Annotated in this window: 50 protein-coding genes, 1 tRNA gene and 2 pseudogenes; 28 read left to right on the forward strand and 25 right to left on the reverse strand. The window is 65.2% G+C overall.

The annotated features are described in order from the left end of the window. Positions 1-189 precede the first annotated feature (189 nt). The 3 genes from YUU_RS56495 to YUU_RS0121700 all read left to right on the forward strand — a co-directional run bounded on the left by YUU_RS56495 (position 190) and on the right by YUU_RS0121700 (position 5,389). Entirely contained in the window at positions 190-345 is a 156-nt protein-coding gene (locus YUU_RS56495) for a DUF3096 domain-containing protein (RefSeq protein ID WP_084801505.1), read from the forward strand. Between the two features lie 95 nt (positions 346-440). Beyond that, positions 441-3,350, forward strand: a complete 2,910-nt coding sequence (gene ppdK, locus YUU_RS0121695) for a pyruvate, phosphate dikinase (RefSeq protein ID WP_027524298.1) — start codon at positions 441-443, stop codon at positions 3,348-3,350. Positions 3,351-3,943: 593 nt separating this feature from the next. Continuing rightward, complete coding sequence (locus tag YUU_RS0121700) at positions 3,944-5,389, forward strand: cell wall hydrolase (protein WP_027524299.1); 1,446 nt, start codon at positions 3,944-3,946, stop codon at positions 5,387-5,389. A 4-nt stretch (positions 5,390-5,393) separates the two neighbouring features. Here the strand turns inward: YUU_RS0121700 and nadC are convergent, their stop codons facing one another. The 3 genes from nadC to nadA all read right to left on the reverse strand — a co-directional run bounded on the left by nadC (position 5,394) and on the right by nadA (position 9,162). Further along, the gene (nadC, locus tag YUU_RS0121705) at positions 5,394-6,269 is read right to left on the reverse strand and encodes a carboxylating nicotinate-nucleotide diphosphorylase (protein ID WP_027524300.1); all 876 of its coding nucleotides are present in this window, start codon (positions 6,267-6,269) and stop codon (positions 5,394-5,396) included. Between the two features lie 13 nt (positions 6,270-6,282). Continuing rightward, the gene (locus YUU_RS0121710) at positions 6,283-7,890 is read right to left on the reverse strand and encodes an L-aspartate oxidase (protein WP_027524301.1); all 1,608 of its coding nucleotides are present in this window, start codon (positions 7,888-7,890) and stop codon (positions 6,283-6,285) included. Between the two features lie 165 nt (positions 7,891-8,055). Continuing rightward, positions 8,056-9,162: a quinolinate synthase NadA gene (gene nadA, locus YUU_RS0121715; protein ID WP_027524302.1), complete on the reverse strand. Its 1,107-nt coding sequence runs from the start codon at positions 9,160-9,162 to the stop codon at positions 8,056-8,058. Positions 9,163-9,532: 370 nt separating this feature from the next. Here nadA and YUU_RS0121720 point away from each other — a divergent pair, with 370 nt between their 5' ends. From YUU_RS0121720 to YUU_RS0121750, 7 genes and pseudogenes are all read left to right on the forward strand, one after another. Beyond that, positions 9,533-10,798, forward strand: coding sequence for an MFS transporter (locus YUU_RS0121720; RefSeq protein WP_027524303.1), 1,266 nt, complete (start codon positions 9,533-9,535; stop codon positions 10,796-10,798). Between the two features lie 40 nt (positions 10,799-10,838). Continuing rightward, complete coding sequence (locus tag YUU_RS0121725; protein ID WP_027524304.1) at positions 10,839-11,825, forward strand: MDR family oxidoreductase; 987 nt, start codon at positions 10,839-10,841, stop codon at positions 11,823-11,825. 111 nt (positions 11,826-11,936) lie between these two features. Next, the gene (locus tag YUU_RS0121730) at positions 11,937-12,536 is read left to right on the forward strand and encodes a hypothetical protein (RefSeq protein WP_027524305.1); all 600 of its coding nucleotides are present in this window, start codon (positions 11,937-11,939) and stop codon (positions 12,534-12,536) included. A gap of 183 nt (positions 12,537-12,719) precedes the next feature. After that, positions 12,720-12,972: pseudogene (locus YUU_RS51335) on the forward strand (hypothetical protein). A 205-nt stretch (positions 12,973-13,177) separates the two neighbouring features. Next, on the forward strand, positions 13,178-14,911 hold the full coding sequence (locus YUU_RS0121740; RefSeq protein WP_027524306.1) for a methyl-accepting chemotaxis protein: 1,734 nt from the start codon (positions 13,178-13,180) through the stop codon (positions 14,909-14,911). 245 nt (positions 14,912-15,156) lie between these two features. Continuing rightward, on the forward strand, positions 15,157-17,127 hold the full coding sequence (locus YUU_RS0121745) for a methyl-accepting chemotaxis protein (protein WP_027524307.1): 1,971 nt from the start codon (positions 15,157-15,159) through the stop codon (positions 17,125-17,127). A 233-nt stretch (positions 17,128-17,360) separates the two neighbouring features. Then, entirely contained in the window at positions 17,361-19,049 is a 1,689-nt protein-coding gene (locus YUU_RS0121750; RefSeq protein WP_027524308.1) for a methyl-accepting chemotaxis protein, read from the forward strand. Between the two features lie 3 nt (positions 19,050-19,052). On the opposite strand, the pseudogene YUU_RS51340 reads toward YUU_RS0121750, so the two are convergent. The 6 genes and pseudogenes from YUU_RS51340 to YUU_RS0121780 all read right to left on the reverse strand — a co-directional run bounded on the left by YUU_RS51340 (position 19,053) and on the right by YUU_RS0121780 (position 25,553). After that, a pseudogene (locus tag YUU_RS51340) lies at positions 19,053-21,757 on the reverse strand (DUF2339 domain-containing protein). A gap of 45 nt (positions 21,758-21,802) precedes the next feature. After that, positions 21,803-22,771, reverse strand: coding sequence for an NAD regulator (locus YUU_RS0121760; protein ID WP_027524309.1), 969 nt, complete (start codon positions 22,769-22,771; stop codon positions 21,803-21,805). A 22-nt stretch (positions 22,772-22,793) separates the two neighbouring features. Next, positions 22,794-23,300 (reverse strand): tyrosine phosphatase family protein, encoded by a 507-nt coding sequence (locus YUU_RS0121765; RefSeq protein WP_027524310.1) that lies wholly within the window; start codon positions 23,298-23,300, stop codon positions 22,794-22,796. Between the two features lie 134 nt (positions 23,301-23,434). Next, entirely contained in the window at positions 23,435-24,052 is a 618-nt protein-coding gene (locus YUU_RS0121770; protein WP_027524311.1) for a YfbR-like 5'-deoxynucleotidase, read from the reverse strand. Beyond that, a complete protein-coding gene (locus YUU_RS0121775; RefSeq protein WP_027524312.1) occupies positions 24,049-24,675 on the reverse strand; it encodes a DNA-3-methyladenine glycosylase I in 627 nt (208 codons plus the stop codon). Before YUU_RS0121775 ends, YUU_RS0121770 begins: the two co-directional genes overlap by 4 nt. Continuing rightward, positions 24,672-25,553 carry a folate-binding protein YgfZ gene (locus YUU_RS0121780; protein ID WP_027524313.1) on the reverse strand — a complete coding sequence of 294 codons (882 nt, stop codon included), beginning with the start codon at positions 25,551-25,553 and terminating at the stop codon, positions 24,672-24,674. Before YUU_RS0121780 ends, YUU_RS0121775 begins: the two co-directional genes overlap by 4 nt. A gap of 103 nt (positions 25,554-25,656) precedes the next feature. Here YUU_RS0121780 and YUU_RS0121785 point away from each other — a divergent pair, with 103 nt between their 5' ends. The 5 genes from YUU_RS0121785 to YUU_RS0121805 all read left to right on the forward strand — a co-directional run bounded on the left by YUU_RS0121785 (position 25,657) and on the right by YUU_RS0121805 (position 29,775). Next, positions 25,657-26,991 (forward strand): dihydroorotase, encoded by a 1,335-nt coding sequence (locus tag YUU_RS0121785; protein ID WP_027524314.1) that lies wholly within the window; start codon positions 25,657-25,659, stop codon positions 26,989-26,991. 199 nt (positions 26,992-27,190) lie between these two features. Continuing rightward, positions 27,191-28,069, forward strand: coding sequence for a sulfurtransferase (locus YUU_RS0121790; protein ID WP_027524315.1), 879 nt, complete (start codon positions 27,191-27,193; stop codon positions 28,067-28,069). A gap of 69 nt (positions 28,070-28,138) precedes the next feature. Next, entirely contained in the window at positions 28,139-28,825 is a 687-nt protein-coding gene (locus tag YUU_RS0121795; protein ID WP_027524316.1) for an RNA polymerase sigma factor, read from the forward strand. Positions 28,826-28,913: 88 nt separating this feature from the next. Further along, a complete protein-coding gene (locus YUU_RS0121800; protein WP_027524317.1) occupies positions 28,914-29,447 on the forward strand; it encodes a DUF4142 domain-containing protein in 534 nt (177 codons plus the stop codon). A gap of 10 nt (positions 29,448-29,457) precedes the next feature. Further along, on the forward strand, positions 29,458-29,775 hold the full coding sequence (locus YUU_RS0121805) for a cupredoxin family copper-binding protein (RefSeq protein ID WP_027524318.1): 318 nt from the start codon (positions 29,458-29,460) through the stop codon (positions 29,773-29,775). Between the two features lie 163 nt (positions 29,776-29,938). On the opposite strand, the gene YUU_RS0121810 is transcribed toward YUU_RS0121805, so the two are convergent. The 4 genes from YUU_RS0121810 to YUU_RS0121825 all read right to left on the reverse strand — a co-directional run bounded on the left by YUU_RS0121810 (position 29,939) and on the right by YUU_RS0121825 (position 31,881). Next, on the reverse strand, positions 29,939-30,205 hold the full coding sequence (locus YUU_RS0121810) for a hypothetical protein (protein WP_027524319.1): 267 nt from the start codon (positions 30,203-30,205) through the stop codon (positions 29,939-29,941). 310 nt (positions 30,206-30,515) lie between these two features. Continuing rightward, entirely contained in the window at positions 30,516-30,893 is a 378-nt protein-coding gene (locus YUU_RS0121815) for a TIGR02301 family protein (protein ID WP_027524320.1), read from the reverse strand. Between the two features lie 54 nt (positions 30,894-30,947). Beyond that, positions 30,948-31,370 carry an NUDIX hydrolase gene (locus YUU_RS0121820; RefSeq protein WP_035662995.1) on the reverse strand — a complete coding sequence of 141 codons (423 nt, stop codon included), beginning with the start codon at positions 31,368-31,370 and terminating at the stop codon, positions 30,948-30,950. Between the two features lie 10 nt (positions 31,371-31,380). Beyond that, the gene (locus YUU_RS0121825; protein ID WP_027524322.1) at positions 31,381-31,881 is read right to left on the reverse strand and encodes a hypothetical protein; all 501 of its coding nucleotides are present in this window, start codon (positions 31,879-31,881) and stop codon (positions 31,381-31,383) included. A gap of 63 nt (positions 31,882-31,944) precedes the next feature. On the opposite strand from YUU_RS0121825, the gene YUU_RS0121830 reads away from it, so the two are divergent. Beyond that, positions 31,945-32,703 (forward strand): SOS response-associated peptidase, encoded by a 759-nt coding sequence (locus YUU_RS0121830; RefSeq protein WP_027524323.1) that lies wholly within the window; start codon positions 31,945-31,947, stop codon positions 32,701-32,703. A gap of 188 nt (positions 32,704-32,891) precedes the next feature. Here the strand turns inward: YUU_RS0121830 and YUU_RS0121835 are convergent, their stop codons facing one another. The 6 genes from YUU_RS0121835 to YUU_RS0121860 all read right to left on the reverse strand — a co-directional run bounded on the left by YUU_RS0121835 (position 32,892) and on the right by YUU_RS0121860 (position 38,816). Continuing rightward, positions 32,892-34,085, reverse strand: a complete 1,194-nt coding sequence (locus YUU_RS0121835; protein WP_027524324.1) for a CaiB/BaiF CoA-transferase family protein — start codon at positions 34,083-34,085, stop codon at positions 32,892-32,894. Between the two features lie 15 nt (positions 34,086-34,100). Next, positions 34,101-35,030 carry a glycine reductase gene (locus YUU_RS0121840; RefSeq protein WP_027524325.1) on the reverse strand — a complete coding sequence of 310 codons (930 nt, stop codon included), beginning with the start codon at positions 35,028-35,030 and terminating at the stop codon, positions 34,101-34,103. 306 nt (positions 35,031-35,336) lie between these two features. Further along, positions 35,337-35,918: an NUDIX domain-containing protein gene (locus YUU_RS0121845; RefSeq protein WP_027524326.1), complete on the reverse strand. Its 582-nt coding sequence runs from the start codon at positions 35,916-35,918 to the stop codon at positions 35,337-35,339. Between the two features lie 8 nt (positions 35,919-35,926). Further along, on the reverse strand, positions 35,927-36,382 hold the full coding sequence (locus YUU_RS0121850; protein WP_027524327.1) for a GNAT family acetyltransferase: 456 nt from the start codon (positions 36,380-36,382) through the stop codon (positions 35,927-35,929). After that, complete coding sequence (locus tag YUU_RS0121855) at positions 36,379-37,806, reverse strand: FAD-binding oxidoreductase (RefSeq protein ID WP_027524328.1); 1,428 nt, start codon at positions 37,804-37,806, stop codon at positions 36,379-36,381. Before YUU_RS0121855 ends, YUU_RS0121850 begins: the two co-directional genes overlap by 4 nt. A gap of 20 nt (positions 37,807-37,826) precedes the next feature. After that, positions 37,827-38,816 carry an L-threonylcarbamoyladenylate synthase gene (locus YUU_RS0121860; protein ID WP_027524329.1) on the reverse strand — a complete coding sequence of 330 codons (990 nt, stop codon included), beginning with the start codon at positions 38,814-38,816 and terminating at the stop codon, positions 37,827-37,829. A 68-nt stretch (positions 38,817-38,884) separates the two neighbouring features. Here YUU_RS0121860 and YUU_RS0121865 point away from each other — a divergent pair. Then, a tRNA-Pro gene (locus YUU_RS0121865) sits at positions 38,885-38,961 on the forward strand. Between the two features lie 282 nt (positions 38,962-39,243). Here YUU_RS0121865 and YUU_RS58815 read toward each other — a convergent pair. The 4 genes from YUU_RS58815 to YUU_RS0121880 all read right to left on the reverse strand — a co-directional run bounded on the left by YUU_RS58815 (position 39,244) and on the right by YUU_RS0121880 (position 41,398). Continuing rightward, on the reverse strand, positions 39,244-39,402 hold the full coding sequence (locus tag YUU_RS58815; protein WP_156944440.1) for a hypothetical protein: 159 nt from the start codon (positions 39,400-39,402) through the stop codon (positions 39,244-39,246). Further along, a complete protein-coding gene (locus tag YUU_RS62370) occupies positions 39,399-39,533 on the reverse strand; it encodes a hypothetical protein (RefSeq protein WP_256375291.1) in 135 nt (44 codons plus the stop codon). Before YUU_RS62370 ends, YUU_RS58815 begins: the two co-directional genes overlap by 4 nt. Before the next feature lie 276 nt (positions 39,534-39,809). Further along, the gene (locus tag YUU_RS0121870; RefSeq protein ID WP_027524330.1) at positions 39,810-40,121 is read right to left on the reverse strand and encodes a hypothetical protein; all 312 of its coding nucleotides are present in this window, start codon (positions 40,119-40,121) and stop codon (positions 39,810-39,812) included. Between the two features lie 260 nt (positions 40,122-40,381). Next, positions 40,382-41,398, reverse strand: a complete 1,017-nt coding sequence (locus tag YUU_RS0121880; RefSeq protein ID WP_027524331.1) for a TRAP transporter substrate-binding protein — start codon at positions 41,396-41,398, stop codon at positions 40,382-40,384. A 206-nt stretch (positions 41,399-41,604) separates the two neighbouring features. Here YUU_RS0121880 and YUU_RS0121885 point away from each other — a divergent pair, with 206 nt between their 5' ends. The 7 genes from YUU_RS0121885 to YUU_RS0121915 all read left to right on the forward strand — a co-directional run bounded on the left by YUU_RS0121885 (position 41,605) and on the right by YUU_RS0121915 (position 49,276). Further along, complete coding sequence (locus YUU_RS0121885; protein WP_027524332.1) at positions 41,605-42,159, forward strand: TetR/AcrR family transcriptional regulator; 555 nt, start codon at positions 41,605-41,607, stop codon at positions 42,157-42,159. Positions 42,160-42,208: 49 nt separating this feature from the next. Next, entirely contained in the window at positions 42,209-43,405 is a 1,197-nt protein-coding gene (locus tag YUU_RS0121890) for an MFS transporter (RefSeq protein ID WP_027524333.1), read from the forward strand. A 123-nt stretch (positions 43,406-43,528) separates the two neighbouring features. Then, positions 43,529-43,750 (forward strand): hypothetical protein, encoded by a 222-nt coding sequence (locus tag YUU_RS0121895; protein ID WP_027524334.1) that lies wholly within the window; start codon positions 43,529-43,531, stop codon positions 43,748-43,750. 208 nt (positions 43,751-43,958) lie between these two features. Then, entirely contained in the window at positions 43,959-45,758 is a 1,800-nt protein-coding gene (locus YUU_RS51345; protein WP_245288068.1) for an ATP-binding protein, read from the forward strand. Beyond that, the gene (locus YUU_RS0121905; RefSeq protein WP_027524335.1) at positions 45,755-47,113 is read left to right on the forward strand and encodes a sigma-54 dependent transcriptional regulator; all 1,359 of its coding nucleotides are present in this window, start codon (positions 45,755-45,757) and stop codon (positions 47,111-47,113) included. The genes YUU_RS51345 and YUU_RS0121905 overlap by 4 nt, the downstream gene beginning before the upstream one ends. A gap of 248 nt (positions 47,114-47,361) precedes the next feature. Then, on the forward strand, positions 47,362-48,702 hold the full coding sequence (locus YUU_RS0121910; RefSeq protein ID WP_371260497.1) for an MFS transporter: 1,341 nt from the start codon (positions 47,362-47,364) through the stop codon (positions 48,700-48,702). A 157-nt stretch (positions 48,703-48,859) separates the two neighbouring features. Beyond that, positions 48,860-49,276 carry a hypothetical protein gene (locus YUU_RS0121915; RefSeq protein WP_027524337.1) on the forward strand — a complete coding sequence of 139 codons (417 nt, stop codon included), beginning with the start codon at positions 48,860-48,862 and terminating at the stop codon, positions 49,274-49,276. Between the two features lie 165 nt (positions 49,277-49,441). Here the strand turns inward: YUU_RS0121915 and YUU_RS51350 are convergent, their stop codons facing one another. Then, a complete protein-coding gene (locus YUU_RS51350) occupies positions 49,442-50,725 on the reverse strand; it encodes a glycosyltransferase family 87 protein (protein WP_063621729.1) in 1,284 nt (427 codons plus the stop codon). A 461-nt stretch (positions 50,726-51,186) separates the two neighbouring features. Then, entirely contained in the window at positions 51,187-52,158 is a 972-nt protein-coding gene (locus tag YUU_RS0121930; RefSeq protein WP_027524338.1) for a LysR family transcriptional regulator, read from the reverse strand. 119 nt (positions 52,159-52,277) lie between these two features. On the opposite strand from YUU_RS0121930, the gene YUU_RS0121935 reads away from it, so the two are divergent. From YUU_RS0121935 to gap, 4 genes are read left to right on the forward strand one after another with little or no spacing between them, the layout of a single operon-like run. After that, the gene (locus YUU_RS0121935) at positions 52,278-53,312 is read left to right on the forward strand and encodes a class 1 fructose-bisphosphatase (RefSeq protein WP_027524339.1); all 1,035 of its coding nucleotides are present in this window, start codon (positions 52,278-52,280) and stop codon (positions 53,310-53,312) included. 12 nt (positions 53,313-53,324) lie between these two features. After that, positions 53,325-54,200 carry a phosphoribulokinase gene (locus tag YUU_RS0121940; RefSeq protein WP_027524340.1) on the forward strand — a complete coding sequence of 292 codons (876 nt, stop codon included), beginning with the start codon at positions 53,325-53,327 and terminating at the stop codon, positions 54,198-54,200. Positions 54,201-54,231: 31 nt separating this feature from the next. Next, positions 54,232-56,262, forward strand: coding sequence for a transketolase (gene tkt, locus YUU_RS0121945; RefSeq protein WP_027524341.1), 2,031 nt, complete (start codon positions 54,232-54,234; stop codon positions 56,260-56,262). After that, positions 56,259-57,266 carry a type I glyceraldehyde-3-phosphate dehydrogenase gene (gene gap / locus YUU_RS0121950; protein WP_027524342.1) on the forward strand — a complete coding sequence of 336 codons (1,008 nt, stop codon included), beginning with the start codon at positions 56,259-56,261 and terminating at the stop codon, positions 57,264-57,266. Before tkt ends, gap begins: the two co-directional genes overlap by 4 nt. Positions 57,267-57,281 lie beyond the last annotated feature (15 nt).

The raw sequence follows: 57,281 nt of genomic DNA on the forward strand, positions 1-57,281 counted from the left end.
ACCCCGGTTGCCAATGCATGCAACTGCCCAACGTTCCCAAAGATTGAATGCCGCATCCGCGGCAATTTCAGGCAGTTTTCGCGAAGGGCGGAACTCAACTATGGGCTCATGCGTCTCTACTCGCGGAACCGGGCCCGGTATGATCCGGCCGCGATTCGCATCACCCAGAAGCCTCGAGAAAGATATTTCATGCACCTCACCATCGCCCACATCTCGCCGATCATGTCCCTGATCGCGGGCGTGCTCATCCTGATCATGCCGCGGCTCCTGAACCTGATCGTCGCGATCTTTCTGATCCTGAATGGCGCGATCGGGCTTGGCCTTTTGAGGTGGCTGCATCTGTAAAGTCCTAATCCCCCATCAGTCCGACTTGCGCGAGCCCGCCCAAAATGGTGTAAGGCCCGCGATTTCCCGTTCCTCTCGCAGGTTGTGTGCAAGCCATGGCCAAAGCCGCCTCGAAGCCTAAGAAAATGCCAGCGAAATCAAAGCCCTCCGCAAAGGCGAAAGCCGCGCCGGCGGCCCGCAAGGCGCTGCCCAAGAGTGCAGTGAAGACCGCTGCGAAGCCGGTCGCGAAACCCGCGGCCAAGGCTCCGAGCAAGCCTGTGACTAAGCCTGTCAGCAAGCCGGCTGCGCCCAAGGTTGTCGCGAAGGCCGCGCCAAGCGCCGCCAAGGCGGGCAAGTGGGTCTACACCTTTGGCGATGGCAAGGCCGAGGGCAAATCCGAAATGCGCGACCTGCTCGGCGGCAAGGGCGCCAACCTCGCCGAGATGGCCAATCTCGGCCTGCCCGTGCCTCCCGGCTTCACCATCCCGACCTCGGTCTGCACCTACTTCTACGCCCACGAGAAGAGCTATCCGAAGGAATTGAAAGCGCAGGTCGAGAAGGCGCTCGATTATGTCGGCAAGCTGACAGGCAAGGCATTCGGCGATGCCAAGAACCCGCTGCTCGTCTCGGTGCGCTCCGGCGCGCGTGCCTCGATGCCGGGCATGATGGACACCGTGCTCAATCTCGGCCTCAACGACGAGACCGTGGAAGCGCTGTCGGAGCTGTCGGGCGACCGCCGCTTTGCCTATGACAGCTATCGCCGCTTCATCACCATGTATTCCGACGTGGTGCTCGGCTTCGAGCATCATCACTTCGAGGAAATCCTCGATACATTCAAGGACAGCCAGGGCTATTCGCTCGACACCGACCTCTCCGCCGAGGACTGGGTCGATCTGGTCGGCAAGTACAAGGATGCGGTGGCGCGCGAGACCGGCAAGGAGTTTCCGCAGGATCCGCACGACCAGCTCTGGGGCGCGGTGGGCGCCGTGTTCTCATCCTGGATGAACGCGCGCGCGGTGACTTACCGCAAGCTGCACGACATTCCGGAATCCTGGGGCACCGCGGTCAACGTGCAGGCCATGGTGTTCGGCAACATGGGCGAGACGTCGGCGACCGGCGTCGCCTTCACCCGCAACCCCTCGACCGGCGAGAGCAAGCTGTACGGCGAGTTCCTGATCAACGCGCAGGGCGAGGACGTGGTGGCGGGTATCCGCACGCCGCAGGACATCACCGAGGATGCGCGGAAAGAGTCCGGGTCCGACAAGCCGTCGATGGAAACGGCGATGCCGGAGGCGTTCAAGGAGCTGACGCGCATCTACACGCAGCTCGAGAAGCACTACCGCGACATGCAGGACATGGAGTTCACCGTCGAGCGCGGCAAGCTCTGGATGCTGCAGACCCGCGGGGGAAAACGCACCGCCAAGGCGGCGCTGCGCATTGCGGTCGAGCTCGCCAATGAGGGCCTGATCTCGAAGAAGGAAGCGGTGACGCGCATCGATCCGGCGTCGCTCGATCAGCTGCTGCATCCGACCATCGATCCCAACGCAAAGCGCGACGTGATCGCAACCGGCCTGCCGGCTTCGCCCGGTGCTGCCTCCGGCGAGATCGTGTTCTCCTCGGATGAAGCCGCCAAGCTCCAGGCCGACGGGCGCAAGGTCATCCTGGTCCGCATCGAGACCAGCCCGGAAGACATCCACGGCATGCATGCGGCCGAGGGTATCCTCACCACCCGCGGCGGCATGACCTCGCACGCGGCTGTGGTCGCGCGCGGCATGGGCAAGCCCTGCGTCTCCGGCTGCGGCACCATCCGCGTCGATTACGGCCGCGGCACCATGAGCATCGGCTCGCGCACCTTCAAGACCGGCGACGTCATCACCATCGACGGCTCGCTCGGCCAGGTGCTCGCCGGCCGCATGCCGATGATCGAGCCGGAGCTGTCCGGCGAGTTCGGCACGCTGATGAACTGGGCCGACCAGGTCCGCAAGATCGGCGTGCGCGTCAACGCCGATACGCCGGAGGACGCGCGCACCGCGCTCAAGTTCGGCGCGCAGGGCATTGGCCTGTGCCGCACCGAGCACATGTTCTTCGAGGAGACGCGCATCCGCACGGTGCGTGAGATGATCCTCTCCGAGGACGAACAGTCGCGCCGCGCCGCTCTGGCAAAGCTGCTGCCGATGCAGCGCGCCGACTTCGTCGAGCTGTTCGAGATCATGAAGGGCCTGCCCGTCACGATCCGCTTGCTCGATCCGCCGCTGCATGAGTTCCTGCCACACACCCACGCCGAGGTCGAGGAAGTGGCGCGGGCCATGAACACCGACCCACGCCGCCTGGCTGACCGCGCACGCGAGCTCTCGGAGTTCAACCCGATGCTCGGATTCCGCGGCTGCCGCATCGCGATCGCGTATCCCGAGATCGCCGAGATGCAGGCGCGCGCGATCTTCGAGGCTGCGGTCGAGGCGCAGCGGCGCACCGGCAAGGCCGTTGGTCTGGAGGTGATGGTGCCGCTGATCGCGACCAAGGCCGAGCTCGACCTCGTCAAGGCGCGCATCGATGCCACCGCCCAGGCGGTGATGCGCGACACCAACACCAAGCTCGCCTATCAGGTCGGCACCATGATCGAGCTGCCGCGCGCCTGCCTGCTCGCGGCCGAGATCGCGCAGTCGGCGGAGTTCTTCTCCTTCGGCACCAACGATCTGACACAGACCACCTACGGCATCAGCCGCGACGACGCCGCGAGCTTCCTCGGTCCCTACGTGACCAAGGGAATTTTGCAGATCGATCCCTTCATCGCGCTCGATCAGGAAGGCGTTGGCGAACTCGTCAAGATCGGCGTCGCGCGCGGCCGCAAGACTCGCGCCTCGCTCAAGGTCGGCATCTGCGGCGAGCATGGCGGCGATCCCGCGTCGGTGGCGTTCTGCCACGCGATCGGCCTCGACTACGTGTCATGCTCGCCCTATCGCGTGCCGATCGCACGCCTCGCCGCCGCCCAGGCCGCGCTCGGCAAGGCGGTCGCAAGCCAGGCGTAGAACGCGACTGAGATTTGAGAACGAAGAGGCGGGGCAAATGCTCCGCCTCTTTCTTTTGAAGCGCTGCTCTGTCCACATCGTCATTGCGAGCGCAGCGAAGCAATCCAGACTGTCGCCGCGGAAAGATTCTGGATTGCTTCGCTGCGCTCGCAATGACGAGATTGTTGCACGCTCGTCCCACACTCTCATCGTTATCGCCCGCGAAAGCGGGCGATCCAGTATTCCAGAGGCAGTGACGTATACGGAGAAGCCGCGGCGTACTGGATTCCCCGCTTCCGCGGGGAATGACAGCGGTTGTGTGGAGGGACCGTTGCGTAATGACGGCGTTAGTTGACGCACGTCCCGTAATGACACGTCTCGTCAAGAGTTCCTTCACCATATCCGTTGACGAGACGTTTACCTCGTCGCGTGAGGTCGCATTTACCAACGCGTCCTATTGCGCCGTGAAAACACCTGCGATTGCTTGAGTGTGGTGCGCACGCAACGTCGATTAACTCCCCGGCAACCTAAATTAGATACCAACAAAAAGGGTCGAATTGCACGGACGAACTGCGTTCGATCTTCTCTAGCGTAAGCGTTGCGTGAGCGTATCGATGTTTGTGTTGCGTAACCATCCGAAGGGCGCGCGGTTCGCGTCCTTCGGCATCGGTCTCTGCATCTTCGCATTGGTGCCGAGAGAGACCGGATATCAGGACATTGCTTCGCTGCTCGCGCGCCAGCCGGGCGTCGCCGAGCGCTGGCAGAAGCAGGTATTTTCCGCGGCGTCCTCGATCCAGCTCGCGACCTACAGCTTCGCCCGTCCGATCGGAACCTCGGTTCCGCAGAGCGCGAGCTACCGCCTCGCGAGCCTGGACGATCGCGACATCACGGGCAGCATCTCGCGCAATCCGGCGCTCCAGACGCCGCCGCGCTATCAGGCTGCCGATTTTCCGCACGTGGATCGTACCCTGAAGGGCGATCGTCTCGCGACAGTCACGCCCGCGCCGGCTGAGCCGTCCGCGCCGTCTGCAGCACCCGCCACGCAGGATCCCGCGACATCGAACAGCTCGGTCTTTGGCGCCAAGACGGCCGCGTTGCCACAGGCGATGTCGCCGGAGTCCGCGGCCGCGCTTGATCCCGAACTCGAGGAGGCGTTGCGCGCGCCGCCGCTGCCGCAATATTCGGGCACGCCATCGGCAAGCGACACCGCGCTGTCGCTTGCAGCCCAGCCGCTCAACGATTTGAAGCGGGCCCCGGCCGCGCCAGCGCGCGATCCCTTCAGCGTCAAGACGTCGAACCTGTTCTTCGGCAGCTCGTCGCTTGGCGGCAGCCTCGAGAGCATGGAGAGCTGGCAGCCCGGCGCCGAGCCGCTCATCGTGATGTCCGACCCCGACATGAAGGTGACGGCCTCGCTGCCGCCGTCGTCGGAGGAGGTCGCAAGAGCAACCGAGGGTGGCGAGAGCGTCGCGCCCAAGGGCGAGGTCAACGCCGACGACCAGCGCGTCAGGTCGCCGGCCGAACGGCTAGCCCTCGACGAGAAGTCGCGCGCCAAATCAGAGAAGTGCCTGGCTGAAGCCGTGTACTTCGAGTCGCGTGGCGAGGCTGTGCGTGGCCAGATGGCGGTTGCGCAGGTGGTGATGAACCGCGTGTTCTCCGGCAAATATCCGGACACCGTGTGCGGCGTGGTCTATCAGAACAAGTACCGCCACTTCGCCTGCCAGTTCACCTTCGCCTGCGACAACAATCCCGACGTGATCCGCGAGCCCGACATGTGGGAGCGCGCCAAGAAGATCGCCAAGGCGACGCTCGACGGCCAGATCTGGCTGCCCGAGGTCGGCAAGTCGACGCACTACCACGCCTATTGGGTGCGCCCGTCCTGGGTCGCCGAGATGAAGAAGATGTACAAGTTCGGCGTGCACACCTTCTACCGACCGCGCGCCTGGGGTGACGGCAGCGAGGAGCCGAGCTGGGGCACGCCGGCGCAGACCGCCGCGCTCTCAGCCGAGCTCGCGCAGGAAGCCAGGAGCTCGGCCGAGCTCGGCGCGACCGAGCGGCGGTAGCCGCTCACGCCTCGATATCCAGTGCGCAGTCGAAATTCGGTGCCGAGTGCGTCAGCGCACCTGACGAGACGTAGTCGACGCCAGTCGATGCGATCTGCGCAATCGAGCCCAGCGTGACACTACCGGACGCCTCCAGCGCGACACGGCCGGCGGCGAGCTTCACCGCTTCACGCAACGTGGCGATATCCATGTTGTCCAGCAGCACCGCGTCGGCAAGGCCGGTGTCGAGCACCTCGCGCAGTTGCGCCAGCGTATCGACCTCGATCTCGATCTTCACGAGATGACCGGCATGGCTGCGGGCGCGCTCCAGCACGGGGCGGATGCCGCCAGCGACCGCGATGTGGTTGTCCTTGATCAGGATCGCGTCATCCAGGCCAAAGCGGTGGTTGAAGCCGCCGCCGCAGCGCACCGCGTATTTCTCCAGCGCGCGCAGCCCCGGTGTGGTCTTGCGTGTGCAACAGATCCGCATCCTGCTGCCTTCGGTCTGGCGGACGTAGTCGGCCGTCAGCGTCGCGATGCCGGAGAGCCGGCCGACGAAGTTCAGCGCGGTCCGCTCGGCGGTGAGAATGGCGCGGGCAGGGCCGGTGATCGTCATCACGCGCTGTCCGGCCTTCACCCGCGCGCCGTCCCGGACGTGCGCCTGCACCTCGATCGCATTGGAGAGATTTTGCAGCGTCGCCAGCGCCAGCGGCAGGCCGGCGATCACCCCGGCCTGACGCGCGACCAGGATCGCGTGGGCCGCGTTGGCCTCAGGGATCGTCGCGAGCGAGGTGATGTCGCCTGCGCGGCCAAGATCCTCGTCGAGAGCGCGGTGCACGGCCTCGTCGATCGCGAGCGGTGACAGGAAAGCATCGGGATGGAGCAGGGAAGCTGGGGTCATGACAAAATCTCCGTCAGGCGATCATGGCTTGCGCCGTTCGGCGCGCGGGTTGTTCGGCGAGACCTTCGGCAACCTCGCGGGCGGTGGCGAGCGTCGTCATGGTCCGCTTGGCGAAGGCGGACGCCTCGACCGGATGGTCGGAGCGGAAATGCGCGCCGCGGCTCTCGTGCCGCGTGAAGGCGGATGCGGCGACGAGCAGCGCCGTGGTTGCCATGTTGCGCAGCGCGACGCTGCCGGCATCGCGTTCGAGCGCCGCAAAATGTTGCACGGCCCGTGCAAGCCCGTCGCTATCGCGGATCACGCCGACATGCGCGCTCATCATGGCGCGCAGACTGGTCTCGGCTCGCTTGTCGATCGCGCCGTTGCGCGGCGTCACCAGCGCTTCCGGCAGCCATGCCGGTGAGGGGATCGCGCGGCCGGCAATGTCCTCCGCAATGCGCGCGGCATAGACGACGGCCTCCAGCAGCGAGTTCGAGGCGAGCCGGTTGGCGCCATGCGCACCGGTCGACGACACCTCGCCGCCGGCCCACAGCCCGTCGATGGACGTGCGGCCGCGCGTGTCCACGGCGATGCCGCCCATGTGGTAGTGGGCGGCGGGCGCAATCGGGATCGCTTTCGTCGCCGGATCGAGCCCGGCCGCAATGCAGCTTGCATGGACGGTTGGGAATTTGTCGGCGAAGCGCGTACCCAACGCCTCCCGCGCATCGAGGAACGCGCCGCGGCTTGCGGCGATCTCCGCGAACACGCCGCGTGCGACGATGTCGCGCGGTGCCAGTTCAGCGAGCGGATGGCGTGCCGCCATGAAGCGTTCGCCCTTGCCGTTGATCAGAACGGCGCCTTCGCCGCGCAGCGCTTCGGTCGCAAGCGGCGCCGGATCGCGGCCGGCCATGATGGCGGTCGGATGGAACTGCACGAACTCCGGATCGGCGATGACGGCGCCGGCCCGCGCCGCGATCGCGAGTCCTGATCCGCTTGCTTCCAATGGATTGGTCGTGACGGCGTAGAGATGGCCGATGCCGCCGGTTGCCAGAACCACCGCGCGCGAAGCGATGATGATCGGACGCGACGTCGCATTGCTGGCGTCGCGGAGCTGCAATCCGGTGATGGCGCCGTCCTCGGTCAGCAGCGCCTCGGCGACAAGGCCTTCGATCAGGCGGATCGACGGCGTGCGCCGCACGGCCTCGCTGAGCGCCGCGATGATCGCCGCGCCCGCCATGTCACCGCGCACATGCACGATGCGCCGCGCCGAATGCGCGGCTTCGCGCCCCACCGCGAGCCTGCCTTCGAGATCGCGGTCGAAAGGCACGCCGTAGCTGAGGAGATCGTGAATGCGCGGCGCCGCTTCGCGTGCGATTCCGAGCGCGATCGCTTCATCGACGAGACCGGCGCCGACCGCGACGGTGTCGGCAGCATGCGCCTCGGGGCTGTCGCCTTCGCCAATGGCTGCTGCGATGCCGCCTTGCGCCCAGGCGGATGATGCGCCCTGTCCGAGCGGCGCAGCCGAGATCAACGTCACCGGCCGCGGCGCCAGCTTCAGTGCACAGAACAGTCCGGCAAGGCCGCCGCCGACGATGACGACGTCGTCGGTGGTGCGGGTGAGGTTGTGGATGGTGTTTGGCATGGCTGTCTCCATTCACTCAGCTGTCGTCCCCGCGAAGGCGGGGACCCATACCCCCAGGGAATTGATTTGGCGAAGACTCGCGGTTGGGAACTTCGCGCCAAAACCACATCCTGTGGTTATGGGTCGCGCTTCGCGCACCCCGGGACGACAGTGTTGGTTGTGGCGCTAGTTCTTCAGATTGATCATCCGCTCGACCGAACGCCGCGCGCGTTCGGCTATGGCGGGATCGATCGTCACCTCCTCACCGAGCGTCAGCAGGCTGTCCAAGATGTTCGACAGCGTGATGCGCTTCATGTGCGGGCAGAGATTGCAGGGGCGCAGCATCTCGATGTCGGGCAGCTCGGCGCGCACATTGTCGGCCATCGAGCATTCGGTGATCATGACGAGCCGCTTCGGCCGCTTCTCGCGCACCCAGTTGATCATGTGCGCGGTCGAGCCGGTGAAGTCGGCCTCCGCCAGGACGTCGGGCGGGCATTCCGGATGCGCGATGATCTGCACCGACGGATCAGCTTCGCGAAGGCCGCGCAGCTCTTCGCCGGTGAAGCGCTCATGCACCTCACAGGCGCCTTTCCAGGCGATGATCTTCACGTCGGTCTTCGAGGCAACGTATTTCGCGAGATACTGGTCGGGCAGGAAGATCACGCTCGGCGCGCGCAGGCTTTCGACCACCTGCACCGCATTCGACGAGGTGCAGCAGATGTCGACCTCGGCCTTCACCTCGGCGGAGGTGTTGACATAGGCGACGACGGGTACGCCCGGAAATTTTTCGCGCAGCAGGCGTACATCGGCGCCCGTGATGCTGGCGGCGAGCGAACAGCCGGCGCGGGAATCCGGGATCAGCACCGTCTTGTCCGGATTGAGCAGCTTTGACGTCTCCGCCATGAAGTGCACACCACACTGCACGATGATGTCGGCCTTCACCTTGGTCGCCTCGACCGCGAGCTGGAGCGAGTCGCCGCCGATATCGGCGACGCAGTGAAAGATCTCGGGCGCCTGGTAGTTGTGCGCGAGGATCACCGCGCCCCGTGCCTGCTTCAACTCGTTGATCACCTTGATGGCCGGCGCCATCAGCGGCCACTCGATCGACGGGATCACGTGCTTCACCCGCTCGTAGAGATGCGCCGTGGCCTGCTCGACCTCCGGTGTCCATTCCAGCAAAGGCCGCGGCAATGCGGGGCCGCGATTGCCGAAGGGCTTGCGTGCGGTGGGAGCGGGGCGGGCCTGCGGCCGCGTGGCAAAATCGTCGGGACCGTAAATTCCAGAGATCGGCATCGAAGCCTCCCGTTCTCATATACTCAACTTGAGTATATGTAGGCCGTTAGAAATCCGGCCTTTCCGGCCGGTTGGGTTTGCGAGCCGCAATCAGCTTTACCCGGACAACATCCGCAGCTCAGGGAGGGCCAGGCAGCTCATGTCGATATGCTCAATATGAGTAAATCAAACATAACATGTGAGGCTGCCGGCCGCCAGACCCATCCGGACACATTCCCGTGCGCTCGCTCCGCCCCGTGCGCTCGCTCCGCGCGCGATTTGCAGGGCTGCAATGTTCGGCATCCCTCTTGGGCTTTTCATGCAGATGCATTAACTGGTTGGGGCGCGGTGACCTATTCCGGATCCGCCAACGGCAGAAAAGGGAAAATGCATGTCGGCAAGCGTGGGCGACGTCGGTCCGGTTTCGCGTTCTTCTACCTCACGTTCTTCTTGGCGCACGCCAGCGATCATCATTCTCTGCGGCTGCGCCATCGGCATGCTGAGCTTCGGCCCGCGCTCGAGCCTCGGCTTCTTCGTCCAGCCGATGAGCCATGAATTTTCCTGGGGCCGCGACGTCTTCGGCCTCGCCATCGCAGTGCAGAACCTGGTGTGGGGACTGGGCCAGCCGTTTGCCGGCGCGATTGCCGATCGCTTCGGCCTGTTTCGCGTGATGTGCGTCGGCGCCGTGCTCTACGCCGGCGGCCTGCTTTTGATGCGCTATTCCTCGACGCCGCTCTCGCTCAACGTCGGCGCCGGCGTCATGGTTGGCTTCGGCCTTGCCGGCTGCTCCTTCAATCTCGTGCTGTCGGCTTTCAGCAAGTTGCTTCCGGCCGAGAAGCGCGGCCTTGCGCTCGGCGCCGGCACTGCGGCCGGCTCGTTCGGGCAGTTCCTGTTCGCGCCCGTCGGTGTCGCGCTGATCGACAATTTCGGCTGGCAGCAGGCGCTCACGGTGTTTGCGGGCCTGATGCTTCTGATCATTCCGCTCTCGTTCGCGCTGTCCACGCCGCAGGTTGCAAGTTCGTCCGGCACGCCGGCCGCAGACGAGCAATCCTTCACCAAGGCCCTCGCCGAGGCCTTCGGCCACCGCTCCTATGTTCTGCTCGTGCTCGGCTTCTTCACCTGCGGCTTCCAGCTCGCCTTCATCACCGTGCACCTGCCGGCGTTCCTGGTCGATCGCGGCATCTCCACGCAGGTCGGCGGTTGGGTGATCGCGGCGATCGGACTCTTCAACATGATGGGCTCGCTTAGCGTCGGCTGGCTGCAGAACTATCTGCCCAAGCGCTACATCCTCTCGACGATCTATTTTATCCGTGCGCTCGCAACGCTCGCCTTCATCTCGTTCCCGATCACGCCGTTCTCGGCGATCGCCTTCGGTGCGGTGTCCGGCCTGATGTGGCTCTCCACCGTGCCGCCGACCTCGGCGCTGGTGGCGCTGATGTTCGGCACGCGCTGGCTCGCAACCCTCTACGGCTTTGCCTTCGTCAGCCATCAGGTCGGCGGTTTCCTCGGCGTCTGGCTCGGCGGCATCGTGTTCGAGCGCTTCGGTTCCTATACGCCGATCTGGTGGCTCTCGATCCTGTTCGGCGTGCTCTCCGCGCTGATCAATCTCCCGATCGTGGAGAAACCCGTCCAGCGAGCGGTTGCGCAGCCCGCCTGATCGGCTAAACATCCCCTGAAACAAGTCAGGGAGTTTTGCCGTGGCAACGTTCAAGGCGATCCGGATCGACAAGGCGGACAAGGGCACCACCGCCGCATTGACGCAGTTCGACGAAGCCGAGCTGATGGACGGTGACGTCACCGTGCGCGTCGAATGGTCTACGCTGAACTACAAGGATGGCCTCGCGCTCACCGGCAAGGCGCCAGTGGTGCGGCGCTTCCCGATGATCGCCGGCATCGACTTCGCTGGCACTGTCGAAAATTCCTCTCATCCACAGTGGAAGGCGGGCGACAAGGTCGTCTGCACCGGCTGGGGCATGGGCGAGACGCATCTCGGCGCCTATGCCGAGAAGGCGCGGGTGAAGGGCGATTGGCTGGTCGCGCTGCCGCAGGGCCTGTCGGCGCGTGATGCCATGGCGATCGGCACCGCCGGCTTCACCGCGATGCTCGCGGTGCTGGCGCTGGAGAAGCAGGGCATCTCGCCGAAGAGCGGCCCCGTGGTGGTGACGGGCGCGGCCGGTGGCGTCGGCTCGGTTGCAACCGCCGTGCTGTCGAAGCTCGGCTACCACATCATCGCCTCCACCGGTCGCGCAGCGGAAGCGAGCTATCTAAAGGAGCTGGGAGCGGCCGAGGTGATCGACCGCAACGAACTGTCCGCGCCCGCAAAACCGCTCGCCAAGGAGCGCTGGGCCGGCGGCGTCGACAGCGTCGGCTCGACCACGCTCGCCAATCTCTTGTCGATGACCAAGTATGGCGGAGCGATTGCCGCCTGCGGGCTTGCCGCCGGCATGGACCTGCCGTCCTCGGTCGCGCCGTTTATTTTGCGCGGGGTGTGCCTTCTCGGCATCGATTCGGTGATGTGCCCGATTGCGCCGCGGAAGGCTGCCTGGCAGCGTCTGGCGTCCGATCTGGATCGGACGAAACTCACTGAAATCACTAAGGAAATTCCGCTCGACCAAATTGTCGAGTGGGGACCGAAGATTCTCGCCGGTGAGGTCCGCGGCCGTATCGTGGTAAAAATTCTCTAACGGCGTTCAGACTTTACCAACCAAGCTGCTTCAATGTCGCCACGGTTAGTATGGTAAGCAGCGGGTAAAGGGATCAGGCTTGCCCGCTACTGGGGTTGTCGGAGTAAGAGCATGCTTGCGCGTTTTGTGTTGGGGGCCGTTACGGCGGCAGCAGCGATTGTGCCGGCCGTTGCTGGAAGCATGAATGCCGATGAGGCGCGCCGGTTTGTCGCCGGCAAGGTGTTCGCCTTCACCTGCTTTGACGGGACCCGCGGGGCAGGCCGCATTCTCGACGATCTCGGCGCCGCAGGCGCCGTGCAGTTCTCGGGCGCAGGCCCGGTCCGCCACCTTCGCCTGCCGGGCAACACGCTCCAGATCCGTGGCCAGAACGTCTGCGCCTCGATCAAGGGCATTCCATTCGAACCCTGCTTCAACCTTGAAAAGACCGATGATCGCAGCTTCCGCGGCTCGGTCTCGGGTATGGGCTTCGCCTATTGCGATTTCCACCACCAGGGTGGCAATCAGATGCTCATGGCGCGCGCGGTGGCGCGGCCGCGATCGCCGCATGCGCCGCGCACGACTGGCTCGGTCAGCGCATCCTCAACCGAAGTCGCCGCGCGTGTCGAGACGCCGCGTGTCGAGACTGGCCGCATCGAGCCAGTGAAGTCGGGACCAAAGCCCGAAGCGCCGAAGAATGAGGGCCCGCTCGAGTTGCGCCGCTCGACCGACTGAGCCTTGCCAGCCCTTGCCTGCCAGGCGCGTGTGCTTTCCGCGCCGTTATCGTTGAAACCTGACGAACTGTGTTCGCCGGCGCGCCGTAGTCATACGGGCGGCGGTTTTCATGCCTTGGTAGCTGTTCGCGCCACAGCCTTGCGTGACGGCCGGCAGGCAGCGGCTCGACAAGAAGGTTCGACGATGGCGCTGTATTACTTTCGGATCAGCACCGGATGCTATTCCGGGGCATCCGATCACGCTTATGAATTCAGAGGATCGCGCGGCGGCCTGGAGCGAGATGACGGAGGTCTGCGCGAACCTCGTCGGCAGCATCGCACGCGGCCTGAAGCCCAACGCGCAATGGCACATGGATCTCCTCGACGAAAACAAACAGCTCGTTTTTCGCATCAGCCTGGTCGGTGAGAGCCCGAAGGCATGCGGCATTGCCAGCTAGAAGCCTCGCATACTGCCGCGTGTGGTTAACCAGTTAAGCGCGTGAAACGTGCTGGTTTTCAAGTGTTTTTTGTCAAATCTCAGTAGTTCCACGGAGCGTGTTGTTAACCAAATCGGAATTCCCGGCGCTCAGTTCTTAAGCAAGGGCGAACAACGCCGAGAGCGGCCGACAATGACTCGACCGCGCCTGTCCGGGAAACGTGTCCATGTTGAGCCTTGTTCAGAATTTGCGGATCGGTACCAAGCTGGCGGTGACGTCGGCGTTCGGTATTCTTTTGGTGATCGCCATGATCGCGAGCCAACTCGTCGGCAATGGCAATGTGCGTCGTTCCAACGAGGCCGCCTTCGCGCAGCAGGAGCTGGCGCGGGATGCCGTCGAAGCCAAGCTTGGGGCGCGCAGCATGCAGCTCAGCGTCCGGGATATCCGGCTCGCCAACAATGCAGGCGAATTGCAAAAGGCGAGCGAGTCGCTCGTCGAGCGCTCAAGGTCGCTGGGCAACGTCGTGGATGCGATGCTCAAGCTGTCCCGGTCTTCGGAAAACCGAGCGCGGATCGAAAAGCTCAAGAACCTCTCCGCAGATTATTTCAAGGGCGCCCAGCAGATCGCCTCGATCCGCAGTGAGATGATCGCCGCGACCGGCGCAGATGCCGCCCGTGTCGCCAAGCTCACCGAAGAGAGCATGCGCATCGCGCGCGAAGTCACATTGCCGACCGCTGCCGAAACGGACGTGCTGGCGGGCCAGATCGCCGATTTCGCCAGGCACAGGAGCGAGGAGGAGATCGCCGGCTCGGTGCAGGAGATGGCGTCCAGCGAACATATCGGAACTGTGGTCGGCGTCTGTGCCGCGCTTGTCCTGTTCGGCTCCTGGCTAATGTCCTTCCTGACGATTGCTCGGCCGATCCGCGCGCTCACGGTGGCCATGGACAAGCTCGCCGGTGGCGACTTCTCCGTGGTGCTGCCGGGGCTCGGTCGCAAGGACGAGGTCGGCGGCGTCGCCGCGGCTGTCGAAAAATTCAAGATCGTGTCCGAGCAGAAGGCGCGCGAGGAGGCCGAGGCCAAGACCAGGCAGGATCAGATCGCTGCTGCTCAGCGCAAGACCGAGATGCACAAACTCGCCAGCGGCTTCGAAGCCGCCGTCGGCGAGATCGTCGACACCGTGTCCTCCGCCGCGACCGAGCTCGAAGCATCGGCTTCGACGCTCACTTCCACTGCGGAGCGCGCACAGGAGCTGACCACGATGGTCGCAGCGGCGTCTGAAGAGGCTTCCACCAACGTGCAGTCGGTGGCCTCTGCGACGGAGGAGCTGTCGTCGTCGATCACCGAGATCAGCCGGCAGGTGCAGCAGTCCGCGCGCGTCGCCAACGAGGCGGTCGGCCAGGCGCGCACCACGACCGAGCGCGTCAGCGAATTGTCCAAGGCGGCCACCCGTATCGGCGACGTGGTCGAGTTGATCAACACCATCGCGGGCCAGACCAACCTGCTCGCGCTCAACGCCACCATCGAGGCGGCGCGCGCCGGCGAGGCCGGTCGCGGCTTCGCCGTCGTGGCTTCCGAGGTCAAGGCGCTGGCCGAGCAGACCGCGAAGGCGACCGGCGAGATCGGCCAGCAGATCTCCGGCATCCAGACGGCAACGCAAGAATCGGTCAACGCCATCCGCGATATCAGCGACACCATCGAGAAGCTGTCGGAGATCTCCTCGACCATTGCGGCTGCGGTGGAAGAGCAGGGCGCAGCGACGCAGGAAATCTCGCGCAATGTGCAGCAGGCCGCGCAGGGCACGCATCAGGTGTCATCCAACATCACCGACGTGCAGCGCGGGGCGGGCGAGACCGGATCGGCCTCAACGCAGGTGCTGGCGGCCGCGCAGTCGCTCGCAGGCGACAGCAACCGGCTCAAGCTCGAAGTCGGAAAATTCCTCGATACCGTGCGCGCGGCCTAGCACTGCCGCCGGCGCGGGTCGCGCGGCTGTCAGCCTCGCCGCACCAATCGCCGCCTTCCGAGGCCCTGATCTCGTCTGAACCGCCGCGGGCAAGCCGCGGCGGTTTTGCGTTGTGCGATGCCGCGATGAAAAAGCCGCACGGTTAACTTTCCAGAAAAGCGAAGCAGGCATCATCCCCGCAACATTCCGGTCACCAACCCTGTCCTTTTCGGTCATTTGCACCTCGAGCGTTTCGGAGCACATTCATGAGCGGCCTCTCCATCCGCCTCACCCACAAGGTGATGGCGATCGGACTTTTCGGGCTCGTCGGTCTCATGGCGTTTGGCGCGATCTACGAGATCGGCAGCCGGTCGCAGGACGCCTCCCGCATCGTTGCGAACCGCGCCCGGATGATCTCCGACCTCAACAAGCAGCTCTCGATCGAGCTGCTCGAGGCACGGCGCAACGAGAAGAACTTTCAGCAGCGCAGGAACGAGAGCTACGCCAAGGCCCATGCGGAGCTGATAGGACCCATCACGAGAGATTTCGACGAGTTGCAGCGCTTGATGTCGGCCGGCGGCATGAGCGCGCTGTCGGAGAAGACCCAGCAGGCCGAGGCTGGCTTCAAGCGCTATGCGGCTGATTTTTCCGCGCTGGTCGCGAGCGAGATCAAGCTCGGCCTCAATGAGAATCTCGGCCTGTCCGGCTCGCTGCGCGCCGCCGTGCATGAGATCGAGGCCAAGCTGAAGGAGATCGACAATCCGCGGCTGACGAGCTGGATGTTGATGATGCGGCGGCATGAAAAGGATTTCATGCTGCGGCGCGACCCGAAATATATCGCCGAGCTGAAGAAGGCTGCATCCGAATTCTCCAAGGCGATGGAGGCCGCGGCCGTGCCGGCCCCGGTCATGGCCGACATCACGGCCAGGCTGCAGAAATACCAATCGGAGTTTTCGAGCTGGGCCGAGACGGCACAACAGAGCGCGGCCTATGACGCGAGCATGATGAAGACGTTTCGCGAACTCGAGCCGCTGATCATCGACGTCCGCAACGCCGTCGATCGAACCTATAAGGAGGCCGACGCCGCCGAGGCCGCAACGCGCGATGCGGTACGGCTGTGGATGATGGTCGCCTTCGGCGTCACGGTACTGTTGCTGGCTGTGGTCGGATTCCTGCTGGGCCGTTCGATTTCCAGCGCGCTTTCGGCAATGGTGAGCGCGATGACGCGGCTTGCGCGTGGCGAGCTCTCGATCACTGTGCCGGGCCTCGGACGCAAGGACGAGATCGGCGAGATGGCCGGCGCGGTCGAGGTCTTCCGCAACAACATGGCGGAGGCCGAGCGGCTGCGCACCGAGCAGCTCGAGGCGGAAGCGCGGCAGCGTGAGACGCGCAAGGCGGACATGCAGCGCCTCGCCGACGGTTTCGAGGGCGCGGTCGGCGAGATCATCGAGACGGTGTCGTCGGCGGCAACCGAGCTCGAAGCCTCGTCCAACACGTTGACGCGGGCCGCCGAGCGCTCGAACGGGCTTGCCACCGCGGTCGCCGCGGCCTCGGAAGAGGCTTCCGCCAATGTGCAGTCGGTGTCCTCGGCAAGTGAGGAAATGACCTCCTCGATCACCGAGATCAGCCGCCAGGTCCAGGAATCGGCGCGTGTGGCCGATGCCGCGGTCGAGCAGGCGCAGCGCACCAACGCGCGCGTCGCCGAACTGACCAAGGCGGCGAGCCGCATCGGCGACGTCGTCGAGCTGATCAACACCATCGCCGGCCAGACCAACCTGCTGGCGCTCAATGCCACGATCGAGGCGGCGCGGGCCGGCGAGGCTGGCAAGGGTTTTGCCGTGGTCGCGACCGAGGTGAAGGCGCTCGCCGAGCAGACCGCGAAGGCGACCGGCGAGATCAGCCAGCATATTGGCGCGATCCAGACCGCGACGGATGACTCCGTCGGCGCCATCAGGGAGATCGGCGACACCATCGCGCGGATGTCCGGGATCGCCGCGACCATCGCCGCGGCGGTCGAGGAGCAGGGCGCCGCGACTCAGGAGATCTCACGCAACATCCAGCACGCCGCGCACGGTACGTCCGAGGTCTCCGCCAATATCAGCGACGTCCAGCGCGGCGCCGGCGAGACCGGCGCTGCGTCCGCTCAGGTTCACGCGTCGGCGCAATCGTTGTCGCTGGAAAGCAACCGGCTGAAGAGCGAAGTCGCGCGCTTCCTCGACTCCGTACGGGCTGCATAGCGGGAGGCATGCAAAGAAACGTCTAAAGGTTGCACAGAAATCGATGATTGATCGGTTCCGTATTAGTACGGGGTTTCAAATTAACCGAGGCTTGGAACTCAAGGTGCATCTTCTACCCAAAGAGAACCAGCCAGCATTGTTGGACCAAGCACCGTCCGATCGTCTGTTTTCCCGATCGCGGCGGTAGCGACTGCGTCCGCACTGGGTAACGTCCATCTGCCGGGATTATTGCGATGTCGAAATTCTCGATCCGATTGAAAATATTGACCGTGTTGAGCGCTCTGGTGCTCGCGCTCGCCGGTGTCGGCATCATGGCGATCACCACCATGCAGGCCATCAATGCGCATACGGTCGAGATTTCCGAGAGCTGGCTGCCCAGCGTCCGCGCGCTGGGATCGCTCCGCGCCGACATCAACGAGCTGCGGGTCGCGCTGCGCTTGCACCTGATGCAGGACAGCGCCGAGGGCAAGGACGCCGCCGAGAAGCGGATGGCGTCGCTGCGCGATCGCATCGAGACGACGCGCAAGAGCTATGAGCCCCTGATTACCTCGCCCGAAGAGCGCGCTCTCTATGACCAGTGGAGCAGAGCCTGGGCCGAATATCTGAATGGCGTGCAGGAGGTGATGACGCTGTCGCGCAAGGGCGTCGGCCACTTCCCGACTGACGCCAACGAGCTCTTGCAGACCAAGGTCGCCAAGATGGCGCAGGCCGCCGATCCGCTGCTCCAGCAGGACATCGAGCTCAACAACAAGGGCGCCGAGGCGGAGACGAAGAAGGCCGCCGACAGCTACACCATCACCTTCCGTGTTCTGCTCGGCATCATCGTGACGTCGGTGCTGATCGCGGTCGCGGCCGCCTATTTCCTGGTGCAGGATGTCTCGCGCGGCATCGCTTCGATCGTCCGGCCGATGCAGGCGCTCGGCAATGGCGAGCTCTCGGCCGAAGTCCCGCATCGGGGCGCGCGGACCGAGATCGGATCGATGGCCGATGCGCTGCAGATCTTCAAGGACGCGCTGATCGCGAAAAAAGCGGCCGACGAGGCGGCGGCATGCGACGCCGAGGCCAAGATCGAACGGGCTCGCCGCGTCGACGGCATCACGCGCAATTTCGAGACCGTGATCGGCGAGATCGTCGAGACCGTGTCGTCGGCCTCGACCGAGCTCGAGGCGTCCGCGAGCACGTTGAGCGGCACCGCGCAGCGCGGCCAGGAACTCGCGACCGTGGTTGCGGCGGCGTCCGAGGAAGCGTCCACCAACGTCCAGTCCGTCGCGTCGGCGTCGGAGGAGCTGTCCTCGTCGATCACCGAGATCAGCCGGCAGGTGCAGGAATCGGCGCGGATGGCGGCGGAGGCCGTCGACCAGGCGGCGCGCACCAACGAGCGCGTCAACGCGCTGTCGCAGGCGGCCGCGCGCATCGGCGACGTCGTCGAGCTGATCAACACCATCGCGGGCCAGACCAACCTGCTGGCGCTGAACGCGACGATCGAAGCCGCGCGAGCCGGCGAAGCAGGCCGTGGCTTTGCCGTGGTGGCGTCCGAGGTCAAGGCGCTCGCCGAACAGACTGCAAAGGCGACCGGGGAAATCGGCCTCCAGGTTTCGGGCATTCAGACGGCCACGCAGGAGTCCGTCGGCGCCATCAAGGAGATCGCCGGCACCATCGAGCGGCTGTCCGAGGTGTCGTCGGCGATTGCCGCGGCCGTCGAGGAGCAGGGCGCCGCCACGCAGGAAATTTCACGCAACGTGCAGCAGGCCTCGGTCGGCACGCAGGAGGTCTCCTCCAACATCACCGACGTGCAGCGCGGCGCGATCGAGACCGGCTCGGCCTCGACAGAGGTCCTGTCGGCCGCGAAATCGCTTGCTTCCGACAGCACGCGCCTCAAGGTCGAGGTCGCGAGCTTCCTGGAGTCGGTGCGCGCGGCCTGACCGTCACGCGCTCGTCTGCGTCACGGCTGGCGGCGCCTGCCGGCGGAACAGGATCCGCTGGTAGAGCCAGCCGATCGCGACCAGCACGATGCCGAGCCCCATGAACGACAGTGCGCGCCAGACGCCTGTCAGCGTCGACATGTCGATGACGAAGGCTTTCAGGATCGTCAGCGCGATCACGACAGCGGAGGCGAGCCGCGCGCGCTCCGAATTGACCAAGGGCCAACGCCGAGCAGCACCACGCCGAAGCCGAGCCAGCCGATCGAATAGGTGTATTGCTCGGCGCCCGTTGTCGCGCCATAGAGCAGCACCGGTCCGTGATAGAAGCGGCGGATCTCCAGCGTCACATATGCGAGAGCGAACACCAGCGCGCCGCCGGCAATCGTGTTGGCATAGGCGGTCGGACGATGTCCTGCCACCGCATAGGACAGCAGCAGCATGAGCACTGCCGGCAGCGCGTAGCCGAGCAGCAGCAGGTTGAACACGAGGCCGCCGACATCGATGCTGCTGAATAGCCACGGATTCTCCAGGATCAGAAGGCCGAACACGCTGATGAGCCCGGCGATCACCGTAAGCACGACCGCGCCGACATTATGCACGATGCTGAGGCTCCTCAGCCGCAGCCGCTCCAGCCCGCTCGCCATGGCGAGCGTCACGCAGGCCTGGAGCGCGAATTCGAGCAGCGACGGCGGCGACGTCATGTCGCCGCCGGTGGCGAAGTGACGAATTTCCATGAAGGCGAGCAGCGCGGTGAACAGGATCGCGGCGGCTTCCACCATGCGCAGCGGCGCGTCGTCGCCGCGGCGGTGCAGGAAGCGGCTCGCCGCCCAGAACGACAACGCCGGCACGCCGTAGCCCCACAGCAGCCAGTTGAAGATCGGCGTGGTGCCGACGGCATCGCCAACGATGCGCGGGTCGTACACGATGCGCGCGGTGACGATGCCAGCCAGGATCGCGGCAAGCCAGCGCAGGAAGGCGATCGGCCGCTGGATCGAGATCCAGGCGGTGCCCAGCGACATCAGCGCCAGCGCGATCGTGAGCCAGCCTTTCTCCAGCGCGAAGGTCAGCGCCAATGCCAGCGCGCCGAGCGTGCCGGTGGCGAAGAGGGCAATCGAGATCGCAAGGCCCGGCCGGTTCTCGCGCCGTGAGAGCGCTTCGGTCGCGGCCGCGAAAGCGGCGGCGAGCAGCACGGCGAGGATCGCGAACGGGATCGAGCGGTCGAGATGTGCGATGCGGGCGTAGAGCGCGACCAGGAGCGCAACGGGCGTGAAGGTCGCCGCCGCCGACCACACGACGGGGATGATCGCGGAGGTCGAGCGTCCCTGTGCGAGGAAGCCCACGCCGCCAAAGCCCACGGCGAAGATTGCGGCCATCACGAGGTGCAGCCACACCGAACTGTCGGTCGCGGTCGGTCCGATGCCGGGCAGCGGGCCGCCCGGCAGCACCAGCATGTCGGGGTTTGCGCGCACGGCCCATTCGGCGAACACGATGAAGACGAGCGCTGCCGCCGCACCGAGTGCGCCGGTCGCCGCAGGCGCGCGCCAGGCGACGAACAACGTTCCGGCAACGAGGAGGGTGAACGTGATCAGCGCCAGATCGGCATGCGCGCTCGACAGCACGACCAGCGTCGCGCCGAACAGATAGGCGGCGAGCGAGCCGGAGGACACCGGTTCGATCTGGCCGTCGTCGATGGTCGGGCCGAACATGAAGCCGCAGACCACCAGCAGGGCGGCGAGCACGAAGCCCGCGATCACATGGAAGGCATGCGGGGCGGCGAGTGTCGCTCCGAGGTCGAGACCCGGGAAAGTCCACAGAAGCGCGAAGACGATCGTGGTCACCGCAAGCCAGCGCCACAGCCGGATGCGCGCGAGGCCAAAGCTCGCCGCGCTGACGATCGCGAGGTAAATGTAGAGCGCCCAGTAGTCCGGCTTGTTGGAGGAGACCAGGATCGGCGTGACGAACGCGCCGACCACGCCGAGGCCGGCGAGCGCCGGCCCGTGCAGCAGCGCCGCCGCGAGCGTGCCGAGCGCAACGAGGCCGAGCAGCACGAAGGCGGTCGCAGGCGCGAGGAAATCGTACAGCGCGTAGGCCGCATAGACCGTCGCAAACGCCACCGCCGTGCCGGCCGCGGTGAGGATCGCGGGGATGTTGGCGATCGGCAGCGCCTGGATGTCGGCGATGCTCTCCTTGCGCCGCGTCCATTCGCCGGCGCCAAGCAGCCCCAGCGCGAACAGGCCGCCGAGAAACACACGCACGCCGGGGCCGACAAGGCCGGCTTCGATCGAATAGCGCACCATGAAGAAGCCGCCGAGCGCGAGCGCCAGGCCGCCGATCCACACCACCCAGCGGGTGCCGAGGCGCTCTTCGAGACCCGGCCCCGCAGCCGGCATCGGAGGCGGTGGCGCGGCTTGAGCTGCGTCCGTGTCGATGGGCGGCGGTGTCGCCTCATCGGCGACGAGGGGCGGCGCCAACTCGGCGTCGGGCGCAGGCCGCTCGGCGGTGCCCGGCGTTGAAGCCGCAAGCGTCTGCTCCATCTCCTGCTGTGGCGTGAGCGGCGGCGGCTGGACCTGCCGCGGCGTGTGCAGGCCAGCTTCCAGCGCGCTCAGCCGTCGGCGGAGGTCGGTCGCCTGGTTGGACGCTTTCAATGCAATAAGGAAGGCGGCGATTGCGATCATCACCGCAAAGACGTCGAACGGAGCGTCGAACATAAGGCCTCCAGGCGAGTCGCGAAAAGCGACCCGCGTAACATGCTCTTAGCGCCGGGAGCGGACGCGCAAGCCGGGCGCTGGCCGCTCCTGGAGCACTTCGCGGCGGAAGCGATAGAGTGCTGCCGGCCGCCCGCCGGTCTGTGTCGACATCACGCCGGTCGGTTCGACCAGGGCCTCGCTTTCCACCAGACGACGGAAATTCTGCTTATGCAGGTGTCGGCCGGAGATTGCCTCCACCGTGTGCTGCAATTCCGTGAGTGTGAACTCGGCGGGCAAAAGTTCAAAGATGACGGGACGATACTTCAGCTTTGCGCGCAGCCGGGCAATGCCCGTGGCGAGAATCCGGCGGTGGTCGAACCGCATCGAGAGGCCAAGCGCAGGAAGCGCCTTGCGCGCTAATGCCGCAGGACGCCCGTCGCGCCGCGCTTCCTCGATCAGCCCGGCCTCGTAGAGCAACTCGTAGCGGTCGAGCACGCGCTCCTCGTCCCAGCTAGCTCCCTCGATGCCGAAATTCAGCCGCACGCGATCCTTGCGCGGCAGCGCACGGATCGTCTCCGGCGTTTCCTCCTCGGCCCATTTTGTCAGCGCCGGAATGATGTCGCGGGCGATGATCGCCGGCGGCTGCTCGCGCCAGTCCTCCCAGGGGAAGAAGCGATACCACGGCGCGAACGTCGCGCCCGCCGCGTGCACGCCGTTGTCGGCGGCGCGGGTCAGCGCGAGATAGCCGATCGAGACCATATGCGCGCCGGTATCGGCGGCCTCCGCATGACGGCCGCGATCGCCAAAAGTGTAGAGCTGCTCGACATAGCCGAGCCGTAAGCCCGCCTGCTCCTCGACCCAGGCGCGCAGGCCGATTTCGAAGGTCCGATGTGTCAGCGCATCGAACGGACCGAAGGGCAGGCCCGCGAGGCCATCGCTGCCGCGCGCAGTGAGGATCAGCGGTTCATTGTCCTCGATCGCGACGATCGCGGCAGTCAGGCCGATCTCGATCGGCGTCAGCAGCTTGTCGCTCATCCGGGAAAGGGGTTTTGCGTGGTCATTCGAGCTCGATCACGAACGGACGGCTCTCCACCATCATCGCGCCCGGACCCATCTCATCGAGCGCGCGCAGCATGCGGCCGTCGCGGCGGAGCGCGCGATCGGCGAGCTCGACGATGCGACGGTTGGGCGAGGCGATCGGGGAGGCAGCGCGGATCTTCTTCGCGATCTCGATCTCGTCGCGATGCGGATTGAGCAAGCATGCTGCGGCAAAAGCGCTCGCGGTGGAGCGGCTGATGCCGGCATAGCAATGCACGACCAGCGGCGCGCTGCGATCCCAGCCGCGAACGAAGTTGAGCACCTGGTTGATATGTCCTTCCGAGGGCGCGACGAAGCCGTCGAGCTCCTCGGTGATGTCATCCATCGAGACTTTCAGATGATTGGCCGGTAGCACCGAGACCGGCCGCACCACTTGCTCGACATTGGCCATCACGGTCAGCACATGGCTGGCGCCGGTGAGACGAACGGTTTCGGGCAGGGCGGCAAGCGAGCAGACGTGGATCATGACGTTCCCTTTGGCAGCCGATTATAGCTGGCGCCGTAGAGTGGGCAAAGGCGCAACGCGCCGTGCCCACCATGCTGCACCTTGCACTGATCGGTGGGCACGCTTCGCTTTGCCCACCCTACGAATAGCCTACGCTACGAAAACACCGCATTGAACCGCTCCAGAAACCGCTTCTCGGCTCTTGCGGCCGTCCACGGCGTCAGATAGTCGCGCAGGACGGTTTCGGGCAGGCTGGGGTCGCGGCCGAACAGACGCCTGGCCTCGCTCTCGCTGAAGCCGGCGAGTTCGGTGGCCTCAAGATACGCCGCGCCGCGATCGGCGGCCTTGATGGCCTGCGTGATCTCCTCGGGCAGCGCCGCCGGCAGGCCGAAACGAATGTGGATGGCGCCGAGCAGGCGCTTCTCCACCGCCTTGTAGTGACCGTCGAGCACCGCCTTGAACGGCGAGATCATGTCGCCGATCACGTATTCCGGGGCATCGTGCAGCAGGGCGGCGAGCCGCAGGCGCTGGTCGACGCGCGGACTTTCGTGGCGCATCACGGTTTCGACCAGCAGCGTGTGCTGGGCGACGGAGAAGATGTGCGCGCCGGTGGTCTGACCGTTCCAGCGCGCGACGCGCGCCAGCCCATGCGCGATGTCGGCGATCTCGACGTCGAGCGGCGAGGGGTCGAGCAGATCGAGGCGGCGGCCGGACAGCATGCGCTGCCAGGCGCGGGACTGCACGTCGTTTGCGGCGCGCTTTCCGGCCTTCATTTGGCTTTGAGGCGAAGCTTGCGCTGCGTCTTGCCGCAGGACGCGTGGCAATGGCAGTCGACGAGATGGTCGTTGACCATGCCGGTCGCCTGCATGAAGGCATAGACGATGGTGGGACCGACGAATTTGAAGCCGCGCGAGGACAGCTCCTTGGAAATCTGCACCGACAGCGGCGTCGACGCCGGCACGCTCGCCGTGGTCTTGAACTTGTTGACCAGAGGCCTGCCGTCGACAAAATCCCAGAGCAGCTTCGAGAAGCCGGGGCCCTTTTCCATGATCTCCAGATAGGATTTTGCGCTCGCAATCGTGCCTTCGATCTTGGCGCGGTTGCGCACGATGCCGGCATCGTTCATCAGCGCGTGGACCTTCTTCGCGTTGTAGCGCGCGATCTTCTCCGGCTGGAAGTCGTCGAAGGCTTTGCGGAAATTGTCGCGCTTGCGCAAAATCGTGATCCAGGAGAGGCCGGCCTGGAAACCGTCGAGAATCAGCTTCTCATAGAGCGCGCGGTCGTCATATTCCGGCACGCCCCACTCGGTGTCGTGATAGGCAACATACAGCGGATCTTCGCCGGGCCAGGGGCAACGCGTCAGGCCGTCGGCATGCAGGCGAGCGGCGCGGCTCATGCGACGGGCTGTTTCGCCGGAATGCGGACCACATCGGGTTCCGCGAGTCTCACTTCAAGCCCGCCGGCGCTCAGCGTCTGTCCGGCATCGAGCGCGTCGGCGACGCGATCGATGCGCACCAGCGCAATGCCCTTGCCCTGTGCCGTCGAGCCGATGGTGCCGACCGGCTTGTCGCCGGCGAGGATGGTGGCGCCCGGCTCGGGCGAGGGGCCGTCGAGCAGCACCTTGACGCTGCGGGTGCGCGCGGTGCCGCGATGCTGCATGCGCGAGACCACCTCCTGGCCGACATAGCAGCCCTTGTCGAAATCGACGCCTGCGAGCCGATCCATGTTGGTCTCGTGCGGGAATGCATCGCCATACATGAAATCAAGCCCGCCGCGCGGCACGCCGAGTGCAATGCGATGCGCCTCATATTCGGACGCCTCGACGAGCTCGGCACCGATCAGCGCGGCGAGCTTCTCCTTGAGTTCCGCGGGGATCAGGGTGCGAAACCCGAGCCGCTCGTCGCGCGGGTCGGTGAAAGACAGGTCGGGCTGGGCGGCAGGCGTGCCGTCCCAGCCTGCGAGCACGCCGAGATCATCAGAGAGATTTTCCACAGTGACCTTGGCGCGCAGCTTGTAGAACTTCAGCTTGGTGGCGAGGGTTTCCGCGAGCGCCTTCGGGCAGTCGATCAGGAAGCCGCCGCCATGGCCGGCGGGTGCCTCCGTGATCAGGAAATCCACGATGATCTTGCCCTGCGGCGTCAACAGCGCGCCGAATCGGCCGAGCCCGGGCTTGAGCCTGCCAATATCCGTGGTGAACAGGCCGTTGAGGAAGCTCTGCGCGTCCTCGCCTGCGACCTTGACCACTCCCCGATCGGGGAGAAACGCTGCCTTCATTGCGAAAATCTCTTGCGACATGCCGGCTTCGAACGTAAGCCCGCCCTGCTTAAACGACAAGGCCTCGAGCCCTGCGCCTGAGGGATGAGAGAGACTGATAGCCATGACCCAGCGTTTTGACGTGATCCTGAAATCCGGCACGGTGGTCAATCAGGACGGCGAGGGCGTCCGCGACATCGGCATTGTGGCTGGCCGCATCGCGGAGATCGGATCGCTCGCGCAAGGCGCGGCGGCGGAGGTCGTCGACTGCAAGGGCCTGCACATCCTGCCCGGCGTGATCGACACGCAGGTGCATTTCCGCGAGCCGGGGCTGACGCACAAGGAAGATCTCGAGACCGGTTCGCGCAGCGCCGTGATGGGCGGCGTCACGGCCGTGTTCGAGATGCCGAACACCTCGCCGCTCACGGTGACGGAGGTCGATTTCACCGACAAGGTGAAGCGCGGCCATCACCGCATGCATTGCGATTTCGCCTTCTTCATCGGCGGTACGCGCGAGAACGTGCAGGATCTGCCGCATCTCGAGCGTGCGCCGGGCTGCGCCGGCGTGAAGGTGTTCATCGGCTCCTCGACCGGCGCGCTGCTGGTGGAGGACGATGACAGCCTGCGCCGCATCTTCCAGGTGATCCGCCGCCGCGCCTCGTTCCACGCGGAGGACGAATATCGCCTCAACGAGCGCAAGTCGATGCGCATCGAGGGCGATGCGCGCTCGCATCCCGTGTGGCGCGACGAAGCCGCAGCGCTGATGGCGACGCAGCGCCTCGTGAGGCTCGCGCGCGAGACGGGCAGGCGCATCCACGTGCTGCACATCTCGACCAAGGAAGAGATCGAGTTCCTGCGCGACCACAAGGATGTCGCATCCTGCGAGGCGACGCCGCATCACCTCACCATGTCCGCGCCCGAATGCTATGAGCAGCTCGGCACGCTCGCCCAGATGAATCCGCCGGTGCGCTCGGCCGATCACCGCGCCGGTATCTGGCGCGGCATCGAGCAGGGCATCATCGACATCCTCGGCTCCGACCACGCGCCGCATACGCTGGAGGAGAAGGCCAAGACCTATCCGGCCTCGCCCTCGGGCATGACCGGCGTGCAGACGCTGGTGCCCTTGATGCTCGACCACGTCAATGCCGGCCGGCTGTCGCTCACCCGCTTCGTCGATCTCAGCAGCGCCGGCCCCGCGCGCATCTTCAACATCGCCTGCAAGGGCCGCATCGCCGCTGGCTATGACGCCGACTTCACCATCGTGGACCTCAAGCGCAGCGAGACCATCACCAACAAATGGATCGCCTCCAAAGCCGCCTGGACGCCTTACGACGGCGTGCGCGTCACGGGCTGGCCGGTCGGCACCTTCGTCCGCGGTAAGCGCGTGATGTGGCAAGGCGAGCTGGTGGCGCCGTCGCAAGGCGAGCCGGTGCGGTTTCTGGAGACGCTGAAGCAGTAGGGTTTGGGTGAAGGGCGGCCGTTGCGCTCAGATGCGCGCAACATTCTCCGCTGTCGTCCTGGCGAAAGCCAGGACCCATAACCCCGACCGGAAGTTGTTATGAAGACTGGTGGCCAACTTCGTTCGCCACAACTCAATCCTGTGGTAATGGGTCCTGGCTTTCGCCAGGACGACACTAGGGAGGCATGGGAGGGCACCAATGACCCGACTGGCACCGCTCGTCACCACCGAACGGCTCGCCGCCATGCTCGGCCAGCCCGAGTTGCGCATCTACGATTGCACGACCTACAACGAGCCCGTGCCGCAGGGCAGCGACGTGCCGTACATCGCCGTGCCCGGCGACAAGACGTTCGCGGCCGGCCACATTCCCGGCGCCGATTTCCTCGATCTTCAAGGCGAGTTCTCCGACACCTCCGCACGTCCGCTCTTCATGATGCCGGCGACCGCGCAGCTCGAGGCCGCCTTCGGCCGCCACGGCCTCGATGCCTCCAAGACCATCGTGCTCTACAGCATCGGCACCATGATGTGGGCGACCCGGTTCTGGTGGATGCTGCGCTCGCTCGGCGTCGATGCGCGCGTGCTGGACGGCGGCTTCGACAAATGGAAGGCCGAAGGGCGACCAGTCGAGCAGGGGGCGCCGGGCGGTTATCCGGAGACGATATTCAAGGCCGCGCCGCGCGAGGGCTTCTTCGTCGACAAATCCGCCGTGCTGGCGCGGATCGACGATTCCTCCACCATGATCGTCAACGCGCTCGGGCCACAGTTTCATCGCGGACTGGAACCGAGTCGCTATGGCAGGCCCGGCCGCATTCCCGGCAGTGTGAACGTGCCGGCCGCAACGCTCGTCAATGCCGCCGACAAGACGCTGACCGCGCTCGCCGATGCCGAAGCAAAGTTCGCGGCCCAGGGCATCACGCGCGACAAGAACGTGATCTGCTATTGCGGCGGCGGCATCTCGGCGACGATCGATCTCCTCATGCTGACGCAGCTCGGCTACGACAAGCTCACGCTCTACGACGGTTCCATGGGCGAATGGGCCAGGGATCCCGGGCTGCCGATCGAGACGGACAAAGAGTAGATTGGCGGGAACCTTTTGGGCGGGCCTGCATCCAATGTGCGGAAAAGCTGGAGACGAGCCGTGACCGCCATCCGTCGCACTGCAATATCGGAAGCCACAGGCCTGACCGAGGCCGAACTGGTCGAGCGCGCCCGTGCCCGCGACGAGGCGGCGCTGCGCGCGATCATGCAGGCCAACAATCGCAGGCTCTATCGGCTGGCTCGCGGCATCCTGCGCAACGACAGCGAGGCCGAGGATGTGGTGCAGGAGACCTATGTGCGGGCGTTTACGCATCTCGACGGCTTTCGCGGCGAGTCCGGCCTGTCGACCTGGCTGTCGCGCATTGCCATCAACGAGGCGCTCGGCCGGGTGAGAAGCCGGAAGATGCACGTCGAGCTCGGCGCGCTGCCGGAGGCAACGCTTGAAGCCCAGATCATCCAGTTTCCCGTGTCCTCCGCCGCAGGCGATCCGGAAAAATCCATGGCCCAACGTGAAATCCAGCGCGTCGTCGAGCACGCTGTCGATGAATTGCCAGATGCCTTCCGCATGGTCTTCATCGCGCGCGTGATGGAGGGCATGACCATCGAGGAGACGGCGGAACTGCTCGGCGTCAAACCGGAGACCGTGAAGACGCGGCTGCATCGGGCTCGCGCAATGCTGCGGGAAAATGTCGAGAAGAAGATTGGGCCGGTGGTGATGGATGCGTTCCCGTTTGCCGGCCAGCGCTGTGAGCGCCTGACCGAGGTCGTGCTGAAGCGGCTCGGCGTCGGCGTGTAATTCTCAGGAACCTTTATCGGAATTTCCCATCCAACTCCTGTGCAGGTCATACGCCGGATGAGTTCCGGCACCACAGGAGTGTCAAATCATGTTCGTCCGATGGAGCGCGGCGATCGCCACGATCGCTCTTTTTGTCAGCCCTGCCTTCGTGCAGGGCGCCGGAGCGGCTGACAAGCCGACCGATCCGCAGATCGCCCATATCGCCTACACCGCGGGCGTGATCGACATCAATGCCGCCAAGCAGGCTCTGAAGAAAGCCAAGAACAAGGACGTGAAGGCTTTCGCGCAGGACATGGTGCGCGACCATGAGGCGGTCAACAAGCAGGCGCTCGCGCTGGTGAAGAAGCTCAAGGTAACACCCGAAGACAACGACACCAGCCGCACGCTCACTAAACAGGCGAACGACAAGCTCGCCGAGCTTTCGAAGCTCAAAGGTGCGGACTTCGACAAGGCCTATGTCGACAACGAGGTCGCCTACCACAAGGCAGTCGACAGCGCGCTGGAGACTCAGCTCATTCCCTCCGCGGACAATGCGGAGCTGAAGGGGCTGTTGCAGACGGGTTTGAAGATTTTCCAGGGCCATGAACAGCATGCCGAGCACGTCGCGGCCGAGCTGAAATAGGCGGGAGGCGATGATGCCGGGACGGCTGTTGGCGATGATCGCAATCGTGCTCGCGTCGATGCTGGTCCAGGCGCGCGCCGCGACCGTGCAGATCTCGATGGAGAATCTCGAGATCTCGCCGGCCGAGGTCTCGGCGAAGGTCGGCGACACCATCGAGTGGGTCAACAAAGACGTCTTCGCGCACACGGCGACGGCGAACAACGGCGATTTCGACGTGAGCCTGCCGGCGAAGAAATCGGCGACGTTCGTCGTGAAGAAGAAGGGGGCGGTGGAGTATTATTGCCGCTACCATCCGAACATGAAAGCGACGCTGAAAGTAGAGCCGTGACGTTTTCTTGTCGGTATCGGGAAAAACTCCCCGGCGCTTTGCGGACTATTGCTTATCTCGTGACGCGCGCCTTCGTGCGATCATGAGCACAGCCATCGCGACCTGTCGTGGGGTCATTCATCCCTAGACTTCGCCCCGCCTCTCCCGGCGGGGTGATTTTTGGCTACTGCTTCGCCAGTCCGACCGAGAACTCGCCGTTGCGAATGCGGGCGGGAAAACCCTCGACGAATTTCGCCACCGCATCCTCGCCATAGGTGCCGACGAGCTCGGCGAGCGCGGCGAACAGGCTCGCCTGCGCGAGACAATCGCCGTCGACGCCGTCATGGCGCGCTTCCGCCCATGCCTCGTTGAGATAGCTGAGCGCGGCCTGCTTCTGCTCGTGGTCGGGCAGTGGCGCGCGGGCGGGGGCGTAGGACACGGGAATGCTCATGAAGCTCGGAACAGGCTGGAGGCGCGATCCACTGCGATGCGCTGCGTGAGAGGTGTAGCACGCAGATTAACGCCGCCTAGGCCACATCTTTAGGAAAGGTTAACGGAGGTGAACAATGTGGATGAGTTGTTCCAGCGACACATCCGGTAGTGCCAAATCCTCATGGTGAGGAGGCGCGGAACGCGCGTCTCCGGACGATGCTCGCATCGCCGGGCGAACCATGCAGGCCCGGCTGATGCAGCTCGACCTTACATCCTTCGAGACGCCTGCTCCGCAGGGATGAGGGTTGGCAGTTGAAGGCGGCGGCAATTCAGTTCGCGTAGCGCGCCGTGAGGTCGCGGGAGATCTTCGAACCTTCCTCGATGTAGCGGCGGATCGCTACCGTCGCGGCCGGCGTACAGCTCCGGTAGGTCTGTTGGAAACCGTTATAGCCGCGGTTGAAGCCGGCGATCATGCGGGTGCGGCGCTCGCCGGAGGGGGTTTCGGCGTCGATCAACGCCTGCATCTCGTTGCGCCATTTGTTGCCTTCGTTGGCCCCGCAGATGCCGCGCAGATAGTGCAGGCCGCCGAGGATTTCCGCCAGCCGCTGCAAATCGCCGTCGAACGGCGCAGCCACGTCCTGGGCCCGGGCGGGCAGGACGGCGCAGGCCAGAATCAGGGCCAAAACGGCCGGAAATCGCGTGGACATCGGCGGCGTGTATGCCCCTTAAGGGCGGCAGACGCAAGGCGGCCACACGGGCCGTCAGGACCCGATCAGGCGCTTTGCGGCCTGGATGACTTCGTCCAGCCCGCCGGTGAGCTTGAGGTTGCCGAGGCTGCCCAGCGCGTCGGGAGCGAGCCAGCGGAAATCGTCGAGCTCCTCGTTCAGAACCGGCTCCCTGGCCGTCCAGCGCGCCGCAAAGGACATGATCAGGTAGTGGCCGGCACCGCCGGTCGACGGCAGCACCTCGCGCCAGCCGGCAAGGCCGACGATGTCGATGGCGAGCCCGGTTTCCTCGTCGACCTCGCGCGCCAGCGCCTGGTGCAGCGATTCGCCGAACTCGACCCGGCCGCCCGGCAGCGAATAGAAGCCCTTGGCCGGCGAGCGGGCGCGGCGAACCAGCAGCACCTTGCCGTCGCGGAAGATCGCGGCGCTGACGGCGAGCTGGGGATGGCTCGGCTGCACGGTGTCGGCCTCAATTCGACATGATGGTATCGACGTCGGCTTCCGCGCCGCCGTTGATGATGCCGCCGCACGCCGCGATCAGCGGCTTGACCCAGAGGGCGGCCTGCTCGGCCAGCCGGACGCGCGTCGTATCCTTTTCGACCTCGCGCATCGCCGAGCCGACCGCCGTCAGGATCGAGGTCATGGTATCGGTGATGTGGTCGAACTGGGCGCGCACGTTGGGAGCGGCCTTCTCATAGGCCTCGATCGCCAGATCCCGCGCCTTGAAGTTCGAGGCGGTGAAATGCTCGGCATAAGACAGCGGCGTCCAGGTCAAGAAGTCTTCGGCGCATTCCGGCATGTCCGGGACCATTTCGAGCAGCATGACGGCTTCATTGAAATGGTTCAGATAGTCGGTGGCAAGCCCGGTCAGCGGGTTGATGTTGGCCACGCGCAGCCGCTCAGCCCAGGCCGCAGCCTCGGGGCCCGTCACTACATGTGTCCGCGCGGGATCGGAGACCATTGAGCTCATCGGCCGCAGTGTTAACGTTCGGGGTTAAAAGGTGCTGAACGGAACCTATATAGGCCCTCAAGGATGTGCGGACGCTTTGTCATAACCTCGGCCCCGGCGGCCTTGCGGCAACTCTTTGGCTATCTCGAGCAGCCGAATTTCCCGCCACGGCACAATGTCGCCCCGACACAACCGATTCCGGTGGTGCTCATCGACAAGGGCGCGCGGCATTTCCAGCTCATGCGCTGGGGGCTGTTGCCGACCTGGGTGAAGGATCCCCGTGGTTTTACGTTGCTGATCAATGCGCGCTCGGAGACGGTGCTGGAAAAGCCCGCCTTCAAGAACGCGATTCGGCGGCGCCGCGGCCTGATTCCGGCCGACGGTTACTACGAGTGGAAGGCGGTGGACGGCCGCAAGCAGCCCTATTTCATCCATCGCGCCGATGGGCAGCCGCTCGGCTTTGCCGCGGTGTTCGAGACCTGGGTCGGGCCGAACGGCGAGGAGCTCGACACGGTCGCGATCGTCACGGCGGCTGCGAGCGAGGATCTCGCCGCGCTGCATGACCGCGTGCCGGTGACGATTTCGCCTGACGATTTCGAGCGTTGGCTCGACTGCCGCGGCGACGAGGTCGATGCGATCCTGCCGCTGATGGCCGCCCCGCGCATCGGCGAATTCGCCTGGCACCCGGTCTCCACCCGCGTCAACCGCGTCGCCAATGACGACGCGCAGCTTTTGCTGCCGATCAGCGCCGAGGAGATGGAGGCGGAGGCGCCGCAGTCGAAGAAGGTGGCGCGAAAAGCAGCTGCAGCGCCAGCCGATGACGGGCAGGGCTCGTTGTTTTAGGTGGCGACGCCGCTTACTCCGTCGTCATCCCGGACGAGCGCAGCGAAGATCCGGGATCATAACCACAGGGAGTAGTTGTGGCGCGAGCTGGTGGTTACGAATCTTCGCCAAACACGATCCTGTGGTTATGGTCCCGGGCTCGCGCTTTGCGCGCCCCGGGACGACGAGGAGAGTTTGCGGCGCCGACCTCACACAATCTCCCTTGCCCGCAAATCCGCGATCTCCGCTTCGTTAAAACCGAGCTCGCCCAGCACCGCATCCGTATCCGCGCCCAGCGCCGGCGCCATGTGGTCGAGCTTGCCGCCGCCGTGCGCGAGCTTGAAACCACTGCCAGCAAAGCGCAGGCGGCCGTAGGGCGTGTCGAGCTCCTGAATCGCGCCGCGTGCCACGATCTGCGGATGGTCGATGATCTCCTCGATTGTCCAGATACTGGCGCAGGGCGCGCCGGCGTCCTCCAAGATCGTCTCCCATTCGCGCGGGCTCTTCGTCGCAAGCGCGGCCTCAATGATCGCACGCAGCGCGGGCTCATTCTCGTTGCGGGAGAACCAGTCGGCAAAGCGCGGATCGCTGAGCGTGTCGGCGCGGCCGAGCGCCGTCATCAGTGCGCGATACTGCTTCTCGTTGTTGACGGCGAGCAGGATGTAGCCGTCGCCGCACCTGAACAGGTTCGCCGTGGTCTTGCGGCTGACCGCCTGGTTGCCCGAGAGCTGCTGGCGATGGCCGGCGACCGACCAGTCCGCGATCTGGCCCGACAGGAACGCCAGCGTCGCCTCCAGCATGGAGACGTCGACGAGCTGCCCCTTGCCGGTGCGGTCGCGCTGGTAGAGCGCGCTGGAGACGGCGAACGCCGCGGTCGCGCCCGAGAGCACGTCGCATACCGCAAAGCCCGCGCGCGTCGGCCCGGTCTCGGGATGGCCGGTGATGGCCATGATGCCGGAAAGCGCCTGCATCTTGCCGTCATAGCCCGGGCGCAGCCGATCGGGGCCGGTCTGGCCGAAGCCGGAGACGGCGCAATAGATCAGCTTTGGATTGATCGCGGACAGCGCCTCGTAGCCGATGCCGAGCTTGTCCATCACGCCCGGGCGAAAGTTCTCCATGACGACATCGACCTGCGCGGCGAGCTTCTTCACGATCGCGATCGCGTCCGGCTTTTGCAGACCGAGCGTGAGGCTGCGCTTGTTGCCGTTGATCGCCTGGAATGCCGGCGCGAGCCCGCGCTCGGCCCATTCGCGGCTGAGCGGCGTGCGGCGCATGTCCTCGCCCTCGCGCCGCTCGACCTTGATGACGTCGGCACCCAGCAGCGCGAGCTGGTAGCTCGCATAGGGGCCAGCCAGCACTTGCGTAAAGTCGAGGATCTTGACGCCTTCGAAGGGCCTCGTCACGGCGCGTTTCTCCCGTCAGGCCGCGCGGTTGCCGCGCGCGATCTCCTTCTGCTTGTCGAACTCGGCGCGCCGTCGCGCAAGTTCCTCGGGGCTTAGCTGTGCGACGTTGTTGTAGTCGAGCTTCCAGGAAGCATCCTCGCTCCAGCGCAGCGGCGACTGCATCGTGGTGCGCGGGCCGCTGGCGGACTCGAGGAGCTTCAATGCGAGCTCCAGCGTCTGCGATTGCGAAGCGACATCATGCGGCTTGCCGGCGGAATTGCCGAGCGGGAAGTCGGAGAACAAAAAGCGCGACACGGCGGCGTGCTCGACGATGTCCTTGGCGCAGCCCATGACGACGGTGGGAATGCCGTTGGATTCGAGATGCCGCGCGACCAGCGCGGTGGTCTGGTGGCAGACCGGGCAGTTCGGCACCAGCACTGCGACATCGACCTCGTCGGCGAGGCAGCGTGCCAGAATCTCCGGCGCGTCGGTGTCGAGGGTGACGCGATGACTGCGGTTGGTCGGCGCCCCGAAGAAGCGCTGGCTCACCTCGCCGATGCGCCCAGCAGCAGAGGTCTTCAGGAGCTGCGGCAGTGGAAACCAGGTGCCGCTGTCGGTCGCGCTTGTATGCTTGCGGTCGTAGCCGATGTGCGAGATGCGCAAATCGTGCGCTTGCGAGGTGTCGCCGTCATAGACCTTGTAGAACTTTGCGCCGCCATTGTAGGGCGCGCCCGGCCCCTGATCGCCCTTGGTCGGATCGTAAGGCGCGGCCGTGGTGATGATGGTTACGCGCGATTGCGCCAGTGGCTTCTTCAGCGGCTGGAACGGTGCGTCGACATAGTGCGCCCACCGATACGGCGTGGTGTAGCCGATGGCCGCGTAGTAATCGCGGGTCCGCTGCATATAGGGAATGGGAGCGTCGTAGTCGGGCGCAAAGCCGAATTCATCGTCGCGCGGAGCTGACATGGGCGCGTCTCCTCGGGTTCTTGTTGCGGACAGAGTAGAGATAGTCGGCGATTTGCTCAACAGCGGGTAGGGCGACGCAGGTCTGTATTGCAGGCGTGTTGGAGCGAATTGCGCTGCTGTCCCCTCTCCCCTTGCGGGAGAGGGTGGCTCGCCGCGTAAGCGGCGAGACGGGTGAGGGGTCTCTCCCCGCGGGTAAAAATTCTCAGCGCCGAGCGCGCCGATGCAACCCCTCATCCGGCGCGCTGCGCGCGCCACCTTCTCCCGCAAGGGGAGGAGGGAAAGCAGCTCGCACGCGGCTCGACCTAGCTACCGAAAGACGTGCAGCGCTGCATATTGCAGCAGCATGATCGTCTTCGCATCCACGATGCGGCCGTCGGCGATCATCGCAAGCGCTTCGTCGATGGGCAGCTCCAGCACCTCGATCTCCTCGCCTTCGTCGGCGAGGCCGCCGCCGTCGCCAACCTTCATCTCCGGCTCGTATTCGGCGACGAAGAAGTGCAGCTTCTCCGTTACTGCGCCGGGGGTCATGAAGGCCTCGAACACCTTGTGGACGTCATGCAGGCGATAGCCGATCTCCTCCTCGGCCTCGCTGCGGATGCGCGCTTCGGGATCGGCGTCGTCGAGCATGCCGGCGGCGGCTTCGATCAGCAGGTCGTCATAGCCGTTGACGAAGGCGGGATAGCGAAATTGCCGCACCAGCACGACGGTGCGCCGCTTGCGGTTATAGGGCAACAGCGTCGCACCGTTGCCGCGGTCATAGACCTCGCGGGTTTGCGTCTGCCATTGCCCATCGTTGCGGCGCCACTCGAAGGTCGCCGCTTTCAGAATGTACTTCTTGTCCGAGAGCAGGCGGACATCTTTGACGCGGACGCGATCGGAAACGGACATGCAGGCCTCTAAGGGGTCGGATCCCGGCCGTCGAGCCACTTGGCGAACATCACCGACGTTGACTCTTCGAAGCCGAGGGACGTGTAGAACGCGCCAGCCTGCTTGTTCTCGCGGCGGACCAGGAGCTGGAGTTTTGCGATGCCGGCCTGGCGCAGCCAGTCCTCGGCGGCAGCCATGATGCTGCTGCCATAGCCGCGCTTGCGGCAATCGGGATCGACCGCGACGTAATAGATCCAGCCGCGATGGCCGTCATGGCCGACCATCGCGCTGGCCGCGATCGCATCGCCGTTCCGCCCGATCAGCACGGTCGAGTTCGCCTCGCGCCGCGCCAGCGCGATGTCGGCATGCGGATCGTTCCAGGGCCGCGTCAGGCCGCAGCGCTGCCAGAGCGCGACGACGGTTTCGACATCGGCATCCGCGATTTCGGCGATCGCGAGCGGGGAAGGGGAGACGGGCACGTTCACAGCACTTTACCGGGGTTCATGATTTGGAGGGGGTCGAGCATCGCCTTGACCTGCCGCATCAGCTCGATCGCGGTTTTGTCCTTCACCTCGGGCAGCTCGTCGCGCTTGAGCACGCCGATGCCGTGCTCGGCCGAGATCGAGCCGCCCATGCGCAGCACGATCTCGAACACGACCGCGTTGACGTCGTGCCAGCGGGCGAGGAAGTCGGCGGTATTGACCCCGACCGGCTGGCTGACATTGTAATGCAGATTGCCGTCGCCGAGATGGCCGAACGGCACCGGGCGCGCGCCGGGGATCAGCTTGACGACCGCGGCATCGGCCTCCGCGATGAAGGCGGGCACCGCGGCGACGGGAACGGAGATGTCATGCTTGATCGAGCCGCCTTCGGGCTTCTGCGCCGCCGACATCTCGTCGCGCAGCTTCCAGAAGCCAGAGCGCTGCGTCAGGTTCGCCGCGATCACGGCGTCGTCGACGATCTCCTCCTCCATCGCGCGGGTGAGGATCGATTCCAGCGTGGCGCGCGCATCGTCGCGCGGCGAGGACAGTTCCATCAGCACGTACCAGGGATGCTTCTCTTGCAGAGGATCGCGCACGTCGATGCCGTGGCGGATCGAGAAGTCGACCGCCATTTCCGCCAGGAGTTCAAAACTCGTCAGCGCGGTCGATGCCTCGCCCTGCGCGATCGTCAGGAGTTTCAGCGCCTCTGCCGGTGACTTCAGCCCGACGAACGCGGTCTCGATCGCACGCGGCTTCGGAAACAGCTTTAGGGTCGCCGCGGTGATGATGCCGAGCGTGCCTTCGGCGCCGATGAAGAGGTTATGCAGGTTGTAGCCGGTGTTGTCCTTCTTCAGCTTCGACAGCGCGTTGAGAACGCGCCCGTCGGCGAGCACGACCTCGAGCCCCAGCGCCATCTCGCGCGCGACGCCATAGGCGAGCGCTGCTGTGCCGCCGGCATTGGTCGAGAGATTGCCGCCGATGGTGCAGCTTCCCTCCGCGCCCAATGACAGCGGGAACAGTCGGTCGACCTCGGCTGCCTTCTGCTGCGCGATTTGCAGCACCACGCCGGCCTCGCAGGTCATGGTGTTGGAGGCGGTATCGACCTCGCGGATCTTGTCCAGCCGGCGCAGCGACACCACCACCTCGCCATTGTGCGGCGTCTGGCCGCCGACGAGGCCGGTGTTGCCGCCCTGCGGCACCAGCGCGATTTTGTATTCGGAGGCGAGCTTGCAGATCGCGGAGACTTCCGCAGTCGTTGCGGGCCGCAGCACCAGCGGCGAGCGGCCATGGAACAGGTTGCGCTCCTCGGTGACGTAAGGCTCGATGTCGGCCGGATCGGTCACCGCATATTTGGCGCCGACGATGGCGCGGAATTTCTCGATCAACTCGGGCGGCAGCGGCGGCATGGCAGTTCTCGTCACGTTCATCTCTTTCTTCTTCCCGCTCCTTACCGCCCGACCGCTGCGCGCCGCAGCCGGTCGTTGATCGCTTCGCCGAGCTCTTCCTCAGGCACCGCCATCACCGCGATGGCGCGCGGGCTCTTCGCATCGAGCGCGCGAAGATAGCCGAACAAATTGGCGGCGGCTTCATCGAGATCGCCGCTCGCCGACAAATTCATGACGCTTGCTGCCTGTTCGACGCCGGGCAGCACGGCCGGTCCGAAGGCGAGCAGCGCCTCGCCGGGTGCGACATCATGCGCATGGAGCCGCACGGTGGCGCGCGGGGCGTAATGCGAGGCGAGCATGCCAGGCGCGAGCGGCTGGCTGTCGTCGCTCTCGACATCTTGCGGCGGCCGCGCCAGTGGCGCGCCGAGCACGGCCTCGATCTTCTCGCGTGACAGTCCGCCGGGGCGAAGCAGCATCGGCGCCTCGAAGCAGCCGAGAATCGTCGATTCGACGCCAACCTCGACCGGCCCGCCGTCGACGATCAGGTCGATCCGCCCCGCAAGATCGCTTTCCACATGCGCCGCCAGCGTCGGCGAGACGTGGCCGGAGATGTTCGCCGACGGCGCCACCACCGCCCCGTCGAAGGCACGCAGGATCGCCTGCGCGACCGGATGGGCGGGGACGCGAATCGCGACCGTATCGAGCCCGGCGGTCGCAAGCTCAGCGACCGGGCAGTTATCCGTCTTCGGCACCACCAGCGTCAGCGGCCCCGGCCAGAAGGCTTCCACGAGCCTCATGGCCCGCGAATCGAATCGTCCGATGCGCCTCGCCGCGGCGAGGTCGGCGACATGAGCGATCAGCGGATTGAAGGCGGGGCGGCCCTTGGCAGCGTAGAGATGGGCGATCGCGGTCGCGTTGGCGGCATCCGCACCCAACCCGTAGACCGTCTCGGTCGGGAACGCGACCAGAAGGCCCGCCGCAAGCGCCCGCGCGGCGGCATCGGTGGCGGCCGGTCCGGCCGGTAGAATCTCGGTAGTCAGGCCCGTTTTCACTGGGACAAAATTCCTCAAATCGGCCGCTTGCGGTGTGCCAAACCCGACGCTATAAGCCGCCTTCTTGTCGGAGTGTGGCTCAGCCCGGTAGAGCACTGCGTTCGGGACGCAGGGGTCGCAGGTTCGAATCCTGCCACTCCGACCATTTCATCCAAAAGTTGACGTTTTGCAGAAGCTTGGGATGAAAGTTCGCCCCGCCTCGCGGGACCTTTTTGCACGGATTTTGAAGGTCGGTCCACGGCGGATTTGGGTGGGCAGAGCAGGCTGCCGGGTCGGCATGGCTGGCGATTCTCGCCGACGCCTGCCACGGCCAGCGCGCCTCGCGCACAACGCTTAGGTCCTTGCTCCGGTCGCGCTCCTCCAAAATGCAAGCAGCGCGGCCGGGATCGACCGCGCTGCTGTAATCTCGCACTACAGAGTTGAGGCGTCAGTATTCATCCGGCCCGTAGACCGGCGCGCCCCAGCCAGGCTCGCCATATCCATAGGCGCCATAACCCGGTCCCCAATATCCATAGGCGTTGGTGTGGTGCCAGCTTCCGAGGCGACGGCATTGGCCGACACCCGCCATCAACTGGCCGCCACTCATCGCCGGGCCTGCCGCGCCGACGGGGTACACCAGCCCGGACCGCGTCCCGCGGCGAGGCTGGGGCTTGCAGTCGCGAGCGGCAAAATCGTGGCCATCAGTGCGGCCGCGCTCACAAGTTTCATACGTGTCATGGTTGTCTCCATGTCCCGGTTTGACAGGGGACCAATCCCTGCCGCAAACAGCCGTTCCTCAACGAATGGTCGCGATTTCGCGAGCAATCCGGAAAGGTGTGGAGCGGTTTTCCCTCGCGACAAACGCGGAACGCGTTTGCGCGGAGATCATGCTCAAACAACAGCCTAAGGCGCGATGACGATTCATCCCAATCTCATCGCGCTTTAGGGTTTCGTCGGGTTTCAGGGAACACCGTGATCCCGTTTACATGAGTGTGACTTAGCGGGCGCGCGCCATCATCTGCGTGCCACCAGCACGCCGAGCAGAAAGGCCACCAGCAACGATGGCAGCGGTGCTTCGCGCACCATGCCGCGGACGATGTCCGGCCAGTGTTGGCCAGTGCCGCTCTCGCCTGTCGGCCAAATACCCCATTCCGATGCAAGCATTCCGATTTCACGCGGCGTGAGCTTTGAAGCGTCGCGGACACGGTAGATGGCGGCGTCCGACCGGTCGCGCGCCGGCAGCGCCATCACAGTGGCGAGCGCGGTGCGCAGCGTCATCTCGCCGTAGCCTTGTAGCCGGACCGACTCCTCGGGGTCGGACGTCATGTGAACGCCTCCGTTACGCCGCGAAGTGGTGCGCGATGGTGAAGACCGCCGCTGCGCAGAGAATCAGGGTCGAAACCGCGCCGGCGATGCCGCGCGCGAGGCGTGCGCGTGTCAAATGTCTGGCCATGTTCCTCTCCTCGTCTTTCGAGGGGGAAATCGTGGAGCGGCCGGTTGGTTCCTCACTGCGAGCGGCAATCATGCAGATCAGCCGGTATCCGCGTCACGCAAATCACCGGATATCGGGTGCTCGGCGATCATCATCAGGCGAGCTTGCCGGCGGCGCTTTCGAGCAGTCCCCAGGCTTCATTGCCGAACCGTGCCTTCCATTCGCCGTAGAACCCGGCCTCGCGCAGCCTGGCGCGGAAACTGTCGAGCGCGGGCCTGGTGAATGTCAGGCCTTTGCCCTGAAGAACCGATTGCACCGTCGCGTTGAACGCCTTCATGTCGTCACGCTGCTTGAGGCCGGCATCGTTGATGGCCCTGGCGACGACGGCCTGAAGATCCGCGGGCAACCGCTGCCAGGCGCGGCCGTTGGCGACGAACCAGAAACCGTCCCAGATGTGGTTGCTGATGGCGCAGTATTTCTGCACCTCGTAGAGTTTTGCGATCTGGATGATCGGCAGCGGATTTTCCTGCGCATCGACGATGCGGGTCTGGAGCGACGAGTAGACCTCGCTGAATTGCAGGCTGGTGGGCGAGGCCGAGAGCGCCTTGAACATGGAGATGCTGAGCGGGCTGACGGGCACGCGGATCTTCAATCCGTGCATGTCCTTGGCGTCCTCGATCGGCCTCATGCCGCTCGTGATCTGGCGAAAACCATTGTCCCACATCTTCTCGAACGCATGGAGGCCGACCTTCGCCATCGCCGCGCGGACATGTGCGCCGAGCGCGCCGTCCATCGCCTTCCACACCTGGTCGTAGTCGGCAAAGGCGAAGCCGACCGCATTGATCGCGGCCACCTGGGCCAGCGTCGCCACGACCAGCGCCGACGGCGTGAAAAAGGTGATGGCGCCGCTGCGCACCTGGGTCAGCATGTCGGTATCGCCGCCGAGCTGGTTGTTCGGGAAGATCGTGATCTCGACGCGGCCGCCGGTCTCCTTTGCGACGCGGTCGGCGGCCTCCTGCGCGCGGATGTTGAGCGGATGACTGAGCGGCAGGTTGTTGCCGTATGTCAGCGCGAACTCGGCAGCGCGGGCGACGCGCGGCACGGCACCGGTGAGGCCGGCGGCGGGCAGGGCGGACAGCGCTTGCAGGGCGCGCCGGCGGGTCAGGGTCACAGCCTCTCCTCCAACGGGATCTTTGATGTTGCATGATGTCGTCTGCGACGATCTCGCCGCGAAAATCGCGAATGTCGGCCAGGGTGTCAAACGACAAAGGCAATCTTGATTTGGAAATAAATGTTCCCTATTGTGTACAGATGCGAAGGAACACGCGAGGATTGCAGCCCATCTCCCGTCCGCGCGGCCGGCCGCGGGAGTTCGACATGGACGTGGCGCTCGACAGGGCGGTGCGGGTGTTTCGCGAGCGCGGCTATCACGCGACCTCGATCGGCGACCTGACCGAGGCGATGGAACTCGCGACAGGCAGCATCTACAAGGCATTCCCTGACAAACGTGCGGTGTTCCTCGCCGCGTTCGAGCGCTACACGGCGCTCCGCCAGCACGAAATCCGGCGCGCCGCCGCGGAAGGCACCTGCGGGCGCGACCGCCTGCGCAACGTGCTGCTTTCCTATGTCGAAGCGTCCCAGGGCAGCGAAGGACGGCGCGGCTGCCTCGTCGTTGGCAGCGCAGTCGAGTTGGCCGCGCGCGATCCGGAGATCGCGTCGCGCGTCGCGGCCCAGCTGAAGAGCAACGAAGGTTTCATCGCCGGCCTCATTCGCGAGGGGCAGGCCGACGGCTCGGTCCCCGCTCGCGTCGATCCCGACGATACCGCGCGCCTGATGATCTGCATGACGCAAGGACTTCGCGTGATCGGAAAGGCGCGGCTGCCGCTCGATGGCGAGCGCATCGTTACGGTCGCGATGAAGCTGCTCGCCTGATTTGTTTGCCTAATTAGGAAATAAACGTTTCCGATATATGGAGTGTGTGATGACGATGAACGCCACGATCGAAACCGCGCCCGACGAGGGCGCCGTTTCGCGGCGCCTGACCATTCTCCTTGCCGCCGCCTGCGGCATGGTCGCGGCGAACATCTACTATGCGCAGCCGCTGATTGGGCCGATCAGCACGGCGCTCGGCCTTTCGCACGACGCTGCGGGCCTGATCGTCACCATGACGCAAGTCGGCTATGGCGTCGGGCTCCTGCTGATCGTCCCGCTCGGTGATCTCGTCGAAAACCGCACGCTGATCTGCTCCGTTATCGGTCTTGGCGCCGCTGCATTATTGGCCGCCGCCTGCGCGACACAGGCCTTGCCGTTTCTCGTCGCTGCACTCTTCATCGGGCTCGGCTCGGTCGCGGTCCAGATCATCATTCCCTATGCCGCGCACCTTGCGCCGGCAGCAACGCGCGGACGCGTTGTCGGCAATGTCTCGACAGGCCTGATGCTCGGCATCATGCTGGCGCGGCCGGTTTCGAGCTTCCTGGCGTCGATTGCCTCGTGGCATGCCGTCTTCTCGGGCTCGACCGTGCTCATGATCGCGCTCGCCGGTGTGCTGTGGCGCACGTTGCCGAAGCGCATGCCGGTGGTGCGGCTGCACTATCTCCAGCTGCTAGGATCGATGCCGCATCTGGTGCGGACGACGCCGGTCCTGCGCCGTCGTGCGCTGTATCAAGCCTTCCTGTTCGGCGCGTTCAGCCTGTTCTGGACCGTGACGCCGCTTCTGCTGGCGAGCCCTGCGTTCGGCTTGTCCCAGCGCGGCATCGCGTTGTTCGCGCTCGCTGGCGTCGCCGGCGCGGTGGCCGCGCCGATTGCTGGACGGATTGCCGATCGCGGATATAGCCGCGGCGCGACGCGCGCTGCCATGCTGCTGGTCGCGGCCGCTTTTCTGATTACGCATATCGGCGCCGCCGGCTCTACGCTGAACCTCGCCTGCCTGGCCATCGCGGCGATCGCGATCGATTTCGGCGTGCAGGGCAATGTCGTCCTCGGCTTTCGCACGATCTTCGCGCTCGGCCCGGAGCACCGCAGCCGTCTCAACGGCCTCTATATGGCGACGTTCTTCACGGCCGGTGCCGCGGGCTCCGCGCTTGGCGGCTTTGCCTTTGCGCATGGCGGCTGGACGCTCGCATCCTCGATCGGCTTTGCGCTGCCGGCCGCGGCGTTGATCTACGCTGCCTTCGAGTGAGGTACTTGGCAGCACGGGCAAGGATTCGGAAACTATCCGCCGTCTCTCTGTCCGCCGCTAACGAATCGAAAAAGGTTCTGGCGCACCTTTGGCCCAGCGAATGGGAATTGGGGAGATTTCGATATGGACGGGAAAGCCATCCTGGAGAACGTACGGCGCTATCGGGCGATCGCGTCACTGCACCGCCAGACGGCCGCGTTCCGGCCGCATCAGAGCTGGTCTCTGCTGGAGCAGGCAAGCGAGTGGGAATCCCGCGCGCTGGCGGAGCTCGAGGCTTACTTCGCCGGCGGCGATCGTCGCTGGTCCGGGCCTGCGCAAGCCGGTCTGGAACTGATGGCGGCATGAGGCCAAGGTCGCCGCACCCGGCTGCAAGCGCCGGGTAGACAGGCCATTTCTACTTTGCATGGGGTTGTTTTCGACTTTTTGGATGAGCCGCGCAGCGTTAACCATTTGATGCCCTGCGGCGTCCGAAGACTAACCTGACGCCGGTGTTGCACACCTGCATCATGCGCGCCCATAATTACCGTGCCGGCTGATCGAAGAGCCTGCGGATATGGGAATCCTGGTGCAGCCTGTTCATCCTGCCTCCATGCGGCGTTCGCTGATTGGCGCGCTCGCGCTCGCCACGGTCGCAGCGGCAGGCTGGTTGACCTACGTTGTCGCTCTGGACGCAGATTTCGCGCGCATGCAGCGCGAAGCCAACGACCGGCTCACGCTGATCGCCAGCAGCTTCGATGCTACCGTCGCGCGCTACCGTTATCTGCCGGCGGTCCTCTCGCTCGCCGATCCGATCCGCGAGCTCTATCGCAATCCCGGCGATGCGGCGGCGATCGTGGCCGCCAATCGCTATCTGCAATCACTGGATCAGAAGGCAGGCTCAGCAGAGCTCTTCGTGCTCGACAGCACGGGCCTTGCGCTCGCCGCCAGCAATTTCGACGGTGCGTCGAGCTTCGTCGGGCAGAACTACGCCTTCCGCCCCTATTTCCAGGACGCGATGCTGACCGGCGAGGGGCACTACTATGCCGTCGGCGCCACCACCGGGCAGCCCGGCTATTTCCTCTCGCATCGCATCGAGGAGGGCGGCAAGATCCTCGGCGTTGCCGTGGTCAAGATCGATCTCAGCCCGCTCGAGACCGACTGGGCCCGCGCCGGCGATCTCATCGCCATGGCCGACGAGCATGGCGTGATCTTCCTCGCCAGCCGCCAGGAGTGGAAATATCACCCGCTGACGCAAATCCGCGCGGACCACGTCGCGGAGCTGAGTGCGGCGCGGCAGTTCGGCCAGGCGATCGATGCGGAGCCGGTCTTCGTTCCCGGCGGCAACCGCGAAGGCGTCCAGATCGGCCGTGCACGCGGGCGCGGCGGCGCGGAGCTTGGCGAATACACCCTTGAGGTCCGGCCGCTCGATCACGGCTGGAAGCTGCTTTTGTTTTCCGATGTGGTCGATGCTCGGCGTCATGCAGCGACAATCGCTACCGCCTGCGTCTTTGCGCTCATCGCGCTCTTGATGGGCATCATGGTTGCCGATCAGCGGCGCCAGGTGATCCGCGCCAAGCTCGAGGCGCATGACGCGCTGGAGCAGCGCGTCGCCGAGCGGACAGAGGAGCTGCGTCGGACCCACGAGAACCTCGTGCAAAGCGCCAAGCTCGCAAGCCTCGGCCAGGCGCTGGCCGGCGTCGCGCACGAGATCAACCAGCCGCTCGCGGCGCTGATCACCTATGTGGCAAGCAGCCGCGTCCTGCTTCGCCGCAACGAGGTCGAGCGTGCGGCGGCCAATCTCGACCTGATGTCCGCAGTCGCGGAGCGCATGATGGCGCTGATCTCGCACCTACGGATGTTCGCGCGCAAGGAAACCAGCGCGCGCAGCGCCGTCGCGCTCGCAGCCGTCGTCGACAATGCGCTCCGCCTGCTGCAATACCGCATCAACAACGACGGTATCGAGGTCGTGCGCGCCCTTGGCACGGAGCCGGTGCATGGTTTTGCCAATCCCGTTCGCCTCGAGCAGGTCCTGGTCAACCTGCTGTCGAACGCGATCGATGCGATGCAGGGGCGCGAGCGGCGTATCCTCGGCGTCGTGCTCGAAGGGCGGGAGGGCGTGGCCGTGATCGCGATCAGCGATACCGGCAAGGGAATCGCGCCCGAGCATATGAAATCCCTGTTCGACCCGTTCTTTACCACCAAGGAGATCGGCGAGGGGCTTGGCCTGGGGCTCTCGATCTCGTACGGGATTGTCCGGGAATTCGGAGGAGACATCCTGGTGGAGAGCGTGCCGGGCCAGGGATCGACGTTCAAGGTGATCATTCCGCTGGTCGACGCCGGCATGTCGTCGGCCAAGTCGGAGCTGCACGCATGAGCGGCGCGGTGCTCGTCGTCGACGATGAGGAGATCGTCCGCAATTCGGTGCGGCAGTGGCTGGAGCTCGGTGGCTTCACGGTGCGGGTCGCAGCCGGCGCCGACGAGGCGATGGTGCTGCTGAAGCAGCGTGCGCCTGACGTCGTGCTGAGCGATTTCCGCATGCCGCAGACGTCGGGGCTCGAGCTGATGCGGGCGATCCACCGCGCCGATCCCGATCTTCCCGTGGTGCTGCTGACCGCCCATGGTGACGTGCCGCTCGCGGTCGCCGCGATGCGCGAGGGCGCCTATGACTTCCTGCAAAAGCCCTATGATCCGGAACAGCTTTCCGCCGTGATCTCCCGCGCGGTCGAGCGGCGGCAATTGAAACTGCAACTCGGCGAGCTCGAAGGCCGTCTCGCTGCGGCTGGCGCGATCGAAGCCCGGCTGATCGGTGTGTCGAAGCCGATGGCTGGCTTGCGCGCAAGCGTTCTGGAGCTTGCCGCCCATGACCGCGACGTCATCGTCACCGGCGAGACCGGGACGGGCAAGGAGCTGGTCGCACGGGCGCTGCATGATTTCGGGCCTCGTGCGAAGGCGCCGTTCGTTGCCGTGAACTGCGCGGCGATCCCGGCCGAGCTGTTCGAGAGCGAGCTGTTCGGCCACGAGGCCGGCGCCTTCACCGGCGCGCGCGGGCCACGCATCGGCAAGTTCGAGCATGCCAATGGCGGCACGCTGCTGCTCGACGAGATCGAGAGCATGCCGCTACCGTTCCAGGCCAAGATCCTGCGTGCACTCCAGGAGCGCACCATCGAGCGTGTCGGATCGAACAAGCTGCTTCCGGTCGATGTCCGGGTGATTGCGGCCGCCAAGGGCGATCTTGCCGCCGACAGCCGCGACGGCCGCTTCCGCTCCGACCTCTATTTCCGTCTCGCCGCCGCCGAGATCGACCTGCCGGCGCTGCGCGATCGCGGCAATGACGTGCTGCTGCTGTTCGAGCACTTTGCCGCTGCCGCCGCAAAGAGCGCCGGCCGCACGCTGACGCCGCTCCGGGCCGGTGATCTCGACGCGCTGCTTGCCCATGACTGGCCCGGCAACGTGCGCGAACTGAAGAACGTCGCCGAGCGCTATGCACTGGGCTTGGCGGCGACCGGTCGCAGCGTCGCCGAGATCCTGCGACGTGGCGAGCCGGGCGCGCCGCAGCGGACGCTCGCCGGACGCGTCGCGGCCTATGAGCGGGCGCTGATCGAGGCAAGTCTGCGCGAGCATGACGGCTCGATCGCCGCCGTCACCGAGGAGCTCGGCATTCCCCGCCGGACGCTGAACGAGAAGATGACGAAATATGCGCTGGCGCGGCCTGGTCGGAAGGACGGCTGAGCGAGCAGCATGATCGGCGGAAATCCGCCGATTGCCTCGCGCGCGTCGGCGGATTTCCGCCGATGAATTCTCGCCAGCCCGAACTGTCCCCGCAGAAAGCTTGCGAAAACGCGCGAATCCGGCCGCTCTGCCCATCGATCGCGGCTGGCACGGCCGTTGCTGACAGAGGCGGAAGCCGGGACGGCGCCAACTCGCGAGCCAACAAGTGAGCGGACCGTCCCCACGGGCAACACGCGTTGGAGGACGTCATGAGTTCACAGGAAGCCTCGATCACCGATTTCACCGCACCGGGCGCCGACCCGCGCGCGGGCGCCGACGTGAGGCGCCGGCTGCGCGCGATCTTCGTCGGTTCGGTCGGCAATCTCGTCGAGTGGTACGATTTTTACGCCTATGCGGCGTTCGCGCTCTATTTCGCCAAGGCATTCTTCCCCGACGGCGACGAGGTGGTGCAGCAGCTCAATGCGGCGCTGCTGTTCGCCGCCGGCTTTTTGGTGCGGCCGCTCGGCGGCTGGCTGTTCGGCCATCTCGCCGATCGCTACGGCCGGCGCAACGCGCTGACGCTCTCCGTCGTGATGATGTGCTTCGGCTCGCTGATCATTGCGGTGACGCCGACCTATGCCTCGATCGGGCTTGCTGCGCCGGTCATCCTCGGTCTCGCGCGCATCCTGCAAGGCCTCAGTCTCGGCGGCGAATACGGCACCAGCGCCACCTATCTCAGTGAGGTCGCCGACGAGAAGAACCGCGGCTTCTATTCCAGCTTCCAGTACGTGACGCTGATCGGCGGCCAGCTCTGCGCCATCTTGGTGCTGCTGCTGTTGCAGAAGGTGTTCCTGTCGACCGAGGAGATCCGCACCTGGGGCTGGCGCGTGCCATTCGCCTTCGGCGCAGTGCTCGCGGTCGTCGCCGCGTTGATGCGCAGCAACCTGCACGAGACCGAGGCGTTCAAGAACAGCCAGGCGGTGGTGAAGAAGACCAGCTCCCTCCGAGCGCTCCTCAACTATCCGCGCGAGCTGCTGCTGGTGGTCGGCCTCACCATGGGCGGGACTGCGGCATTCTACACCTACACCACCTACATGCAGAAATTCCTCCGTCTCTCGGTCAAGCTCAGCGACGACCAGACTACGATGGTGACGGCGGGAAGCCTCGTCTTCGCGATGGTGCTGCAGCCGATCTACGGCGCGATCTCCGATCGCATCGGGCGCAAATGGCTTCTGATCGGCTTCGGCGTATCCGGTACGCTGTTCACCATTCCGCTCCTGACGACGCTCCAGGCCGCGCACGACGCGCTGACCGCCTTCCTGCTGATCGCGGCCGCGTGGATGATCGTGTCCGGCTATACCGCGATCAACGCGGTGGTGAAGGCGGAGCTGTTTCCAACCAGCGTGCGCGCAACCGGCGTGGGCGTGCCCTATGCGCTGACCGTCTCGATCTTTGGCGGCACCGCGGAATCGATTGCGCTGTGGTTCAAGTCGATCGGGCACGAAAGCTGGTTCTACTACTATCTCACGGGCTGCATCGCGGTGTCGCTGCTCGTCTATCTCACGATGCGGGATACCAAGAGCAGCTCTGCGATGGACCGGCACGAATAGGCTGCTGGCCACCGCATGGCAGCACACGCCGGCGGTGGCCATTTACCACGACCTGGTACCGCTCATTTCGCAATGCACAACTATCGCGGGCCCCGAACAGGTGTGCTAGCCTTGCTTGGAACCTCAGCCGCGTTCGCGGCGCAAAAGGGGATTTCCAATGAGCCGCCTGGGAACGTTCTCTGGACCGAAGATACAGCCGTGGTCCTGGGAGGCCTTTGGGTTCGCCTTCATTGTGCTGGTGGCTTCGGCCGGCTTCCAGGGCGCCTGCGCTCTCTTTGGCGCCCAGCTCTATTTTGCCGCGTTCCTGCCGGCCGTTTTCATCGTGGGGATCGTCGCGGGAGCGCCTGCGGCGGTGTTCGCCATCCTGCTCACCGTTCCGCTGGTCTGGTGGGCCTTCATGCCGCCCTTCTTCGAGTTCGGCCCGCTGACGCGTACGGACGCGCATGACATCAATTTGTTCTTCCTGTTCAGCGTGCTGTTGATCGGCCTTGCCGATCTCTGTCGTCTTACCGTGACGATCGTCAACGGCGGCGGCCTCAAGGCAACCGACAAGACGGTCGCGCCGAATTCATAACGGCATTCGCGCAGATATGACTTTATGAACATGGTCGCGAGCGCGGTGCCCGCGATAGCCACGACATGAAGTCCGATGTGTGGATCGTCTCGATCGGCATCCGAAGAACTTTGTTAAGCTGGATGGCCGACTCGAGGACCCCATACCGGCCTTCATAAAGTTCGATCAAAGCGGGTGACCCGCGTTGTGCAGCACGACGCTCTGGTCCTGAGTCCCCCGCGTGTCGTGGCAACGCCTTAGCAGAATGCGAAGGATGAGGGCGAGGAGCAGGACCACGGCGAAAGCGCCGACGGCGGGGATCATCTGATGCTTCACCGCGTGGTGCGCGCCTTGCGACACTTTCAGACCCGCCGTCTCCAGCATCCCGTAAGCGCCGGCAACGAGGATAAGCGCGTAAATGATGCCCCGCTCGGCGGAACTCGCCGCTCTGGTGAGGTCAGGAATCAGCAGCGCCAAACCGATGCCCACGATCGGGAGATCGTAATCATAGGCGTAGGGGCTGATCATCACCGACACCAGCGCGGCGACGCCGAGCGCGGTGCGCGGCGACAGCTTGCGGGCCACCGCAACGCCAATCGCAAGCAACGCAAGGCCGGCGCAGATCGCTTGCCCCCAGAACGCGAGCGCTGGGGCGACGCCCAGCGTATGCAGGGCGGCATAGGAGGAAATCATGCGGAACAGCGGATAGCTGCCGCGCTCCAGATAGCTCGCCGAAGCCCTGACGGCGTCGAAGAGCGCGGGCCAGATCTGCGGACCGAACAGCAGCGTGCACAGAACCGAGCTCGCCAGCACGCCGATGGCGGCGGTCAAAAGCGTCACCCAGCGGCGCGTGATCAGAAGATAGACTGCCATCGCGACCGCCAGATGCGGCTTGATCACCATTGCCGCGAGCGCGAGACCTGCGAACACCTGTCCTGAGGCGTCGCGTTTCTCGACATTGAGGCAGATCAGGCCGATCAATCCTGCGGTCAAGAATCCGTTTTGTCCGCAGGAGAGGGTGACGGCAAGCGCGGGAAACGTCACCACCAGCACCAGCGCGAAGGCTCGCCCTGCGATCGCCCGCAGCGTCACGAGGAAGAAGGCGAGCGTGGCGGCCGTGAACAGGAAATAGGCGAGCCCGATCGGCAACAGCGCGAGGGGCGCAATCAGCACGTTGAATTGCGGCGGATAGGTCCAAGGCAGGAAGTTCGTGGCACCGAACATCTCACGCTGCATCTGGAAGAGCTTGTCGAGCTGATAGGCCTGGTGGACATCGCCGAGCCAGACCCTTTGCGCGACGATGTGGAAATCGTCGAAATCGACGAGACCGCGCTGTTGCAGCGGCCCGATCCGGGCGAACCATATGGTCTTGGCGAGAACGCCGATCGTCACCGCCCCGAGAACGAGGCGCGTGTACATCGTCCGTTTGGCTTCCGAGGATTGCGCCAGCTCCAGCGTCTTGGCGAACATGAATTGACAGCCTTCTGGCAGAATTGACAGGTTCGTACCGGTCGCCAGCCTCGCGCTTGAGTGCTGCAGCTGTACGTTGCACCTTGGTGCAGGAAAACCATTAAGAGAAATACATCCGAGAGTTGTTATGCAGCTATCGCTGCACGGGGGGTAGCATTTAGGATTAACAACTCCATAAGAGCTTTCATGAAATCCTCGAGTCCGTTCTCGAATGGCGCGCAGTTCCGCATACGGCGAACGCGCGTTCCAGCACCAAGCGGATCCATTCCGTTGCACGGGGATCGTCGCATCGGTAAAGCCGTGCTAGCAGGGCGAGAGGCGAATCGCGGGCAGGGGACTGCAATGACGACCTTCAACAGGATCTTCACAACCGAGCGCTTGTTGCAGATCATCTGCGTGCTGGCAGCGGCGCTGATCATGAAGCTGATGAGCTGACGTTCGACCGAGCTTCGATGCGTCGGTCAGCGTCCGCGCAATTCCGGCACGTCAGGCAGGTAGTTCGAACCCTCCGAGCCCAGAAAATCGAACATCGCCTGCGCCGGTGGCAGCAGCACCTTGTCGCTGCGGCGGATCACGTACCATTGCCGGACGATGGGCAGGCCCGCGACGTCGAGGATGATGAGACGGCCTTCGGCGAGCTCATGCGCGACCGTGTGCGCGGAGATGAAGGCGATGCCCAGGCCTGCGATCACCGCCTGCTTGATGGTCTCGTTGCTGCTCATCTCCATGCCGATGATCGGCTCGAGATCCGACTTCTGGAACATGCCTTCCATCAGCGTCCGCGTGCCGGATCCAGGCTCGCGCGTGAGGAAAGTCTCGTGCACGAGGTCGGGCAGGTTGAGGCCGGAATCCTTCTCCAGCCAATGCCCCTTGCGCGCGACGATGATGTGCGGGTTGCGCCCCAGTTGGCGGACGTCGACCGTGACGTCGGCCGGTGGCCGACCCATCACCGCAAAATCGAGATCGTAGCCGTGCATGGCCTCGCGGATATCCTCGCGATTGCCGATGGTCAGCTTGATCTCGATCTTCGGATAGCGCTGCGAGAACGCCGCGATGGCGTGCGGCACGAAGTATTTTGCGGTCGAGACCGCGCCGAGGTGCACCGTGCCGCCGGTTCGCCCCGCCAGAAGATCGAGCGCGCCCTGGCAATCCGCGATCGCGGCTTCGACGCGATCGGCGAGCGCCAGCACCTCCTTGCCCGCTTCCGTCAGCAACATGCCGTCGCCGGTCCGCTGCACCAGAGGCAGTCCCGCCAGATCCTGCAATTGCCGGAGTTGCTGAGTGACCGCCGGCTGCGTCAGCCCGAGATGCGTCGAGGCAGCCGTCACGCTGCCCTTGGCCGACAGCGCTGCGAGCGACCGGAGCTGCCGGATCGTCAGATGCCGTAGCTGGGTCGCCGGGTGGCTATTATAAGAAAATTCTTTGGCGCTCATTATGAATAGAAATTTTCCTTATTAGGCCGGCTCTGTCAATTTCTTCGTGCTGGGACCAGCCGCTCCACTCCCCAACCCGGGAACAAGGATAGCGGCGGCCACGAGGGGATGGACGCAAGATGACCGGGCAACTCAGGCTGAACGACTATCTTCAACGGTATTCTGAAACCGTGCCGGAGGCGCTGGCCGTGGCAGCCGCGGTCGATGCCATTGCTTCCGCCGCGATCGAAATCGCCGACCTCACAGGCACCGGCCAGTTGTCCGATGCCTCGGGTCTGACCACCGGCTGCAACAGCGACGGCGATCTGCAGCGCGACCTCGACCTGCGGGCGGATGCAATCCTGCGCCGCTGCCTCGGCAAAGCGCCGATCGCTGCACTCGCATCGGAGGAGATGCGCGAGCCGCAGATCGTCGACCGCACGGCAAAAACCTGCGTCGCGATCGATCCGCTCGACGGCTCCTCCAACATCGACATCAACATGACCGTCGGCACGATCTTCTCGATCCTGCCCGCCCCCGATGATCTTGGCCTCGCCTTCCACCAGCGCGGCTCGGCCCAGCTTGCGGCGGGGTTCGTCACCTACGGTCCGCAGACCTCGCTGGTGTTGACGCTCGGCGATGGCGTTGACGTCTTCACGCTGGACCGCGCGCGCTCCTTCCGCCTGGCGCGGCGCGGCGTGCAGATCCCCGAGACGGCCGACGAGTTCGCGATCAACGCCTCTAACCGCCGGCACTGGGACGCGCCGGTACGCGCCTTCGTCGACGAATGCCTCGCCGGCGTCGACGGTCCGGCGAACCGCAATTTCAACATGCGCTGGGTCGGCTCACTCGTCGCGGAAGCCTACCGAATCCTGACTCGCGGCGGTGTGTTCCTCTATCCCTCCGATGCGCGTCCCGGTTACGGCGACGGCCGCCTGCGCCTGACCTACGAGGCGCATCCGATGGCCTTCATCATGGAGCAGGCGGGTGGGGCGGCTTCCACCGGGCGCGAGCGCATCCTCGATCTCGCCGCGCACAATCTGCACCAGCGCGTGCCGTTGATCATGGGCTCGCACCACGAGGTGCGGCGCGTCGAGGAACTGCATTGCGATCCGTTACTGGTCGCGAGCGTGTCGGCGCCGCTGTTCGCGCGGCGCGGCTTCTTCCGGCTCTGAAGGAGGTGACGCATGTCCAGGAAGCATCCGATCATCTCGATCACCGGTTCCTCCGGCGCCGGCACCACCTCGGTCAAGAAGACCTTTGAGCAGATCTTCTTCCGCGAGCGCGTCAATGCCGTCTACATCGAGGGCGATGCGTTCCACCGCTACGACCGCGCCGAGATGCGTACGCAGATGGCGAAGGAAGCCGAGCGCGGCAACAAGCATTTCAGCCATTTCAGCCCCGAGACCAATCTGTTCGAGGAGCTGGAGCGGGCGTTCCGCGACTATGGCGAGACCGGCACCGCGGTGACGCGCCACTACATCCACGACACCGAAGAGTCCGCGCTGCATGGCGCGCCTCCCGGCACCTTCACCGAATGGGAGCGGCTGCCGGAGAATTCGGACCTTCTGTTCTATGAAGGCTTGCACGGTGCCGTGGTCACCGACAAGGTCAACGTCGCACGCTATGCCGACCTGAAGATTGGCGTCGTGCCGGTCATCAATCTTGAGTGGATCCAGAAGCTGCACCGTGACCGCAGCGCGCGGGGCTATTCGACCGAGGCCGTCACCGACACCATCCTGCGGCGGATGCCCGACTACATCCACTACATCTGCCCGCAATTCACCGAGACCGACATCAATTTCCAGCGCGTGCCGACGGTCGACACGTCCAATCCCTTCATCGCGCGCTGGATCCCGACGCCGGACGAATCGATGGTCGTGATCCGTTTCAAGAATCCGCGCGGCATCGACTTCCCCTATCTGCTCTCGATGCTGCCGCACAGCTTCATGTCGCGTGCAAATTCGATCGTCTGTCCTGGCGCCAAGCTCGATCTCGCGATGCAGCTCATCCTGACGCCTTTGATCATGCAGCTCATCGAGCGCAAGCGAAGCATGAAGTGACGCACAACAACGACAACAACGGGAGGATCCGATGAACATCTCGGTTCATGCCGAAGCCGACCTCAATGCGGTCAGCCATGCCGATCTCGCCAACGCCGTCCGTTTCCTCGCGGTCGACGCCATCGAGCAATCGCAGTCCGGCCATCCCGGCCTGCCCATGGGCATGGCCGATGTCGCGACCGTGCTGTTCTCGCGCTTCCTCAAATTCGACGCGGCGCATCCCAATTGGCCGGACCGCGATCGCTTCGTGCTGTCGGCCGGCCACGGCTCGATGCTGCTCTACGCGCTGCTCTATCTCACTGGCGGCGCAGTCAGCCTCGACGACATCAAGGCCTTCCGGCAATGGGGCTCGAAGACGCCGGGTCATCCGGAATATGGCCACACGCCGGGCGTCGAGACCACCACGGGTCCGCTCGGGCAGGGGATCGCGACCGCGGTTGGCATGGCGCTCGCCGAGCGCATGGCGAATGCGCAGCATGGCGATGGCCTGGTCGATCACTTCACCTACGTGATCGCCGGCGACGGCTGCCTGATGGAAGGCATCAGCCAGGAGGCGATCTCCCTTGCCGGTCATCTCCAGCTCGGCCGCCTGATCGTGCTGTTCGACGACAATGGCATTTCCATCGACGGGCCGACCTCGCTTGCGACCTCGGACGATCAACTCGCGCGCTTCGCCGCCTCCGGCTGGTCGGTGCGCCGCGTCGACGGACATGATCCGGAAGCGGTCGCGCAAGCGATCGCGGAAGAGCGCGAAACCGCAAGGCCGTCGCTGATCGCCTGCCGCACCATCATCGGCTACGGCGCGCCCGACCGTCAGGGCACCGAGAAGGCACATGGTGCGCCGCTCGGCACCGAGCAGACGGCGGCTGCGCGGCGGAATCTCGGTTGGGATTATCAGCCCTTCGTGGTGCCGATTCCGATCATGAAGGTGTGGCGCATGATCGGACAACGCGGGCAGGTCGACCGTCTCGCCTGGCTCGATCGCTATGAGTGCGCGAGCCCAGCGCAGCGCGAGCTGTTCGTCGAGGGCAAGGTTTTGGCCCTGCCGAGCGCCTATGCCCAGGCGTCGTCGAAATTGCGCGAGCGCTTTGCCACCGAGCGTCCGAAGCTTGCGACGCGGCAGGCCTCGCAACAGGTGCTCGATGGCATCGCGTCGTCAATCCCGGGCCTCGTCGGCGGCTCGGCCGATTTGACCCATTCCAACCTGACGCATGCGAAGACGCAGGTTCCCGTCACGCGTGGCCGGTTTGCCGGCGACTACATACATTACGGCATCCGCGAGCACGGCATGGCGGCGGCGATGAACGGCATCGCGCTGCATGGCGGCTTCATCCCCTATGGCGGCACGTTCCTGGCCTTCTCCGACTACAGCCGGCCGGCGATCCGGCTTGCGGCCCTGATGCGGCTGCGTGTCATCCATGTCATGACCCACGACTCCATCGGTCTTGGCGAGGACGGTCCGACGCACCAGCCGGTCGAGCATCTCACTGCGCTCCGCGTGATTCCAAATCTGCTGGTGTTTCGTCCCGCCGACGCCGTGGAGACGCTGGAGGCCTGGGACTGCGCGCTGGAAGCGACCACGCGTCCCTCCGTGCTGTGCCTGTCGCGTCAGGCGCTGCCGACCTTCCGCAGCGATGCACGCGGCACGAACCGTGTTGCGCGCGGCGCCTATCTCGTCGTCGCGCCGGACGGCGGCCGCGACGTGACGCTGGTCGCAACTGGCTCGGAGGTTTCGATCGCGATCGAGGCCGCACGCCTGCTCGCGACCGAGCACATCCGCGCTGCCGTCGTCTCCGCGCCCTGCTTCGCGCTATTCGAGGAGCAGCAGGAGGGGTACCGCGCGGCCGTGCTGGGCACCGCGCCGCGCGTCGGCGTCGAGGCCGCCGTCCTCGGCGACTGGCCGCGCTGGATCGGCGCGGACGGTGAATTCGTCGGCATGCGTGGCTTCGGCGCCTCTGCACCGGCGCCAGTGCTGTACCGCGAATTCGGCATCACACCGCAGAGCGTTGCGGAAGCGGCCAGGCGCTCGGTCGCACGTCGGAACGAAGGGAAAGCAGCATGAGCTTGCGTGTCGCCATCAACGGATTTGGTCGGATCGGCCGCAACGTCCTGCGCGCGATCGCCGAGTCGCGTCGCAATGACATCGAGGTGGTATCCATCAACGACCTCGGGCCGGTCGAAACCAATGCGCACCTGCTCCGGTATGACTCCGTCCATGGCCGCTTCCCGGGCGAAGTCAGGGTCGACGGCGATGCCATCGACATAGGTCGTGGCCCGATCAAGGTGACCGCGGTCAAGGATCCCTCGCAGCTTCCGCATCGCGCGCTCGGTGTCGACATCGCGCTCGAATGCACCGGCCTCTTCACCTCGCGCGACAAGGCGGCTGCGCATCTTCAGGCCGGCGCCAAGCGCGTGCTGGTCTCGGCGCCTGCGAGCGAGGTCGACCTCACCGTCGTGTTCGGCGTCAACCATCTCAAGCTGACAGGCGATCACGTCGTGGTCTCCAACGCCTCGTGCTCGACCAACTGCCTGGCGCCGCTCGCCCAGGTGCTGGACGAGACCGTCGGAATCGAGAAGGGATTTATGACCACGATCCACTCCTACACGGGGGATCAACCGACGCTCGACACATTCCACAAGGACCTCTACCGCGCTCGTGCCGCGGCGCTGTCGATGATCCCAACCTCGACCGGCGCGGCCAAGGCGGTAGGCCTGGTCCTTCCGGAGCTCAAGGGCAAGCTCGACGGCGTGGCGATCCGCGTGCCGACGCCGAATGTCTCAGCAGTCGACTTCAAGTTCGTCGCCAGGCGCGCGACGACTGCGAAGGAAATCAACGATGCGGTGCAGGCCGCGGCGAACGGCTGGCTCAAGGGCATCCTCGGCGTCACCGACGCGCCCAACGTCTCGACCGACTTCAACCACGACCCACGTTCCAGCATCGTCCATCTCGATCAGACCAGGGTCATGGACGGAAATCTGGTGCGGGTGATGAGCTGGTACGACAACGAATGGGGCTTTTCCAATCGCATGGCCGACACTGCGGCGGCGATGGGCCGGCTGATCTGAACTGAAAGATAGAAA

The organism is Bradyrhizobium sp. Ec3.3, from assembly GCF_000472925.1.
In the GTDB taxonomy this organism is placed as follows: Bacteria; Pseudomonadota; Alphaproteobacteria; order Rhizobiales; family Xanthobacteraceae; genus Bradyrhizobium.

Coding starts and splice junctions, on each gene's coding strand:
- YUU_RS0121775 (WP_027524312.1), bottom strand. CDS start 24,675: ATGAGCCGCGCCGCTCGCCTGCATGCCGACGGCCTGACGCGTTGCCCC.
- YUU_RS0121840 (WP_027524325.1), bottom strand. CDS start 35,030: ATGTCAGCTCCGCGCGACGATGAATTCGGCTTTGCGCCCGACTACGAC.
- YUU_RS0121730 (WP_027524305.1), top strand. CDS start 11,937: ATGCTTGCGCGTTTTGTGTTGGGGGCCGTTACGGCGGCAGCAGCGATT.
- YUU_RS0121785 (WP_027524314.1), top strand. CDS start 25,657: ATGACCCAGCGTTTTGACGTGATCCTGAAATCCGGCACGGTGGTCAAT.
- YUU_RS0121800 (WP_027524317.1), top strand. CDS start 28,914: ATGTTCGTCCGATGGAGCGCGGCGATCGCCACGATCGCTCTTTTTGTC.
- YUU_RS0121740 (WP_027524306.1), top strand. CDS start 13,178: ATGTTGAGCCTTGTTCAGAATTTGCGGATCGGTACCAAGCTGGCGGTG.
- YUU_RS0121750 (WP_027524308.1), top strand. CDS start 17,361: ATGTCGAAATTCTCGATCCGATTGAAAATATTGACCGTGTTGAGCGCT.
- YUU_RS0121805 (WP_027524318.1), top strand. CDS start 29,458: ATGATGCCGGGACGGCTGTTGGCGATGATCGCAATCGTGCTCGCGTCG.
- YUU_RS51350 (WP_063621729.1), bottom strand. CDS start 50,725: ATGTTCGCCAAGACGCTGGAGCTGGCGCAATCCTCGGAAGCCAAACGG.
- YUU_RS58815 (WP_156944440.1), bottom strand. CDS start 39,402: ATGAGTGGCGGCCAGTTGATGGCGGGTGTCGGCCAATGCCGTCGCCTC.
- YUU_RS0121930 (WP_027524338.1), bottom strand. CDS start 52,158: ATGAGCGCCAAAGAATTTTCTTATAATAGCCACCCGGCGACCCAGCTA.
- YUU_RS0121765 (WP_027524310.1), bottom strand. CDS start 23,300: ATGATCCACGTCTGCTCGCTTGCCGCCCTGCCCGAAACCGTTCGTCTC.
- YUU_RS0121745 (WP_027524307.1), top strand. CDS start 15,157: ATGAGCGGCCTCTCCATCCGCCTCACCCACAAGGTGATGGCGATCGGA.
- YUU_RS0121825 (WP_027524322.1), bottom strand. CDS start 31,881: ATGAGCTCAATGGTCTCCGATCCCGCGCGGACACATGTAGTGACGGGC.
- YUU_RS0121710 (WP_027524301.1), bottom strand. CDS start 7,890: ATGCCAAACACCATCCACAACCTCACCCGCACCACCGACGACGTCGTC.
- YUU_RS56495 (WP_084801505.1), top strand. CDS start 190: ATGCACCTCACCATCGCCCACATCTCGCCGATCATGTCCCTGATCGCG.
- YUU_RS0121940 (WP_027524340.1), top strand. CDS start 53,325: ATGTCCAGGAAGCATCCGATCATCTCGATCACCGGTTCCTCCGGCGCC.
- YUU_RS0121790 (WP_027524315.1), top strand. CDS start 27,191: ATGACCCGACTGGCACCGCTCGTCACCACCGAACGGCTCGCCGCCATG.
- YUU_RS0121845 (WP_027524326.1), bottom strand. CDS start 35,918: ATGTCCGTTTCCGATCGCGTCCGCGTCAAAGATGTCCGCCTGCTCTCG.
- YUU_RS0121700 (WP_027524299.1), top strand. CDS start 3,944: ATGTTTGTGTTGCGTAACCATCCGAAGGGCGCGCGGTTCGCGTCCTTC.
- YUU_RS51345 (WP_245288068.1), top strand. CDS start 43,959: ATGGGAATCCTGGTGCAGCCTGTTCATCCTGCCTCCATGCGGCGTTCG.
- YUU_RS0121760 (WP_027524309.1), bottom strand. CDS start 22,771: ATGAGCGACAAGCTGCTGACGCCGATCGAGATCGGCCTGACTGCCGCG.
- YUU_RS0121815 (WP_027524320.1), bottom strand. CDS start 30,893: ATGTCCACGCGATTTCCGGCCGTTTTGGCCCTGATTCTGGCCTGCGCC.
- YUU_RS0121855 (WP_027524328.1), bottom strand. CDS start 37,806: ATGAACGTGACGAGAACTGCCATGCCGCCGCTGCCGCCCGAGTTGATC.
- YUU_RS0121895 (WP_027524334.1), top strand. CDS start 43,529: ATGGACGGGAAAGCCATCCTGGAGAACGTACGGCGCTATCGGGCGATC.
- nadA (WP_027524302.1), bottom strand. CDS start 9,162: ATGCCGATCTCTGGAATTTACGGTCCCGACGATTTTGCCACGCGGCCG.
- YUU_RS0121870 (WP_027524330.1), bottom strand. CDS start 40,121: ATGACGTCCGACCCCGAGGAGTCGGTCCGGCTACAAGGCTACGGCGAG.
- YUU_RS0121720 (WP_027524303.1), top strand. CDS start 9,533: ATGTCGGCAAGCGTGGGCGACGTCGGTCCGGTTTCGCGTTCTTCTACC.
- YUU_RS0121830 (WP_027524323.1), top strand. CDS start 31,945: ATGTGCGGACGCTTTGTCATAACCTCGGCCCCGGCGGCCTTGCGGCAA.
- YUU_RS0121885 (WP_027524332.1), top strand. CDS start 41,605: ATGGACGTGGCGCTCGACAGGGCGGTGCGGGTGTTTCGCGAGCGCGGC.
- ppdK (WP_027524298.1), top strand. CDS start 441: ATGGCCAAAGCCGCCTCGAAGCCTAAGAAAATGCCAGCGAAATCAAAG.
- YUU_RS0121780 (WP_027524313.1), bottom strand. CDS start 25,553: ATGAAGGCAGCGTTTCTCCCCGATCGGGGAGTGGTCAAGGTCGCAGGC.
- YUU_RS0121935 (WP_027524339.1), top strand. CDS start 52,278: ATGACCGGGCAACTCAGGCTGAACGACTATCTTCAACGGTATTCTGAA.
- YUU_RS62370 (WP_256375291.1), bottom strand. CDS start 39,533: ATGACACGTATGAAACTTGTGAGCGCGGCCGCACTGATGGCCACGATT.
- nadC (WP_027524300.1), bottom strand. CDS start 6,269: ATGACCCCAGCTTCCCTGCTCCATCCCGATGCTTTCCTGTCACCGCTC.
- YUU_RS0121905 (WP_027524335.1), top strand. CDS start 45,755: ATGAGCGGCGCGGTGCTCGTCGTCGACGATGAGGAGATCGTCCGCAAT.
- gap (WP_027524342.1), top strand. CDS start 56,259: ATGAGCTTGCGTGTCGCCATCAACGGATTTGGTCGGATCGGCCGCAAC.
- YUU_RS0121910 (WP_371260497.1), top strand. CDS start 47,362: ATGAGTTCACAGGAAGCCTCGATCACCGATTTCACCGCACCGGGCGCC.
- YUU_RS0121915 (WP_027524337.1), top strand. CDS start 48,860: ATGAGCCGCCTGGGAACGTTCTCTGGACCGAAGATACAGCCGTGGTCC.
- YUU_RS0121770 (WP_027524311.1), bottom strand. CDS start 24,052: ATGAAGGCCGGAAAGCGCGCCGCAAACGACGTGCAGTCCCGCGCCTGG.
- tkt (WP_027524341.1), top strand. CDS start 54,232: ATGAACATCTCGGTTCATGCCGAAGCCGACCTCAATGCGGTCAGCCAT.
- YUU_RS0121810 (WP_027524319.1), bottom strand. CDS start 30,205: ATGAGCATTCCCGTGTCCTACGCCCCCGCCCGCGCGCCACTGCCCGAC.
- YUU_RS0121890 (WP_027524333.1), top strand. CDS start 42,209: ATGACGATGAACGCCACGATCGAAACCGCGCCCGACGAGGGCGCCGTT.